The sequence below is a fragment of the Pelagibacterium sp. 26DY04 genome, assembly GCF_031202305.1.
Taxonomy (GTDB): domain Bacteria; phylum Pseudomonadota; class Alphaproteobacteria; order Rhizobiales; family Devosiaceae; genus Pelagibacterium.
This window is the reverse complement of the sequence record NZ_CP101731.1, coordinates 3,805,737-3,860,268: the sequence shown is the minus strand read 5'-3', so window position 1 is coordinate 3,860,268 and position 54,532 is coordinate 3,805,737. Positions and strand designations below refer to the sequence as shown.

Genomic DNA, 54,532 nt, shown 5'->3' with positions numbered 1-54,532 from the left:
CCTTCATCCGATAATCGGTTTCTTCGAGCGCCCGGTGACCGATGGCGGTCACGCTATCGCCGTTCGCCACCGTGGTTTCGTCAAACCCTGTGGCAAGGGTGCGATCGACCGGCGCCAGTTCCACCGTCCATTCCCGCGTGCCGTCATCGAGCGTGAGGGTGGGATGGGGCTGGCCGATATAGATATCGGTCAAGGTGCCCTCGAGTTCGAACCATTCCTCGCTGGTCCACGACCAGCCGTGATGGGCGAAAACCGGTGCTGCCGTGACGAACGGGGCGACGAGGGCGAAAGCGATGAGATCGCGACGGGAAAGCCATGCCATGGTGCGGTCCTCCGAACGCCGGCTTTGCCGGCCTTTCGGCTTTAACGCGCAACCCGTTGCGGCGTTCCTCCTAGCCGCGCTTGACCGCCCTTCGCATCACCTCGTCGCGCAGGGCGCGAAAATCCTCGGCGCTCAGCCGCCCCACTTCGCGGGCCAGGACGTTGGTCAATTCCGTCGCCTCGGGCACCATCCCGGAGGTATCGATCGTCATCTTGGGATCGGAGATTTCCGCCAGCCGCTGGATTTCCTCGGCCTCGTCCCAGATGACGTTGAAATAGGCGATGATGCGCTGGACCATGAACCATGTCGGCTTGCCGCGCTTGCCGTGTTCGAGCGCTGAGAGATAGGCGCTCGACACGTTGAGCGCCTTGGCCATGTCCTTTAACGCGATGCCGCGCTCGGCCCGCAATTTCCGCAATTTGGCGCCGAGCGGGGTCACATCTGCCTCTTGCGTTTCAATCGCACATAAAGCGCGCCGCCGCCGCCATGGCTTTGGTGGGCCGGATCGATTCCGGCCACAAGCGGAGCCAGTTCGGGCGCGTTGAGCCAGAGCGGCACCATGGACCGCAGAATGCCTTTGTGCTCCATCTGCAGGTAGCCGGTTTTCTTGATCCCCTTGCCGGTGATGATCAGCAGCGTCCTGTCGCCGCGCGCCGCCCGGGCGGGAACGAAAAGCTCGAGCGCGGCGCGCGCCTGGTCCTGGGTCATGCCATGAAGGTCGAGCGTGGCGTCGATCGGTTCATGGCCGCGCGACAGGCGGCGCTTGAGATTGGGTTCGATCGATTTTTCCGAGGCCGCCACCTTGGAGGCGGCGATCACCGGACGCGTCGAGGGCAGGGGAGCGCGGGCAAAACGAGGGGAATTGTCCTTCGGCTTGCCTGCATCGGGCTCCTGCCCTGCCTCTTCGAGCGCGTCGAGCAGCGCCTTGGGATCGGCACTCTTGCGCTTGAGAAGCGGGTCGACCGTCTGGCCGACCGCGTTCCAAAGGTGCCAGTCACGCACCGGTCCGGGCTTTTTGGATCTCGGTCCGGACGGTTTTCGGGCCATGGTAAACGGAGCCTTGCCGGCTCAGTCCAAATCGTTGGTGGCAACGAGCTTCCAGTTGGGATCGCGCGAGCGGGTGTTGCGCAGGAAGGTCCACTCGTCGGCGATGGCCACGACCTGGCCGGGCGTGCCCTCGACGATCTCCCCCTCGCGGTCGCGGGTGATCGACACCACTTCGGCATCGATCCGCAATGTCACCACCGCATTGCGCTTGTCGAGCTCGGCTTCGGCAAACTCGATATTGGAGAGGCCCACAAAGGTGAACTCCACCTTGTGCCCGGCCGCTTCGCGCTCGATGATCGCCGCTTCGAAACTGTCATAGACATCCTTGTCGAGCAGGTTCTTCAAGCTCTTGCGGTCGCCCGCCGCATAGGCGGTGACGATCATCTCATAGGCCGATTTGGCGCCTTCGATGAACTGTTTGGGCGAGAAGGTGGGATCGGCCTGGGCGATGGCGCGCAGGCCATCTTCGATTTCGGCCTTGCCGGCGGAGAACTTCTCGATCTCGGCTTCGAGCTTGCGCTGGGCGCGCTCGGCTTCGGCGGTATCCTGCGGATTGCGGCGCGGCATCTGGACGACGTTCTCGTCATTGTCGGGCCGGGTGCGCGAAATCGATTCGTAGCGCGCAGAGGGCGGCCGTTCGTTGCCCGTGCGGGTGCCCAGCACCGAACGCAGACGCAAGAGCACAACGATGGCCACCACGATGACGATGAGGGTGGGAAAGTCCAAAAATTCGCCCATGAGTGAAATTCTTCGCTCCGAAATCGGGGTCTGGTTTCGCGGGGCCCTGCTGCCGGGTCGCAAACTGAGCACTTGGTCCTATATATATGTAAACGAGCCCCCGCAAACCAGTTTGCGGTGGCATTATTGTGATAGCAATGCCGCACCGGTGCCAGAGGTTCATCGCGGCGGAGAAAGGATCGAAAGCGCCCGTGGCCCGTTTCATCGCCCTCGCACTACTCGCCCTGCCATTCATCGAGATCGCCGGCTTTATCTGGGTGGGCGGCCAGATTGGCATTCTGGCAACGCTTGCCGCCATCGTCCTCACGGCCGTCGCCGGCATCATGATCGTGCGCTGGCAGGGGCTGGGCATGGTGCTCGACAGCCGCGCCATGATGGCGCGCGGCGAGGTTCCAGCCCGCCAGTTCGCCGATATGATGATGATCGCGTTGGCCGGCCTGTTGCTGGTCGTTCCCGGCTTTGTGACCGACCTCATCGGCTTTGCCCTGCTCATCCCGCCGGTGCGCGGCGCGCTCTACCGGCTTTTGAGCCGCAACATGGTGGTGGTTTCGACCTACCGCCCCTCCCAGCCGGGGCCAGCCTATAAATCCATCGATCTCGACAGCGGCGATTATCGCTGAAGCCGGAGCCATGCCCGCCAACCTTGTTCGCGGGACGCAAAAGTGATAGCCAAACGCACCGCTTGGGCGGCCTTTGCCGGCTGCCTTGCCGAGAAAACGACATGAAGGACTTATTGGCCAATGGCTGAAGACACCGAGAACAATGGCCAACCGGCGGCCGCAGGCGAGGGCGCACCGGATGCGACGCAGGCTCCCGCATTCGGCATTGTGGGCCAGTATGTGCGCGATCTGAGCTTTGAAAATCCCAATGCGCCCGCTTCGCTGGTCCCCGGCCAGGTCAACCCCGGCTCGAACGTCAACATCAACGTCCAGGTCAAAAAGCAGGCCGACGACGTCTACGCCGTCGAGATCGGCCTGAACGTCAAGACCGAGCGCGACAACAAGGTGCTCTATGCGGTCGAGCTGGTCTATGGCGGCCTGTTCCGCACCCGCAACATCCCGGAAAACCAGCTTGGCGCGCTGCTTATGGTCGAAGCCCCGCGGCTGATCTTCCCCTTCGCCCGTCAGGTCCTGGCCTCCACCATCCAAGCGGGCGGCTTCCCGCCGCTGCTGCTTGAGCCTGTGGATTTCCTTGCCCTCTACCGCCGCAACCTCGCCGCCGCGGCCGAGAAGGCCAAACAGAACGGCGGGCCGGCAGACGAAGCCAAGCCGACCGTCAACTAGAACGAGCCCTTTTCGAACTTAAGCAAAAAGCCCCGGAAGACCGGGGCTTTTTTCATGCGCTTTCCATCTGGCGGATTTCGATCTCGACAGCCTGGTATTTGAGCCAGAGCGCGCTATCGCCCATTTCGGCGATGAAGGCGGCATGGGCGGTTCGTTCCTCGAGCGTGAGCCGACTGGGCAGGGGGGTGGGTCGCTGACGCGCCGGAGCCCTGGTGCCGCTGCCGCGTATGGCGATCTCGGTTTCGGCCGAAAGAGCCAGCGCCACCTGCCGGCCCCCGATCAGCTCGAGATAGACCTCGGCCAGGATCTCGCTGTCGAGCAGCGCCCCGTGCAGCGTGCGGCGGGAATTGTCGATGCCGTAATGTTTGCAGAGCGCATCGAGGCTTACCCTGGCGCCCGGATGGATGGATCGGGCCAGCATCACCGTGTCGATCACCTCATTGGTGAGTCGCGGCCGCCCGCACCATTCGAGTTCGGCGTTCAAGAACCCCATGTCGAAGGGCGCATTGTGGATGACGAGCGTGTCGTTGCCGATGAAATCGACGAACCCCTGGGCCACTTCGGAAAATTTGGGCTTGTCACGCAGGAACTCGTCGGAAAGCCCGTGCACGCGGAACGCCTCCTCGGGCATGTCGCGTTCGGGATTGATATAGATGTGGTGATGCCGGCCGGTCGGCACGTGGTTGATGAGCTCGACGCACCCGATTTCGACGAGCCTGTCGCCTCCGGCCGGGGAAAGTCCGGTGGTTTCGGTATCGAGGACGATCTCGCGCAAAAGATTCACCGGCCCGCCTCCGCGCGCAACCTGTCGATCACCGCGTCGGTCGCGGCGATGGTTTCGTCCATGGTTCCGGAGGTGTCGATCGCATAATCGGCGCGGGCCCGCTTTTCATCCTGGGTGAGCTGGCGCGAAAGAATGAGTTCGAGCTTTTTTTCGTTCATGGCCGGCCGAGCGAGCACGCGCTGGCGCTGGATGTGCGGATCGCAATGGGTGACGATCACCCGATCGATCGAATATTGCGAGCCGGTCTCGTAAAACAGCGGAATTTCGATCACCGCCAAGGGGGCGCCGGCCGCCTCGGAGGCATCGGAAAATTCGACGGCCTTTTCGCGCACCAATGGATGGATCACCTCTTCGAGTTCGGACATCCGGCCCGGTTCGACAGCGATCGCCGCGCTCAGCGCCTTGCGGTCGACCACCCCGTCCTTGACCGTTCCGGGAAACAGGGTTTCGACAAGCGGCGCGGCCTCCCCGGCATAGAGGTCATGCACGGCCTCGTCCGCCGAATAGACGGGGATGCCGCATTCGGCGAATCGCGCCAGAACCGTTGATTTTCCCGTGGCGATCGAGCCCGTCAGCACAACGCGAAGCATGGATGAGGTCGTAAAATCCCCTGTTATTGGCCCATTGCGGCCAGAACTTTTTGGCGCAGGCCGGCCGTTACCGCCGGATCCGTGCCGAACCAGGCGGCAAATCCCGGCACGGCTTGATAAAGCAACATACCCAGCCCATCGACAGTGGCCAACCCTTTGTCCCGCGCCTGGGCGAGAAGGGGGGTAACAAGCGGTGTATAAACGATGTCGGTCACGACCGCCGAACCCGAAAGTAGCGAGAGGTCGACCCCTTCGAAGGCGGTGCCTTCCATGCCCACCGAAGATGTGTTGACCACCAGCCCGGCCGTTCCGGCCTGACGGGCAAATTCGGCCAGCGCTCCGGGTCGGACCGCCGCGCCGAACTCGGCCGCCAGGGCCTCGGCTCGGGCGGAGGTGCGGTTGAGCAGGTCGATGCGGGCAATACCCCTGTCGATCAGCCCGGCCAGAATGGCGCGCGAAGCGCCGCCCGCGCCCAGAACGATCGCCGATTCGAGTTCGCGGTCCCAGCCCGGCGCGCCGGCATCGAGATTGGCGAGAAATCCCAGATAGTCGGTATTGCTGCCAGCGATCCGGCCATCGCTGACCACCAGCGTATTGACCGCCCCGATCTTTGCGGCGAGGGGATCGACCTCGTCGATCAGCGCCATCACCGCTTCCTTGTGCGGAATGGTGACGTTGCCGCCGGCAAATTCTCCGCTCCGCACCCTTTCGATAAAGTCCGGCAGATCGGCAGGCGCCACGGCGATCGGCTCGTAGCTGGCGTCCAGCCCATGTTCGGCAATCCATGTGCCATGGATCAGGGGGGATTTCGAATGGCCGATCGGCCAGCCGATGACGAATGCCTTTTTCATCGGCTCGCCTCCAGAAGCTGCGGCGCATGCCGCTCGAGCGCCTCCAGCAGAGGGAGAAGCGGCAGGCCGAGAATTGTGAAATAATCTCCCTCTATAGCCTCGAAAAGGCGAATGGAGGGCCCTTCGAGCCGATAAGCGGCAACCGAAGCCAAAATCGCTTCGCCCTCGAGATCGAGCACGGTTTCGAGCGTCTGACGGGAAAAGGATTTGAATCGCAGCGTTGCGGTTTCCACCGCGCTCCAGACGATCGCCCCGTCTCGAGCCAGCGCCACGCCCGAATGGAGCTGGTGGGCTTTGCCCGCCATCGCCATCAACCTTTCGGCCGCCTCGGCCCGGTCGGTAGGCTTATGGAAGCCTCTGCCTTCGAAATCGAGCGTCTGGTCGGCTCCGATCACCCAGGCTCGGGGGGTTCGCGCGCTCACCGCAACCGTCTTGGCCTCGGCCAGCTCCCTGGCGAGGGCGGCGCGATTCGGATCGACGGTCAACAGTTCGGTTTCGATTTCCCGCTCATCGATTGACGCCGATGCAACCGAAAAGCGCAAACCAGCGTTTTCCAGAAGCGTTCTTCGCGTTTGACTTTTTGAAGCAAGGATCAGCATGGCCGGGGCTTTGCGAGCTTTGTTGGTGTGAGGTTTTTCACACCCGCTTCAACAGTTAAAGCCAAATCGCCCCAATGGGCTGTCCGGTCGCATCTTTTCCCCAACGTCCGATTTTGCGTTAACAGCCCATTAACTGGGGACACGCCCATCGCCCTGTAGACAAGTCCGGGGAAAAGGTCCGGCGCCGACGGGCGGCATCGCATTAACTTTCCGTTAAGCTTTTGCACAGCCACATCTCTTAACGAACCATTAACAGCCGGGGCTTGGCCGTGCTCCATCCCCAATTTCCGGGGCGTTCATCGACTCCCCCTCGCCGCGCGCAACTGACGCAACGCCAATTTGGGTCCCCTGGTTGTGAGCAGCAAACAATTGGTGCAAAACACAGCCATAAAGAAAAAACAGAATCTATTTAGATTCTTAGACATGACGGGTTCCACCCCTTGAATTTGCGCGCCTCTCCTCAGCCGACCGGCAAGCCGCTGCTCGACGCAGCGCTCGGACACAAACAAAAAACGCCTCCCGTCTGGATCATGCGCCAAGCCGGCCGCTACCTTCCCGAATACCGCGAGGTGCGGGCAAAGGCGGGCAGCTTTCTTGATCTGTGTTATACGCCGGCCCTGGCTTGCGAAGTGACCCTACAGCCGCTTCGGCGTTTCGATCTCGACGCTGCGATCCTTTTTTCCGATATCCTGGTCATCCCCGACGCCCTGGGCCAGCCGGTCCGTTTCGCGCAGGGAGAAGGACCGGTTCTCGAACCGCTCGATGCAAAGTCGGTCGCTTCGCTCAGCCCTGGAAAGGCTCTCGATCATCTGACGCCGGTCCTTGAAACCCTTGAGCAGATCAAAGCTGCCCTGGCCCAGGAAAAAACCTTGATCGGGTTCTGCGGCGCGCCCTGGACGGTTGCCACCTACATGCTGGGTGGCAAGGGATCTTCCGACCAGGCGGCGGCGCGCCTGTTTGCCTTGAACGAACCGGTTGCCTTTGCCGCGCTCATAGACATTCTTGTTGAAGTCTCCGCCCGATACCTGGTCGCTCAGCTTAGGGCTGGAGCGGACATGGTGCAGATCTTTGAAAGCTGGGCCCTCAATCTCGACGAGACCGCCTTCCGCAACTATGTGATCGAACCCAACCGCAGATTGGTGGCGCGGGTGCGTGAACTGGTTCCCGATGCTCCGATCACCGGATTTCCCCGTGGAGCGGCCGGAATGCTGGCCGAATATGCCGAGAAAACCGGCGTTAACGTGCTCGGGCTCGATTATGCGACCCCGCTCGCCTTCGCTTCGCAGACCTTGCCAAAAACGCTGACTGTCCAGGGAAATCTCGATCCGCTGCGGCTGGTGGCCGGCGGCGCGCAGATGGAAAGCCGGGCCCGCGAGATCGTCGCGGCCTTTGCCGACCGCCCACATATCTTCAATCTCGGGCACGGCATCGTGCCCCAGACCCCGATTGCTCACGTTTCCGATCTTTTGAAGGTCATCAAGGGATGAACTGGTACGCCATAACCCTGGCCCTGCATGTGATTTCCGTCATCGCCTGGATGGCGGGCATGTTCTATCTGCCCCGGCTTTTCGTCTATCATGTGGACGCCGAAAAGGGTTCGGTGCAGTCGGAAACCTTCAAGATCATGGAACGGCGCCTCTTGCGCGCCATCACCACCCCGGCCATGATCGCCACTTGGGTGTTCGGACTGACGCTGGTGTTTCATTTCCGCGTCGTCGATTTTTCTCAAGGCTGGCCCTGGCTCAAGGCGGTCGCGGTTTTCGCGATGTCGGGGCTGCACGGGCTCCTGGCGCGGCACCAGAAGCAGTTCGCCCGTGACGAGAACACCAAATCGGCGCGCTATTTCCGCCTCCTCAACGAGGTGCCAACGGTTCTGATGATCGTTATCGTAGTCGCGGTGATCGTCAGGCCGTTCTGAGCCAATCACATTGGTTTGGCGCGACAGCGCGATCAAAAACGGTTATGCTTGCAATCAGCCGAACCAATAGCTACATAAAGCGCAACTCACGCATTCGCCGTGAGACGGGCGGCAGACGCTCCGCCCCGCTTCTCCCCTCCTTTCTTTATCCTTATCTCTCCATCTCCCCTAAGAAGGCTGATCATGGAATTCATGAAGCTCAGGGACCTCAAGGCCAAATCTCCGGCCGAATTGCAGTCCTTTGCCGAAGAGCTCGAAGTCGAAAACGCCAATACCCTGCGCAAGCAGGAGTTGATGTTCGCCATACTCAAGCAATTGGCGACCCGTGATGTCGAAATCACCGGCGAAGGCGTTGTCGAAGTTCTGCCCGACGGCTTCGGTTTTCTGCGCTCCCCTGACGCAAACTACCTTCCCGGGCCCGACGACATCTATGTAAGTCCCTCCCAGATCCGCCGCTTCGGTTTGCGCACCGGCGACACGGTCGAGGGCCAGATCCGGTCCCCCAAGGAAGGCGAGCGCTATTTCGCGCTTCTCAAGGTCAACACCATCAATTTCGAGGACCCCGAAAAGGTCCGCCACAAGATCAATTTCGACAATCTCACCCCGCTCTATCCTGATGAGCGGCTGCAGATGGAATTGGCCGATCCTACCACCAAGGATCGCTCGGCGCGGGTCATCGACCTCGTCGCCCCGCTCGGCAAGGGCCAGCGCGCCCTGATCGTTGCGCCGCCGCGTACCGGTAAGACGGTATTGTTGCAAAATATTGCACAATCGATCGCCACCAATCACCCCGAATGCTATCTGATCGTGCTTCTGATCGATGAGCGGCCGGAAGAAGTCACCGACATGCAGCGCTCGGTCAAGGGCGAAGTCATCTCCTCGACCTTTGACGAGCCGGCCTCGCGCCACGTGCAAGTTGCTGAAATGGTTATCGAAAAGGCCAAGCGCCTTGTCGAGCATAAGCGCGATGTCGTGATCTTGCTCGATTCGATCACCCGCCTGGGCCGCGCCTACAACACCGTTGTGCCCTCTTCGGGCAAGGTTCTGACCGGTGGTGTCGACGCCAACGCCCTGCAGCGCCCCAAGCGCTTCTTCGGCGCGGCGCGCAACATCGAGGATGGCGGTTCGCTCACCATCATCTCGACGGCGCTGATCGATACCGGAAGCCGCATGGACGAAGTGATCTTTGAAGAGTTCAAGGGCACCGGCAACTCGGAAATCGTCCTCGACCGCAAGGTTTCCGACAAGCGCGTTTTCCCGGCGATCGATGTCACCAAGTCCGGCACCCGCAAGGAAGAATTGCTGGTCGAGCCCGATATCCTGCGCAAGATGTACGTCCTGCGCCGCATCCTCAACCCGATGGGTACTGTCGATGCCATGGAATTCCTGCTCGACAAGCTGCGCCAGACCAAGACCAACAGCGAATTCTTCGAATCGATGAACACCTGATTGGTGGCTCATGGGTTCTGTGAACACACCGTTCCTGTCAATCACTGACGGGAGCGGTGATTTTCGCTTCAGTCGCCGTCCTCGAGCTTTTCCCGAGGGCCCGCTAGGCTGCCACACCCACCTCTGCGTCTTGCGGTTGGTTGCCTAATGTGACTATTTCGGTCCCATCAGCATGGACCTGCAATCGGTGACTCAAGCTTCGACCATCGTGGCGCTTTCCTCCGGCAGCCTGCCCTCCGGCGTTGCCGTGATCCGCTTGTCCGGCCCCCGAACCTTCGCTGCCGTCCAAGCCCTTTGCGACACCCTCCCGCGCCCGCGACACCTTTCCCTTCGCGTTCTGCGTAACCCGGCCACCGGCGAGGCGCTCGACCAGGGCCTTCTCGCCTTTTTCCCGACTCCGAACTCCTTTACGGGCGAGGATTGCGCCGAGCTGCAGGTCCATGGATCGCCGGCCGGCGTCAAAGCCATTCTCGCGGCGCTGACGGCGATGGAGGGGATCGCGCTCGCCGGGCCGGGCGATTTTACCCGCCGCGCGTTCGAGAACGGCAAGCTCGACCTCACGGCCATTGAAGGTTTGGGTGATCTTCTCGCCGCCGAAACCGAGACCCAGCGCCGTCAGGCGCTCGCTCGCCTCGAGGGTGGGCTTGCCGATCGGATCGCGCTCTGGCGCGGGCTGTTGCTCGATTCCCGCGCCGAAATCGAAGCCAGGCTCGATTTTTCCGACGAGGATGATGTTCCTTTCGAGCTGCCTCAGCATTTCGTTAGCGACCTCGAAACGCTCGGTGCAGCGCTTGAGGATGCGTTGCAGGGGTATGAGCGCGGGCGCATTACCCGTGAAGGCTTTCGCATCGTTCTGGCCGGTGCGCCCAATGCCGGGAAATCGAGCCTACTCAATGCCTTGGCCGGTTCCGATCTGGCGATCGTCACCGCCGAAGCGGGAACTACCCGCGACACCAAGGACGTTTCCATCGATCTTGGTGGCCAGCTCGTGACGCTCACCGATACCGCCGGCCTGCGCGAGACCGATAGCCTGGCCGAAGGGGAGGGCATCCGCCGGGCGCGTCGCGCCATGTACGCCGCCGATCTGGTTCTGCTGCTCGTTGCGCCGGATGCTCCGACGCCGGCCATCGAGCCCTTGGCAGTTCCGGTCTGGACTCTGGCGACCAAATCAGACCTGGCGGCACCCCCGGAAACTGCCGGTCTGGCGCTTTCTGCCCATACGGGGGAGGGCATTCCCCTCTTGATCGAACGCCTGGAACGCCATATTGAACAGCGCCTGGGCGGCGGCGAGCCGAGCCTTGTCAGCCATTTGCGCGACAAGGAAGCGCTCGGCGCGGCGATTGCGCATATTCACTCGGCGCTGGCCCGGATCGACCAGCCCGAGCTTTGCGCCGAAGATTTGCGCCGTGCCGCCGATACGCTGGCCGGATTGATCGGGCTGATGGACAATGAAGCCGTGCTCGACCGGCTGTTTGCCGGCTTTTGCATCGGCAAGTGATTCACGTGAAACGTTGACGCCATGTTGATGGTGTTGATTCACGTGAAACACGGTATTGAAGCCCTATGTTGGATTCACGTGAAACAGTTCGGACCCATCCATGACTGACTATGGTGTGATCATCGTTGGCGGCGGCCATGCCGGAGCGGAAGCTGCGGCGGCTTCCGCGCGTCTGGGTGTCCCTACGGCGCTGGTCACCCATAAATTCGCGACCATCGGTGAGATGAGCTGCAATCCGGCGATCGGCGGGTTGGGTAAGGGGCATCTGGTGCGCGAGATCGATGCGCTTGATGGGGTGATGGGCCGGATTGCCGATAAGGGCGGTATTCAGTTCCGGGTGCTCAACCGGCGTAAGGGGCCGGCGGTGCGGGGCCCACGGGCGCAGGAGGACCGCAGGCTCTATCGCGAGGCCATGCAGGCCGAGCTGTCCGGAACGCCCAATCTCGATATCATCGAAGGCGAGGTCGATGATTTGATCGTCGCCGATGGCGTCGTCACGGGCGTGGTGTTGCTCGACGGGCGGCGCATCGGCGCCAGGGCGGTGGTGCTGACCACGGGAACCTTTTTGCGCGGGCTGATCCATCGCGGGGAAGAAACCATCCCGGCCGGACGGGCCGGGGAGAAGCCGGTGCTCGGGCTGTCGCTAAGGCTCGAAGCCCTGGGGCTCAAGCTCGGGCGGCTCAAGACCGGAACGCCGCCGCGGCTCGATGCGGCCTCGATTGATTTTTCGGTGCTGTCCGAACAGCAGGGCGATCATCCGCCCGAGCCGTTCTCGGCCCTGACCGACCGAATCACCACGCCGCAGATCTCGTGCTTTGAAACCCGCACTACGGCGGACGCGCATCGGATCATTTCCGAAAATCTTTCGCGCTCGGCCATGTATTCGGGGAAAATCCAATCGCGCGGCCCGCGCTATTGCCCCTCGATCGAAGACAAGATCGTCCGCTTTGCCGACAAGGACAGCCATTTGGTGTTTCTCGAGCCCGAAGGGCTCGATGACCCCACAATCTATCCCAACGGGCTTTCGACCTCCCTGCCGGCAGACGTTCAGCTCGCCTTCCTCAAGGCCATGCCCGGCCTGGAAAACGTCGTCATCAAGCGCCCCGGCTATGCAATCGAATATGATCACGTCGATCCGCGCGAGCTCTCGCCCAGCCTGATGCTGCGCGCTCTGCCTGGCCTTTATCTTGCCGGACAGATCAATGGCACCACCGGTTATGAAGAGGCCGCCGCTCAAGGCCTGCTGGCCGGCGCCAACGCGGCGCTCGCCGCGCTCGGCCGCGAGCCGCTGGTTCTGTCGCGCACCAATTCCTATCTCGGGGTGATGATCGATGATCTCATCACCCGAGGCGTTACCGAACCCTATCGCATGTTCACCTCGCGCGCCGAATTCCGGCTGCAACTGCGCGTCGACAATGCCGATCAGCGCCTGACCCAGCTCGGCATCGATATCGGCCTTGTCGGAGAACAGCGGCGCGAACATTTCGCGGCGAGGATGAATCGGCTGGAAACCGGCCGCAGCCTGCTCAAATCCCTGTCGGCCACGCCCACTCAAGCGCGCAAGGCGGGGGTCAATGTCAATGCCGACGGCGTGCGCCGGTCGGCCTTCGAACTGATGAGTTATCCGACAACCGAACGAGCGGATATCGAAGCGATCTGGCCTGAGATTTCCGATATGGAATCAAATACTTACGAGCAACTGGCTATCGATGCGCAATATGCCGTCTATCTGGAGCGGCAGCAGGCCGATGTGGAAGCGGTCCGCCGCGACGAGTCGCGGACCATTCCCGATTGGCTCGACTATGCCCTTCTGCCCGGCCTCTCCAACGAAATGAAGCAGAAGCTTATCGCGGCACGGCCCCAGACCATTGCTCAGGCGCAGCGCATCGAGGGCGTCACTCCCGCCGCCCTGACCTTGATCCTTGCCGTCATCCGGCGCGGGCGCATGGAGCGCAAGGCGTCGTGAGGGGGGAGATTTCGCCCGAATCGCACATCGGTGCTTATGAACGGCATCTAGGCCGGTCGATAATGGCCACAAAATCCGATCTCGACTCATATGTGCACCTTGTTCAGCGCTGGCAGAAGGTGCAGAATCTCGTTTCACGTGAAACACCGGGCGATCTGTGGCAGCGCCATATCCTTGATTCGTTACAGCTCTTACCGCTGATCGGCGAACTATCCACACGGATGAACGTGCTCGATATCGGCAGTGGCGGCGGATTTCCGGCCATTCCGCTGGCGATTGCGCTCAAAGGGCACGAGTTCTCGATGCACCTCATCGAATCCAATTCGCGAAAATGTGCGTTTCTGCGCGCCGCAGTCCGTGAGTTCGATCTCCCCGTAACCGTCCATACGGCGCGCATCGAAGCCATCGATCCGCAAGCCATTGGCCATGTTGATCTTTTTACCTCCCGCGCGCTGGCCCCCATGCCGCTCCTCTTATCCTATCTTCATCGCTTGTGGTCCCAGGACAGCCGCGCCCTGCTGCACAAGGGGCGCGAATTTGGGGAAGAACTCAAATCAGCGGATTCAGATTGGGTTTACGATGTGTTAAAGCATCAAAGCGCGACGGACGAAAACGGCGTCATTCTCGAAATCAGTGATCTTCGTCCAAAGCCATAGTGCGTTCCGGCAATAGTGGGGCACCACTCTTGTGGTTCGGGAACGCGACACAACAGCGGGTTGGAACCCGGGGATTTGGTTCGATCACATCCGTAACGGTTCCAGCTTTAAGTGTTTGAAGCCGCACAGGTTTCGGAGGCCAGATGCATCCCCGTATCCTTACTCTCGCCAATCAGAAGGGTGGCGTCGGCAAGACGACGACAGCCATCAATCTCGCCACCGCCCTGGCGGCCATTGGCGAGCGTGTCCTGATTATCGACCTCGATCCGCAGGGCAATGCCTCCACCGGCCTCGGCCTCGGGCGCCAGCAACGCGAGCGCTCGTCCTTCGACCTGCTGCTCAACGAAGCGACGGTCAAGGAATCGGCGGTGCTGACCTCGGTGCCCAATGTCGCCATCGTTCCTTCGACCATGGATCTGCTGGGCGTCGAATTGACCATCGCCGCGGAGCGCGATCGCGCCTTCCGTTTGAAATCGGCCCTCGACAATGCCCATGAGGTGCTGATCGATAACAAGCCGATCACCTATGTGCTGATCGATTGCCCGCCGTCCCTCAATCTTTTGACCATCAACGCGCTCACCGCTGCCGATGCCGTGCTGGTGCCGCTGCAATGCGAGTTCTTCGCGCTCGAAGGGCTGAGCCAATTGCTGCAGACCATCGAGCAGATCCGCTCGACCCTCAATCCGCGCCTGTCGATCCAGGGCGTAGTGATGACCATGTTCGACAAGCGCAACAACCTTTCCGAACAGGTGCTCAATGATGTGCGCGAGCATATGGGCACTTTGGTTTACGATACGGTGATCCCGCGCAATGTGCGGCTTTCCGAAGCGCCCTCCTATGGCAAGCCGGCACTGCTCTATGACCTCAAATGCGCCGGAAGCCAGGCCTATCTTCGCCTGGCCACCGAAGTGATCAAGCGCGAACGCCAGTTGCGGGCGGCGTGATGGAGAAGACCATGAACGACAAACCCACTCGTCTCGGCCGCGGCCTTGCCGCTCTTATCGGCGATATGCAGCCTCTCGATGCGCCGCGTCAGGCGGAATCGGGAACGGGCACGCGTCGGCTTCCCGTCGAATTCATCATCGCCAACCGCGCCAACCCGCGTAAGGATTTCGATCCCGAACAACTCGAGGATCTGACCAATTCGATCCGCGAGAAGGGCGTGATGCAGCCTTTGCTGGTCCGGCCCAGCGAGCAGGGCCCCGATGTTTATGAAATCATCGCCGGCGAGCGCCGCTGGCGGGCGGCACAGAAAGCCGGCCTGCATGAAGTGCCGGTCATCATCCGCGAGGTGGACGACAAGGAAGCGCTCGAACTCGCCATTATCGAGAACGTGCAGCGCGCCGACCTCAACCCGTTGGAAGAAGCGCAAGGGTATGGGCAGTTGATCGAACAGTTCGACTACACCCAGAACGACCTCGCCCAGGTGATCGGCAAGTCGCGCTCGCATGTGGCCAACACGCTGCGTCTGCTGCGCTTGCCCAACGAAGTGCAGGATATGCTCGGCCGGGGCGAGTTGACCGCCGGGCATGCCCGGACCCTGATCACCTCGGAAGATCCGCTGGCCCTGGCGCGGCGGATCGTCGATGCCGGGCTTTCGGTGCGCGAGGCCGAGGCCCTGCATCAAAAGGACAGCGAGGTGCGTCGTGCGCCCGCTGGTTCAAGCGAAAAGCGCCCGTCCTCGAAGGATGCCGACACATTGGCGCTGGAAAAGCAGCTTTCCGATGCGCTGGGGCTGTCCGTGACGCTCGAACACCGCGATCGGGGCGGCAAGCTCGAGATCCGCTACAAGACGCTCGAACAGCTCGATGGCGTGTGCACGCGGCTGCTTTCGCATTGAGACCAAAAGAGCGGCGTTGCACGTGAAACATCGTGCCAAGCTGTTGAAAATATTATCGTCTTGCCGCAGCCATGCACACGGCGAGCATCGCCTGGCGGCCTGAAGCCGCGGCGAGCGAGGCGGTCTTGCGGCTATCGGCGATGGCTGTAGCCAGCCGATTGCAGGCCGAGGCCAGGGCGTCGTCCGACCAGAGGCGGAGCTGCTGTTCGATGCTTGCCTTGCGAGAAAAGTGGATGCGCGGGGTTGCCCGACTGATCACCTGATCGAGCCCGGCCCCGGCGTCCATTTCGGCGCGCATGGCGCGCAGCCGGGAAAAATGCTGCATGGCGACAATCAAAAGGCGCTGCGGATCGGTGCCGGCGCTGGTGGCGCGCGTCATGGCTTCGTCAAAGCGCCGGGCATGGCCCGTGGCGATGGCATCGACCACGGCATCGATGGCCAAGGCCGCGTTGTCGCCGCAGAGCCGCGTCACGTCCTCGCGTGAAAGCTTGCCGCCCTCGCCGGCGAAAAGAACAAGTTTTTCGAGCTCCCGGCGGGTGATCTGCCGGTCATTGCCCAGCATTTCGCGCAGCATGGGCACAAGATCGGCCTCAAGGCTGATATTGGCTGAGACAAATGTTTCACGGATCAGCGCATCGATGGTCTGGCCGGAATCGGCGTAACAGGGCAGGGCGCGGGCGTCCCTGCGGCTTTCGGCGAGCTTGCGCAGGCCATCGGAGGGCTTGAGATCGCCGCCTTCGACGATAAACACCGCCTCGGCACCCTCTTCGAGCAGTTCGGAGAGCGTTGCCGCAAGCTTGTTGCTTGCGCCACGGATGCGGATGGTCGTCCCGCCGCCGAATAGCGACGGGCTGCGCGCCAGAATTCCGAGCCGCTGCGGATCGGCATCGATCTCGCTCATATGCAGTTGCGCAAGGCTCTCGGGATCGGGGGGATCGCCGGCGAAATGGCGGACCAGCCGCCCGGCATTCTCCCCCACCAGGCCCGTATCGGGCCCATAAACAAGCACCAGGCCCGATTTGAGATCGGGCTGGGCGAGGAATCTGTCGATGTCGCGGCCCTTGAGGGCCGTCATTGCGGCGCGAGCGCCGCGATCAGCGCCAGCCGTACGGCTTCGGCGGCGGCGCGGGCCGCCTGTTCCTGCGCATTGGCGCGGGCGGTATCGTCGGCAAGATATTGGCCGGTGGTCTGGTAGCTGGCCGTTCCGGTGCGGCGGCCGCTGGCGAGCGTCGTGCCGTTCTGGGTCACCGTATAGGTAACCGTTGCGGTGACCAGATAGTCGGTCAGCGGGCTCGATAGCTCGGAAACGCCCAGCCGGCTGGCGCCGGCCGAAACAGTGGCGGAAAACCGCGGGGCCGAGGGATCGTCCGAACCAAGGCGCGCCGAAAGCGTCTGATAGACGACCTGTTCGAGCCGGGTTTCCGGTTCGGCATAGCTCAGCGCCAGGCTGGACCGGGCGGCGGCCGCATCGCCATAGACAGGGGTCAGCGTGCAGCCGCTCAGGACAAGGGAGGCCGAAAGGGCAAGGCCCAGGGCGGCGGCGCGAAAAACGCATTTCCGCTTTTCTCCGAATCGCTTCAATGCTCTAAGTCCTTGTTTTGTCGCGTGTCCGAACCGCAAAACCGTTTCCACTTTTGCTGGACACGCTCTAGCAAACGACATTGACGATCCTGTTGGGCACGACGATGACTTTCCGGGGCGGATTGCCGTCGAGTATGCGCGCAACCGCTTCGAGAGCCAAGGCCGCAGCCTCGACCTGGGCGCTGGGCGCATCCTTGGGCATTTCGATTTCGCCGCGACGCTTGCCGTTGACCTGAACGGCGATCACCACCGTATCGTCGACCAGGTATGCCGGATCGGTCTCGGGCCAGGGGGTGTCGCAGACCATGGTGTCATGGCCCAAGGTCTTCCAGCAGCTTTCGGCCAGATGCGGCATCATGGGGGCGATGAACTGGACCAGCCGCTCGATCGCGACGCGCAGCGCGCCGATATTGCTCAAGGACGGGGATTCGCTCACCTGGGGCATGAAGCGCTGGATGGCGTTGGCGAGCTCGTAGATCTGGGCGACGGCACGATTGAAGCGCAGGCCGGCAAGATCGGCCTCGATCTGGGCCGTGGCCTTGTGGGCGATCTTGAGCATGTCGATGACGCGCGGATCGTCGCCATCGACGGTCGCGGGCTCGCTCCTTAAAAGCGCCTCGGCTTCGCCGACCAGCTTGTGGACGCGCTGGACGAAGCGCCAGGCGCCCTCGATGCCGGCCTCGGTCCACTGCACGTCGCGTTCGGGCGGGGAATCGGAAAGCACGAACCAGCGCGCCGTGTCGGCGCCATAGGTGGCGATCATGTCGTCGGGATCGACAACATTGCGCTTGGATTTGCTCATCTTTTCGACCGAACCGATGACGATCTGCGCGCCATCGGCCGCCGAGCGGGCAATGCGCTCGCCCTCTACGGTATCGATGACCACCTCGGACGGCGGCACCCATTGGCCGGCGGCGTCCTTATAGGTCTCGTGGGTCACCATGCCCTGGGTGAACAGCCCCTTGAAGGGTTCGGCGACCTGCATATGGCCGGTCTTGCTCATGGCGCGGGCGAAAAAGCGCGAATAGAGCAGGTGCAGAATGGCGTGCTCGATGCCGCCGATATACTGATCGACCGGCAGCCATTTGTCGGCCATCTCGGGGATGGTCGGCTCCTCGGCGCGTGGGGCGGTGAAGCGGGCGAAATACCAGGACGAATCGACAAAGGTGTCCATGGTGTCGGTTTCGCGCCGGGCTTTCGATCCGCAGCTCGGGCAATCGACATGCTTGAAGGTAGGGTGGCGATCGAGCGGGTTGCCGGGGGTGTCGAACTCGACATCCTCGGGCAGGCGCACGGGCAATTGCTCCTTGGGCACGGGAACGATGCCGCAGGTGTCGCAATGGATCACCGGGATCGGGCACCCCCAGTAGCGCTGGCGCGAAATGCCCCAATCGCGCAGGCGGTAATTGACCTGGCGCACGCCCTGCGGCTTGCCGTCGACCTTGCGTTTTTCCAGGTGCTCGGCGATGGCGGCCTTGGCCGCCTCGACGTCCAGGCCGTCGAGGAAACCGGAATTGAAGGCGACGCCCGGACCGGTATAGGCCTCGCTGCCGATGTCGAACTCGCCAGCCTCGGTTTCCGGCGGCAGGACGACCGGGATCACCGGCAGGTCGTATTTGCGGGCGAAATCGAGGTCGCGCTGGTCGTGGGCCGGGCAGCCGAAAATGGCGCCGGTGCCGTAGTCCATGAGGACGAAATTGGCGACATAGACCGGCAGCGTCGCGCCTCCGATCACCGGATGTTTCACGGTGAGCGGAGTGAGATAGCCCTTCTTTTCGGCGGTTTCGATCACTTCGGCCGAAGTGCCCATGCGGCGGCATTCGGCGATGAAGGCCGTGAGGTCAGGATCGGACTTGGCCAGGGACGCGGCCAGCGGGTGATCGGGGGACAGCGCGATGAAAGAGGCGCCGAAGAGGGTGTCGGGGCGGGTGGTGAACACCTCGATGCTCTTTTGCGCCGCCTCGCCGGCGGCGACCTCGAAGAGCACGCGCAGGCCTTCGGAGCGCCCGATCCAGTTGCGCTGCATCAGCCGCACCTTGTCGGGCCAATCCTCCAGCTCATCGATCGCTTCGAGCAGGTCCTCGGCGAAATCGGAGATCTTGAAGAACCACTGCGTCAGTTCACGCTGCTCGACCGGTGCGCCCGAGCGCCAGCCGCGCCCGTCGATCACCTGCTCGTTGGCGAGCACGGTCTGGTCGACCGGGTCCCAGTTGACCTTGGAGGTCTTGCGGGTGACGAGCCCTGCGGCCAGCATGTCGATGAACAGCATCTGCTGGCGGTGGTAATATTCCTCGTCGCAGGTTGCGAACTCGCGGCTCCAATCGAGGGAAAAGCCCATGGATTGCAACTGCTTGCGCATGGAGGCGATGTTGTCATAGGTCCATTCGCGCGGATGGACCTTGTTGGCCATGGCGGCGTTTTCGGCCGGCATGCCGAAGGCGTCCCAGCCCATGGGGTGCAAGACGTTGCGGCCCTTGGCGCGCTGGAAACGGGCGACGACGTCGCCCATGGTGTAGTTGCGCACATGGCCCATATGGATGCGGCCAGAGGGGTAGGGGAACATCTCGAGCACGTAATAGGGCGGGCGCGGGTCGTCGTTGGAGGTTTCGAAGCTCTTGTTTTCGGCCCAGACCTTTTGCCAGAAGGGTTCTTGTTCGCGCGGATTGTAGCGCTCAAAAGCGTTTGCCATAGAAAGTACCGGTCCTGGCCCTATACTTGAGAAAAAACGAGAAATTGGGTAGGCGACCATCACCAGAAAAGCACTGGAAGGTCAACCACCGCCATGAGCCAGAACGCCCCGGAAACCGCCGCTTTACGGCTCGCCGACATCAGGAAGCGGATCGATAGCGCCGCTGCGCGCATTCCGGGCTCAAGGCCGGCAGAGCTGGTCGCGGTGTCCAAGACGTTCGATGCGGCAGCCATCGCGCCGCTGATCGATGCCGGCCAGCGCCATTTCGGGGAAAACCGGGTGCAGGAAGCCCAGGGCAAATGGCCGGCGCTCAAGGCCGCCCATCCCGATCTGGTCCTGCACCTGATCGGACCGCTGCAAACCAACAAGGCCGCCGACGCGGTCGCGCTTTTCGATGTGATCGAAAGCGTCGATCGCGATAAGCTGGCGAAAATTCTCGCAGGGGAAATGGAAAAGCAGAACCGGCGTTTGTCCTGCTTCGTGCAGGTCAATATCGGGGGCGAAGAGCAGAAGGCCGGCATCGCGGTTTCCGAGACGATCGAATTCGTCGCCCGCTGCAAGGATCAATACGGGCTCGATATCGTTGGTTTGATGTGCATCCCGCCTCTCGATGCGCCGCCGGGGCCCTATTTCGCGCAATTGGCTGGCCTTGCCAGGCAAGCCGATCTCGATCAGCTCTCAATGGGCATGAGCGCGGATTTCGAGACGGCGATCCTGATGGGTGCCACCCAGGTTCGGGTCGGCTCGGCGCTGTTCGGCGCGCGATAACGCGCATGTGATTGGCGCCGCCCCGGTCCAAACCTAGATTGAATCTTAGCTATTTGAGCCGGGCACGGTCCGGCCGATTTGAGAAGCGGAGATTTTGCCATGAACAAGCGCCGTTTGCTGGTTGTCGATGACGATGCCGATTTGCGGGCCGCGCTGATCGGGCAGCTCCAATCCTATGACGAGTTCGAGATCACCGAGGCCGACACAGCCGCCGCGGCCCGGCAGAAGACAAAGGCCGAGCATTTCGATCTCGTGCTGCTCGATGTAGGGCTTCCCGACATGGATGGGCGCGAGGCGCTCAAGATCATGCGCAATGAAGGGTTTCGCGCACCCGTCATCATGCTGACCGGGCAGGATAGCGAAGCCGATGAAATCCAGGGCCTCGAAAGCGGGGCCAATGACTATGTCACCAAGCCCTTCCGCTTTTCGGTGCTTCTGGCCCGCATGCGCGCCGCTTTGCGCCAGCACGACCAGAGCGAGGACGTGGTGTTCTCGATCGGGCCCTACAGCTTCCAGCCGGCGGCCAAGCTGCTGGAAAATGGCGATGGCAGCAAGATCAGGCTCACCGACAAGGAAACCTCGATCCTCAAATTCCTTTACCGGCAGGGCTCGAAAACCATTTCGCGCGATGTGCTGCTCGCCGAAGTCTGGGGCTACAACAATCGGGTGACCACCCATACGCTGGAAACCCATATCTACCGGCTGCGCCAGAAGATCGAGCGCGATCCGTCCAACGCCCGGCTCTTGGTGACGGAAGAAGGTGGCTATCGCCTGGTGCCCTAGGTTGTGCGGGCCATTTGGTGATGGCGGCCTGCAAAGAGCAGTTTTCTGCGCTTCCGGTGCTCACGTACCGTCAGTACGCTCCGCTCCGGTTCTCAAAAACCGCCCTTTTCGACTCGCCCTGACCCAACGGCGCGCACAACCCATGCACACCTAAACCTTTGCGCAGGCGTCAAAATATGCCATTCATAGGCTCTCAAGTGGCGCTTGGGGGCAGGTATGGACGAAGCGGCGGCGGTGGCCGCGTTCGGTGAACTCGACATCTTCGCAAGCTTTTCGGACGATCAGCTTCGCCTTTTGGCCTTCGTTGCGGAGGATGTGTCGTTGCGCGCCGGAGACACGCTCTATTCGGCGGGGGAAGCGGCTGACGGGGCTTACGTCCTGGTCTCCGGAGCGCTCGAAGCCAGCCACCCCGAAACCCAGGGCGGCGGCCGGTTCCGTATCGAACCGGTGGCGCTGGTTGGCGAGTTGGGGCTGATGCTCACCCGCCCCAGGGCTGCAACCATCAAGGCGATGCGAACGAGCACGGCGCTGTTCGTGCCGCGCGAACCGTTCCTCAAGCTGCTGCGCAACCATCCCGAGCTTGCAGAGGACGTGGCGCAGACCTTGCGGGCCGAACTGGTGCGCTATCTCGATTCCATCGCCCAATTGGGCGGCCGGTTTTCGGGGTAGGTGCCGTTCTTTGCGGCGGACGCCCCCATCGGTCACCCTCGGGCCGAGGGTCCGCTGCATTTGGCAGCCGGAAGCGGTTGGGTCCAAAACGTCTTCGATAGGGTGTGGAGAGGTTGCGGGTCCCCGGGTCAAGCCCGAGGACGACGAGGGGAGGTGGGGAGCGCGATCGCCTGTACCGTAATCGGAAGGATTTGGAGCGTGTCCAGCAAAAGCATGTTGCTGGCGTGACCGGGATGGAAGCGGTTTTGCGGTTCGGGAACGCCACCAAACAAGGGTTAGAGCCCAGGTTTGATTCAATCAAATCCTGAACGGCTCTAAGCGAATTCGACAAGCACCGGCACGTGATCGGAGGGCTTTTCCGACCATCCGCGGGCCGGCCGCAGGATGTGGGCGGCGCGGGTTTTGGCCGCGACATCGCGGGTGGCCCAGATATGGTCGAGGCGCCGGCCGCGGTCGGAGGCCTCCCAATCGCGGGCGCGATAGCTCCACCAGGAATAGACCTTTTCCTCGATGGGGATGTGCTGGCGCACCAGATCCACCCAGTTGCGTCGGGCCAGAAGGCGGTTGAGCGCTTCGGTTTCGACGGGCGTATGGGAGACGACGCGCAGGAGCTGCTTATGGCTCCAGACGTCGTTTTCGTGCGGGGCAACGTTGAAATCGCCGCAGATGAGCTGGCGCTCGTCAAAGATCAGCTCGTCGAACCAATCCTGCATTTCGGCCAGGAAATCGAGCTTGTGGCGGAATTTGGGGTTGATATCGGGGTCGGGTTCATCGCCGCCGGCCGGGACGTAGAAATTGTGCACGGTGAGCGGCCCGTGCCCCAGATCGAGCCGGGCGGAAATGTGCCGGCTGTCGGGAATGTCGCAAAAGCCCCGCGTTTCAATCTCGTCGAGGGGGTGTTTGGAGACGATCGCCACCCCATGATAGCCCTTCTGCCCATGGACCGCCTGGTGCCGATAGCCTGCGTCGGCAAGGGCCTTGCGCGGAAACTGGTCGTTTGTGCACTTGATCTCCTGCAGGCACAGGACATCGGGGGCGTATTGGGAGAGGAAATCGAGGACGATGGGCAGCCGCAGCCGGACCGAATTGATGTTCCAGGTGGCAAGCGATGGCATTGGCGACTCGAAAAGCGGAAACGAGAAGCCGCCTTTATGGCGATCCGGGCCGGCGCGGTAAAGCCCCGGCTCCGGATCGGCCTTAAGCTTCAATTGGGCGCGGAAACCGAGCGGTAGGTGGGATCGATCTGGAAATAGGTGTTGGGGATCTCGACGTCCTTCTGCGTCTCGGTGATCGAGAAGGTGGTTTCGACCCCCGAGGGCTCGATCAGGCTCCATTGCACAAGGTCATTGGTCGCCCGATCGAAGATCAGCGAAACCTGAACCGTGCCGATGGGGCTGTCATCGGTGATCATCACCGAGACATGGGTTTCCGACAGCACCACATCGGAGAGATTGGTGTTGATGAGGCTCACCTGATCGCCGAGGAACTGGCGCAGCGGCACGTGCTCCTGGGCATAGGCGTATTGAGTGCGGTCGGCGCGGTTGATGACGTAAAAGCCCGAGCCTTGCGAGATGATCTCTTCGCGGCTGGGCGGATCATAGCGGAAGCGCACCATGTTGGGGCGCTTGAGCCAGAAGGTGCCTTCGATGCGTCCGCCCTGGCTGTCGATCTGGACGAACCGGCCGGCCATGGTGCGGATGGCGCTGTTGGCCTGTGAGATTTCCTGAAGCGCGAATTCTTCGTCGGGCGTCAGCGTCCGCGTCTGGGCTGAAGCCGGCATCGCCAGTGCGAAGACGGCGAGGACGGTGGTAACGAGGGCGGCGGCAAGGCGAAGCATTGCGGAACTCCGATCGGTATTTTTGAGATGGGTTTACCCCTTGGATGCGGGGGTAAAACCCAATTGCGGCAAGAGCGGGAACCGGCGGGCCGGCTCGGCGATAAACTCCCCGTGTGCCGGCGCAGTTCCGTTTGGGCTCTAGTAACCGTCGGCATTGTCCCCGACGAGAACTTCGCGCTTGCCCGCGTGATTGGCGGGGGAAATGATTCCCTCCTGCTCCATGCGCTCGATCAGGGTCGCGGCCTTGTTGTAGCCCACCGAGAGCCGGCGCTGGATATAGGAGGTGGAGGCTTTCTTGTCGGAGAGAACAATGTTGACGGCCTTGTCGTAGAGCTCGTCTCCCGATCCGCCGAAGCCGCCATCATCATCGAATCCGCCCATCTGGCCGTCATCGTCCTCGGCGGTGATCGATTCGAGATATTCGGGCGTGCCCTGGCTCTTCAAGTGCGAAACGATGTCCTCGACCTCGCCATCGGCCACGAACGCGCCGTGCAGGCGCTTTATGCGGCCGCCGCCGGCCATATAGAGCATGTCGCCATTGCCAAGGAGCTGTTCGGCGCCCTGTTCGCCCAGGATGGTGCGGCTGTCGATCTTGGACGTCACCTGGAAGGAGACGCGGGTGGGGAAGTTGGCCTTGACCGTGCCTGTGATGACGTCGACCGAGGGGCGTTGCGTCGCCATGATCAAATGAATGCCGGCGGCGCGGGCCATCTGGGCGAGGCGCTGGATGGCCCCTTCGATGTCCTTGCCGGCCACCATCATCAGGTCGGCCATCTCGTCGACGATCACCACGATATAGGGAAGCGGCTCGAGGTCGAATTCTTCCGATTCAAAGATCGCTTCGCCGGTTTCCCGATCGAAGCCGGTCTGCACGGTGCGGGTGATGACCTCGCCCTTTTCCGCCGCCTCGGCGACGCGGGCATTGAAGCCGTCGATGTTGCGCACGCCGATCTTGCTCATCTTCTTGTAGCGGTCTTCCATCTCGCGCACCGCCCATTTGAGCGCCACGACCGCCTTGGCCGGGTCGGTGACCACGGGGGTCAGAAGGTGCGGGATGCCGTCATAGACCGAAAGCTCGAGCATTTTCGGGTCGATCATGATCAGGCGGCACTGCTCGGGAGCCATCTTATAGAGCAGGGAAAGGATCATTGTGTTGATCCCCACCGACTTGCCCGAACCGGTGGTGCCGGCGATGAGCAAGTGCGGCATGCGGGCCAGATCGACGATGATCGGCTCCCCGCCAATGGTTTTGCCGAGGCAAATGGGGAGCTTGGCCTTGGCCTTGTCGTAATCGGACGACGCCAGAAGCTCGCGCAGGAACACGGTTTCGCGCGTCTTGTTGGGCAATTCGATGCCGATGGCGTTGCGGCCGGGGACCACGGCGACGCGGGCGGAAATGGCGCTCATGGAGCGCGCGATATCGTCGGCGAGCGAGATCACCCGGCTCGACTTGATGCCGGGGGCGGGTTCGAGCTCGTAAAGGGTCACGACCGGGCCGGGGCGGACATTGATGATGTCGCCCTTGACGCCGAAGTCCTCGAGCACGCCTTCGAGCCGCTTGGCGTTTTCCTCCAGCGCATCGGGATGGTGCTCGGGAAGAAGCTGGTTGGCGCCGGGGGCGGCGAGAAGGTCGAGCGGGGGCAACTCGAACCCGTCGGTGGGCAGGAAGGTAGCCTGGGCCTCGCGCACCTGGCGGGCCGAGGGGGCGGGACGCGGGGCGGGAGCTGCCACCCGGGCGCGGCCGGCGGGAGCCTGCTCGACGATCAGCCGGGCGATGTCGTCATCGGAATCGCGCCGTTCGGCTATCGGTGCGTAGTCGTCATAATCGTCGTCATTGGCCGGCTCGTCCTCCCAATCGCGCGAGAGGGGCGGCTCGGCGCGTTCGGGATGGCGGGCGAGCGGGATGGCGCGATCGAGCTGGGGTTCGAAATCGGCGTTCTGAAAGGGACGTGCGGGAAGCGCTGCGTCCGTCTTGCCGCGGCGGAAGACGCGCTTGAGCGCGGCACGCGTGCCATAAAAGGAATGCGCGGCAAAGCCGATGGCCACATCGAAGATGCCGGGCGAATCGGAGGCTTCTTCGGGTTCGGGCTCCGGCTCGGGTGTCTTGGCGCGGCGGCGGGTGGATTTGGCAGGCACCGAGGGTTCGTTCTCGAACACCGAGCGCGAGCGGGACGCCAGCCAGACAAGCCCCAGGGCGGGGACGGCCAGCAGCACGCCATAGACAATCGCGCCCCAGCCTTGCGGCGCCTGGCCGGCAAGGGTGGCGAAAAGGGAGGAAAAGCCGGTGCCGACAAAGCCCCCCAGCCCCAGGGGGAGCGGCCAGCTTTCGGGGGTGGGGATACAGGCGAAAGCGCCGGTGGCGAGCACCGTTCCCAGCAGCCAGCCGGTCAGCCGCAGGCCGAGATAGGAGGGAACGATGCGCCGAATCATCGACCACGACCAGACGAGCGGCGGCAAAAGCAGGAGCGGCGCGCCCAACCCCAGGAGCTGGAACCCGATGTCGGCGAGCGCGGCGCCCGGAAAGCCCAGCCAGTTCTCCACCGGCTTGTCGGTGGCATAGGAGAAGGAGGGATCGTCAACCTTCCAGGATGCCAGGGATACAAGGCCCAATACGCAGAGTGCGGCAATAGCCAGGCCCACGAAACGCACGGGGATCGTGATCGAGAGCACCGGGGTTGAGCGGTGGCTGTCGTCCAAATGCGACGAAGGATGCAGGGTCATCGGAACTGCCGGCAGGTTACGCAATACTTTTGGAGCCAACCCTAGCCGCGCATGGTTAACCTCCGATTAGCAGCCGGGTGAAAAATCGAAAGCCCCGCCATGGGGGCGGGGCAAGGCGCTCGAGAGGGGATGCAGCCCATATCGATTGCGAGTGGGAAGGCCTCTTGGATGTGGGGTCAAGAGGGATATGGGCTGCATGCCGCCTCAAGCCTTGGAGACGGAGGAACGGCGCCCATGGGCGCCGTTCCGGTGCGGGAAATCCGATCAGAATTCCGGATAGGCCTCGACGCCGACTTCGGCCTTGTCGAGCCCGAGGGCTTCGTCGTCCTCGGTCGGACGCAGGCCCGTGGTCGCCTTGAGGATCATCCAGACGATGAAGCTGACCGCGAAGACGAAGATGCCGACAACCACGATCGAGAGGAGCTGGACGCCCAGATTGGCGTCGGGGTTGGTAAAGACCACGGCGATGGTGCCCCAGATGCCGGCGAGAAGGTGGACGGGGATGGCGCCCACCACGTCGTCGATCTTGAGCCGGTCGAGAAGCGGCACGGCAAAGACGACGATCACCCCGCCAACGGCGCCGATCATCGAAGCGGTGCCCAGGCCCGGGGTGAGCGGTTCGGCGGTGATCGCCACGAGACCGGCCAGCGCGCCGTTGAGCACGAAGGTGACGTCGACCTTTTTGTAGAGCAGGGCGGTAAGGACCAGAGCCGCGACCGCACCGCCGGCAGCGCCGGCATTGGTGTTGGCCATGATGCGGCCGACATCGGCGACATCGCCCACCGAGCCCATGGCGAGCTGGGACGCGCCGTTAAAGCCGAACCAGCCCATCCAGAGGATGAAGGTGCCCAAGGCCGCGAGCGGCATCGAGGAGCCGGGCATGGCGTTGACGGTACCGTCGGGGTTGTACTTGCCGTTGCGGGCGCCCAGCAGGATGGCGCCGGCCAGAGCCGCCCAGCCACCAACCGAGTGCACGACCGTCGAGCCGGCGAAATCGAGGAAACCCATGGCATCGAGGAACCCGCCGCCCCACTTCCAGGACGCCTGGATGGGGTAGATCAGCGCCGTCAGGATGACGGTGAAGATCAGGAAGGGCAGGATCTTGATGCGCTCGGCAAGCGTGCCCGAGACGATCGAGGCCGCGGTGGCGCAGAACATCACCTGGAAGAAGAAGTCCGAGCTGGTCGCCGCATAGGAGAAATCGTCGGCCGTATCGGCGGTGATGCCGACGGCTTCGAGGATCGCGATGCCGAAGGCTCCGAGATAGCCGCCGGTTTCGTCCGAACCGATGGTCCAGTTGCCGAGCGGGTACATGAGGTTGTAGCCGATCAGGTAATAGGCGATGGCAGCGATCGAAAACAGCGAGATGTTTTTCAAAAGCTGCATCGAAACGTTCTTGGTGCGCACCAGGCCCGCTTCGAGCATGGCAAAGCCCGCGGCCATCCACATCACCAACACGCCGCCGAAAATCATCAGGAACGAGTTGAGGATGAAGACGACGTCGGCCGAAACGCCCTCCGAAACCGTCGCGGCCGCCTCTTCCACCGGAGCGGCATCCTGCCCGAGAGCAGGCAGGGCGATGAGCAGGGAGGCCATCGCCGCCATGCCCAGCAATTTGCTTTTCTTCAATGTCATGATTGTCTCCTAAATGGACGCCGGGCCTCAGAGCGCTTCCGTGCCGGTTTCCCCGGTGCGGATGCGGATGGCCTGTTCGAGATCGAGGATGAAGATCTTGCCGTCGCCGATACGGCCGGTCTGGGCCGCGTCCTTGATGGCGGTGGCGACAGCGTCGACCTGGGCGGCATCGACAGCGATTTCGACCTTGAGCTTGGGCAGGAAATGAACGGCATATTCCGTGCCGCGATAGATCTCGGAGTGCCCCTTCTGACGTCCGTACCCCTTGACCTCTGTTACGGTCATGCCGTGCACATCGAGCGAATTGAGGGCCTGACGAACCTCTTCGAGCCGCGATGGCTTTATGATGGCGATTAGCAGTTTCATGGGTGGCTCCCCTTTCCGATTGCGCACCTGACACGGGCAATCGGACTCAAAAGCCGTGCCAATCCAAATTCATGACAGCTAAGTTATTGAATTTACTAATATTCCATCGGAGCGAAAGAGGAAGCCGCAATCCCGCCATAATTAGAAATGCGTAATTTTTGTGCATGAAGTCAGCCCCTGGAGCAAGCGTGGCGCTTTTATGTGCAGGTAGCTTGTTCGATATCCCGTGCGGCATCGGCACCCTTGCCACTCAAGGGCTGGGGAGCGCATTGTGGATCCACGATCGAAAGGACAAGCGCCATGACCGATGGGGAAAAAACGCGGGCATTTGACGTTCTGGTGGTGGGCGGTGGGCCGGTGGGGCTCTCCTTGGCCATTGCGCTCACCCGCTTCATGCCGGGAATCGCGCTGGGACTGCTCGACAGGCGGCACCTGTCGGTGCCTCAGGATTCGCGCGCTTCGGCTATTGCCGCCGGCGTGCGGCATCTTTTCGAGGCGATAGGGGTGTGGCCGGGCATGGCCGACGCGGCCAATCCGATTGCGGCGATGAAGATCACCGATTCGGGGACCGGCGATATGGCGCGTCCGGTGTTTCTCGACTTCGCCGGTCCCGCAACGCCTGGCGAGCCGTTTGCGCACATGGTGCCCAACACGGCGAGCGCGGCGGCGTTGCTCGCCGGAATCGACGCGGTGGAAATTGTTGAACCCGGCGCGGTGGCCGCGTTCATGGCCGGTCCGGCGCATGCTGAAATCACGCTCGAGGATGGCCGGGCTCTCAGGGCAACGCTGGTGATTGCCGCCGATGGCGGCCGTTCGACGCTGCGCCATCTGGCCGGGATCAAAACGTTCTCGCACGATTACCGCCAGGCCGGGCTGGTCACCACCATCACCCATAGCGAGCCGCACAACGACATCGCCTATGAGCATTTTCTCCCGGCCGGGCCTTTCGCCTCGCTGCCGCTCAAGGGCAATCAATCCTCGCTGGTGTGGACGGAAAAACCTCAAATGGCGCAGGCGCTGCTCGCCATGGCACCGGCCGACCTTGCCGGCCGCATCGAAGCGGCGATGGGATCGGTGCTGGGACAGGTGGAGATCGCCGAGAAGGTGCAGAGTTTCCCCCTGCATCTGGTTCTCGCCCATCGGTTCGCCGCGCCGCGGCTGGCGCTGGTGGGCGATGCCGCCCATGTCATCCACCCCCTGGCCGGCCAGGGTCTGAACCTCGGCTTGCGGGACGTGGCGGTTCTCACTGAAGTCCTGATCGATGCCCTGCGGCTGGGCGAGGATTTCGGACGGATCGAAGTGCTCGAACGCTACGAGGGGCGGCGGCGTGCGGACACCGCGGCCATGGCATTGGCGACCGATGGGCTCAACCGGCTGTTTTCCAACGACATGGCCCCGCTGCGGGCGCTGCGCGATTTCGGGCTTTCGCTTGTCGATCGTGCCGCGCCGCTCAAGGAGGCCTTTATCGGCCAGGCAGCCGGAACCTCGGGAGCCAAGCTGTTGCGCGGACTGGCACCCTAGAGCCATTCAGGATCTGATTGAATCAAATCCTCGGCTCTAACGCCTTGTTTTGTCGCATGTCCGAACCGCAAAAACCGTTTCCATCGGTCATGGACATGCTTTTGCTGGGCATGCTCTAATCGCCCTCTGCCGGCCGGTTGCGCAGAGCTTCGACCTCGGCTTCATCGATATGGCGGGCCGCATCGACCACCAGCAGGGGGACGCCTTTGCGGATGGGAAAAGCGTAACGGGCGACGATCGAGATCAGCTCGGTTCCATCCTTGGACAGCGTCAGCCGGGTCTTGGTCACCGGACAAACCAGCATTTCGATGGTCCGCGGGTCGAGCCGGTAGCGCGGATGATCGGCATCGCCGTGGGGCTGGCCGGGGGAAGGGCTCATTGCAGCACGACGCCCGAGCGCGCCCGCGCCATTTCCATTTCGGCCAGGGCCATGAGGGTTTCGGCGCGCTCGACCAGGGTCTTGGCTTCGAGCAGCGCCTGCTTTTCAAGCGGGCCGTAGGGTCCGAGCATGGCGGCAAGATTGATGAGTTCGCCGGTGCTCATCTCCTCGATTTCTTCCCAGTCCACCTCGATCTGCGCAAATTCGGCATAGCTGCGCAACACCGTGGTCAGCCGCTGGCGATCCACGGCCTCCTCGCCCAGATAGGGTGAAAAATCGGCGCTGAACGCCGATGTGTCGATGCGGGCCTGACGGTAGGGGGTGGCGGCGGTCAACTCCTCGGCCGGAGCAAAGCGGCACACGCCTTCGAGAATAATGAAATAGCGGTTTTCCGCCTGTTCCTCGAAATGGGTGATCCGCCCGATACAGCCGATCTTTTCCAGCGGCACCTGTCCGCGCGGCGCCTCCTCGGAGGTATCGCGGGGCTGGATGAGACCGATCATCCGGTTTCCGGCCAGCGCGTCATCGACCATGGCGACAAAGCGCGGCTCGAAAACATTGAGCGGGCGGTGTGTTCCGGGCAGCAGCAGGGCGCGGCTCAGGGGAAAAAGCGCGAGCATGTCCGGCAGTTCAGAAATCGAGGCCGGGCGGCGCATGGCAAATCCTTTAATCGTTGGGGTCAATCAGCGGAACAACAGGGAAGACAGCATACGGCGGCCCTTGAGCGTTGCGGGATCCTTGGCGCCCCAGGCTTCGAAGAATTCGAGCAGTTTTTTTCGCGCGCCATCCTCCTGCCAATCGCGATCGCGTTCCATGATGGCGATCAGGGCTTGAGCGGCCCCCAGGCGATCGCCCCTGGCATTGCGGATCATGGCGAGATCGAAGCGGGCCTGGTGATCGGCGGGGTTCGCCTCGATCCTGCGCTCGAGTTCGGCGGCATCGCCCAGCTTGGCCGCTTCCTCATCAAGGGCTATGGCCTTGATGAGGGCATCGGCTCCAGCATGGCTTTCCCCTTCGGGAAGCATGGAAAGCGTTTCGCGGGCGCCGTCGCTATCGCCGGTCTTGAACTGAACGGTGGCCACGCCGACCACGGCATCGACATTATCGGGGGCATGGCGCAGCACGGTGGCAAAGATCTGATAGGCGCGCTCGTAGTCCTCGGCTTCGAGTGCGGCCTGGGCGGCTTCCATCGCCGCTGCGACCTGGCTTTCGGCTTCCGAGGGGCCGCCGATGCCGGCGCGGCTGGCCATTTCGATGAGCTTGTTGGCAAAACGGGCCACTTCGCTTTCGGGCAGTGCGCCCATGAAGCCATCGACTGGACGGCCGCCGACAAAGCCGAAAACGGCGGGGATGGACTGCACGCCCATCTGGCCGGCGAGAGCCTGGTTCTCATCGACATTGATCTTGACCAGACCCACCTTGCCCTTGAGCGCGGTCACGACCTTTTCGAGGGCCGGGGTCAATTGCTTGCAGGGGCCGCACCAGGGAGCCCAGAAATCGACGAGGATCGGCCGGCTGAGCGAAGCTTCGAGCACGTCGGCCTGAAAGCGTGCTGTCGAAGACTCAACGATCAGCGAATCGTCGGTTTGCGTCTGGGCCTGGGAGGGATTGAGGCTTAAGTCCATGTTCTCGTGCCTTTGCTTGACGCTTTGGTTCGGAGCGTCGGACGTTGCTCGACCCTTACACCAAGCGGATCGCCGGTGCAAAAGCCCTGATCGGGCACAGTGATCGGCCCGGTTGAGACAACGTCTCGGGAACTGCAAAAATATGGGTTGCAATTGTCATTTCGGTTGGGCATATAGGCGCCCATCGCGGTGCCGCCAAGAGCGCACCGGGACTTGGAGTGCGGGCGTAGCTCAGGGGTAGAGCATAACCTTGCCAAGGTTAGGGTCGTGAGTTCGAATCTCATCGCCCGCTCCAATTTTCTCCCGCAAGGGAATGCGCAGGGGCCGGAAGGCTCCTTTGTCGTTTTTGCGGTCCGCTCATGGTGGTATGGCTCTGGCTCATGAAAGCGGAGCGAGATCATGGATGGAGCGTTGCGGACCGGGCCGGAGGGCTGGCACGGGGAGTGGGAGGAGCCCGACAGCGGCAGCGGGGTTTCGATCATTTTCAACCGCTCCGAGGCCATCGGATACGGGCCGCAGCTTCATACCCATCCTTATGCCGAAACTTTTATCGTGCGTTCCGGTACGGTGCGATTCACGCTCGGTGAAACGACCCATGTGGCCAAGGCCGGCAACATCGTGGTCGCGCCGGCAGGCGTGCCGCATCGGTTCGAAAATCTCGGGCCTGAGCCACTGGAGATGATCGACATCCATGCCAGCCCGAATTTTGTGACTGTCTGGCTCTAGAGCATTTCCGCTTTTCTCCGAATCGCTTCAATGCTCTAAGCGCTTGTTTTGTCGCGTGTCCGAACCGCAAAACCGTTTCCACTTTTGCTGGACACGCTCTAGAGGGGCGATGGGAAGATTTGCGCTCCAGGCTGGCTTGGGCTAGCAATCGCGGAGCGGCCGGTCGGCCGCGATCTCGATATTTCCGAGTCTGGATTCCATGGATTTTTCCACTCTGGCCCTGATCTTCGTCGCCGTCGGCGCGGGGGCGATCTCCAAGGGGGCGACCGGCATGGGCATGCCGCTCATCGCCATTCCCATCCTCGCCACCCTGTTCGGGCTGCAACATGCCATCGCCGTGCTGCTGGTGCCGGTGCTGGTCTCCAATGTCTACCAGATCTGGCGTTTCAAGCATGCGCGGCATGCCGACCGGCTGGGTTTTCTGGGGTTGATGCTCGTTTTCTGCGCGCTGGGGGTGGTCGGGGGGACATGGTTTCTGACCGCCGTGCCCGAACGCGGGCTGGCGCTGACGCTGGGGATATTGCTGTTGGCCTATCTCGGCCTGCGGCTTTCAAAGCCCCATTTCGCGATCAGCCAGGCGGCGGCGCGCCGCTGGGCGATTCCGGCCGGGCTCGGAGCGGGATTGCTGCATGGCTCCACGGGCATTTCGGCCCCGATCGGGGTGACCTTCATTCACGCCATGCGCCTGCCGCGCGAGCCGCTGGTTTTCGCGATTTCGGCCATGTTCCTGGTTCTGGCGCTGGTGCAGGCACCGGCGCTGTGGGTCGCGGGCGTGCTGCGGCCCGAATGGCTGCTGCAGGGTGTCTTTGCGCTGCTGCCGACTTTCCTTTTCATGCCCGTGGGGCAGTGGCTGGCCGCAAAACTTTCGGCGGAGGCGTTCGACAGGATGATCCTGATCTTTCTGGGCGTGATCGGGCTGAAAATGGTGCTCGGTCTCTAACGCCGTTCAGGATTTGATTTGCATCAAATCCTCGGCCCTGATCCTTGCATTGTCGCGTGTCCGAACCGCAAAACCGTTTCCATCCCCGGTCACGCCACGGACATGCTTTTGCTGGACACGCTCCAAACAAAAAGGGCGGCTCGAGCCGCCCTTTCGTTTTCTCGGGTGCTGCCGCCTTACGCGGCGACGAGATTGCGCAGCACGTAGTGCAGGATGCCGCCGTGGCGGTAATATTCGAGCTCGTCAAGGGTATCGATGCGCAGGAGCACCGGCACCATCTCCTTGCGGCCATCGGCGAAGGTGATGTCAAGTTCGAGGGTCTGGCGCGGCTCGATATCGGCAAGGCCACGGATCGAAACGGTTTCATCGCCGGTAATGCCCAGGCTCTGCCAGGAGGCGCCATCCTGGAACACCAGGGGCAGAACGCCCATGCCGACCAGATTGGAGCGGTGGATACGCTCGAAGCTCTGGGCGATCACGGCTTTCACACCAAGCAGGTTGGTGCCCTTGGCCGCCCAGTCGCGGGACGAGCCGGTGCCGTATTCCTTGCCGGCAAAGATCACCAGCGGGACCCCTTGCGCCTTGTATTCCATGGCCGCGTCATAGATCGGCACGGTTTCGCCCGCAGGCGACTTGGTGAAGCCGCCTTCGACACCGTCGAGCATCTGGTTCTTGATGCGGATATTGGCGAAGGTGCCGCGCATCATCACCTCATGATTGCCGCGGCGGGCACCATAGGAGTTGAAGTCGATGGGCTTGACCTGCCGTTCGACCAGATATTTGCCCGCCGGGGTGCCGGCCTTGAACGAGCCGGCCGGGGAGATGTGGTCGGTGGTGATCGAATCGAGGAACAGCGAGAGGACGCGGGCGCCTTCGATGTCGGTGATGGGCTTGGGGGTTAAGCTCATATCCTCGAAATAGGGCGGGTTCTGCACGTAAGTGGAGGACGAATTCCACTTATAGGTCTCCCCGCCATCGACCTTGATCTCCTGCCAGCGCTTGTCGCCCTTGAAGACATCGCCATAGCGGCGCTTGAACATGTCGACGGAAATGGCCGAGCGCAGCACTTCGGCGATTTCGGCCGAGGAGGGCCAGATATCCTTGAGATAGACCGGCTGGCCGTCGGACCCGGTACCGAGCGGTTCGGTGGTGATGTCGCGGGTCATCTTGCCGAGCAGGGAATAGGCGACGACCAGCGGAGGGGACGCCAGGTAGTTGGCGCGCACGTCGGGATTGACGCGGCCCTCGAAATTGCGGTTCCCCGAAAGCACCGAGACGGCGACCAGGTCGTTGTCGTTGATGCATTTGGAAATGTTGTCGTCGAGCGGCCCGGAATTGCCGATGCAGGTGGTGCAGCCATAGCCCACGGTGTTGAAGCCCATGGCGTCGAGGTCGGACTGCAGGCCGGATTTTTCCAGATATTCAGTCACCACCTGGGAGCCGGGGGCCAGCGAGGTCTTGACCCAGGGCTGGGGCTTTAGGCCCTTTTCGCGCGCCTTGCGGGCGACGAGCCCGGCAGCGATCAGCACCGAGGGGTTGGAGGTGTTGGTGCAGGAGGTGATGGCGGCGATCACCACATCGCCGTCGGCAATGCGAAAATCGGCGCCCTCGACGGCGTGGCCGTGCGTGTCGTTGTCCTCGGGGGTGTCGTGGACGCCGGTGGCGCCTTCATCGACATAGCGCGACTCGCCGCGCGATTCGGGCACGCTATTGGCTTTGCGGCCGCCGGCGATCTCATCGAGCGCCTTGACGAAGGCGGTCGAGGCATCGGAGAGCGCCACGCGGTCCTGCGGGCGCTTGGGGCCGGCAAGGGAGGGGACGACGGTGGAAAGATCGAGCTCGAGCGTGTCGGTGAAGACGGGGTCTTCGTCATTGTCGGCGCGGTACATGCCCTGGGCCTTGGCATAGGCTTCGACCAGCGCCACGCGATCGGGTTCGCGGCCCGAATCGTTGAGGTATTTGATGGTCTCGCGGTCGATGGGGAAGAAGCCGCAGGTGGCGCCGTATTCGGGGGCCATGTTGGCGATGGTCGCCTTGTCCTCGAGCGAGAGGTTGGAAAGGCCGGCGCCGTAGAACTCGACGAACTTGCCGACCACGCCCTTCTTGCGCAGCATTTCGGTGACGTGCAGCACAAGGTCGGTGGCGGTGGTGCCCTCGGGCAGCCTGCCGGTGAATTTAAAGCCGATAACTTCGGGGATCAGCATGGAGATGGGCTGGCCGAGCATTGCAGCTTCCGCTTCGATGCCGCCAACGCCCCAGCCGAGCACGGCAAGGCCGTTGACCATTGTGGTGTGGCTGTCGGTGCCCACCAGCGTATCGGGATAGGCGATTTCCTCGCCGTTCTCGGTTTTCGTCCAGACGGTCTGGGCGAGATATTCGAGGTTCACCTGGTGGCAGATGCCGGTGCCGGGAGGAACGACGCGGAAATTTTCGAAGGCCGACTGGCCCCAGCGCAGGAATTCGTAGCGCTCACCATTGCGCTCGTATTCGCGGGCGACGTTCTGCTCGAAGGCGGCGGGGGTGCCGAAATAATCAACCATCACCGAGTGGTCGATGACGAGGTCGACGGGGACGAGCGGATTGATCTTTTGCGGATCGGCGCCGAGCTTTGCGGTGGCGTCGCGCATGGCGGCGAGGTCGACGACGGCGGGAACGCCGGTGAAATCCTGCATCAGCACGCGGGCGGGACGGTAGGAAATCTCATGGCCGGCGCGGCCCCGGTCCTCGAGCCAGGCCTTGACCGCCTTGATGTCCTCGGCCTTGACCGTGCGGCCGTCTTCAAAGCGCAGGAGGTTTTCGAGGACCACCTTGAGCGAATGGGGGAGGCGGGATATGCCATCCAGGCCGTTCTTTTCGGCCTCGGCGAGCGAAAAGATCGTATAGGCCTTGTTTCCAACGGTGAGGTTCGTCTTGGCTTTAAAGCTATTGGATGTTTCGGTCACGCGAGCCGCCTTGTCTCAATAGGGTTGCGGGCGCCCCCGAATGAGACCGGGCCAAACGGCCAATCGCTTTGTTTTCATCGTCGGGCAAAAGCGGAAAAGAAACCGGTTTTCCGGGCCTGCTCAACGAACGCTGCAATGGCCACCGGCACGTCCGGAGGCATGAGGCAGGATAGAGTCGTCACGTCCCCCCGCCCAATTCGCCCTCTCTATAATGAATTCAATTTGCACTTGCCAGCCCGGACTTGGGTTCAATAGAGCTTTGGCATGACGAACCGAGGGCTTACTCGCATGCCGGACACGGGCCTGAGCGTCCACGCCCTCTCCATTGTGCGCGGCGGACGGCTGATCCTTTCTGACCTGAGCTTTGATATATCGTCCGGCGAGGCGTTGCTGCTGCGGGGCCCCAACGGGGCCGGGAAAAGCTCGGCATTGATGGCGCTCGCCGGTCTGCTCGCGCCCGAAACGGGCACCATTGCCTACCTTGGCCGTGATCCTGAGGCGTCGCCCCTGGCGCATCTCCATTATGTCGCGCATGCGCCGGCCATCAAATCGGGGCTGAGCGTTGCCGAGAATCTCAAGTTCTGGGCCGATACCCTTGGCGGAGGCGACGCCGATATCGGCGCGGCGCTGGAGGCAGCGGGGCTGGGTGGGCTCGGTTCGCTCGATGCGGGGCTGTTGTCGGCCGGCCAGACGCGGCGGCTGGCGCTAGCCCGGCTCGTCGCGGTTCCGCGCCCGCTCTGGCTCCTGGACGAACCCACCAGCGCACTCGATACGGCCGGAGCCGCTTGGGTCGGCGAACTTGTTTCCCGCCATATCGGCAATGGCGGGCTGGCGGTGATCGCCACCCATCTCGACATTGCACTGACCGGCAGGGTCGGAAGCCTGGTGCTGGGGAGCGGCGTACAATGAAAGCGTTCCTTGCCATCGTCTCGCGCGATCTGCGCCTGGCGCTGCGCCAGGGCGGCGACATCCTCACGCTCGTTCTCTTTTTTGTGATCGTGGGCGTTCTGATGCCGTTCGCCGTGGGGCCGGATCGTCCGCTCCTGGCCCAGCTCGCGCCGGCCATCATCTGGGTGGCTGCGCTTTTGGCACAGCTCTTGTCAAACGACAGGCTGTTCCGCACCGATTTCGAGGATGGAAGTCTTGCCGTCTTCCGCCATGCCGCTCTGCCGCTCGAAGCGGTGGTGGCGGCAAAGCTTGTGGCGCACTGGCTTTTGACCGGCCTGCCGCTGATCGTCGCCATGCCGATCCTGGCCCTGATGCTGGGGCTCGATGCGGAGCGGTTCTGGCTGGCGGCGGCCTCGCTGGGGTTGGGGACACCGGCGCTCGCCGCGTTCGGGGCGATCGGGGCGGCTGTGACAGTTGGCCTCAAGCGCGGGGGGCTTGTCGCCCCTGTTCTTGTCTTGCCGCTGAGCCTTCCTGTGCTTATTTTCGGGGCCGGCGCCTTCGATGTGGCGCGGCTGGGCGGATCGTCCCAGGCGCTGCTGCTGCTCGCGGCGCTGAGTCTTTTGAGTATCGCGCTTGCCCCGTTTGCTGCGGCGCTGGCGCTCAGGATTTCCGGGGAATAGATGGCCCAGACGCAGCCCAAACCCGCCGAACCGGGCTGGTTCACCCGTATCGCCCATCCGGGCATGTTCATGGGATGGACCCGCCATATCGTTTGGCCCCTTGCCACGATCACCGCGATCGCCTTTGTGATAGGGCTTTACTTTTCCTTTTTCGCTTCGCCCGCCGACTACCAGATGGGTGACACCGTGCGCATGATGTATGTGCATGTGCCCACGGCCTGGCTCAGCCAGTTCTGCTATGCGGTGATGTTCTGTTCGGCCATCGGCACGCTGGTCTGGCGCCATCCCATGGCCGATGTGAGCCAGAAGGCCGCCGCCCCGCTCGGCGCCGCCTTTACCGCCCTGGCGCTGTTCACCGGCTCGATGTGGGGCCGGCCCACCTGGGGCACGTTCTGGGAATGGGACGGGCGCATGACATCGACCCTGGTGCTGCTCTTTATCTATCTCGGTTTGATCGCGCTCTGGCGGGCATTCGACGATCAGCTCAAGGCGGCGCGCATCGTTGCGGTGCTGACGCTGGTGGGCGCCATCAATATCCCGATCATCAAATTCTCGGTCGATTGGTGGCAGACCCTGCACCAGCCGGCCTCGGTGTTCCGTGCGGACGGGCCGACCATGGATGGATCGATGCTGGCCCCCCTGCTGATCATGACCGTCGCCTTCTCGCTGTTGTTTCTGACGCTCCATCTGGTGCGCATGCGCACCGAGGTCACCAAACGCCGCATCCGGTCGCTCGAACTGGCGCAGGCTCGTGCCGCGGGAGGCGCCGCATGATCGCGCTTGGAGAGCATTGGGAATTCATCGCCGCCGCCTATCTGGGCACGATCGTCGTGGTCGGGGGCGTGATCGGCTGGACAGCGATTTCGGCCCGTTCCGCCAAGGCGCGGGTTGAAGCGCTCGAAGCGGCGCGGCAGGCGCGCAGGGCGAAATGAAACCTTCGGTGCGCATCGGCCTCGCGGTTCTGCCGCTGGTGGTGCTGGTCGGCCTTATCGCCGTCTTTGCCACCCAAATGGGCCGTTCGACGAGCTTTGTGCCTTCGGCCCTGATCGACAGGCCGGTGCCCAGCTTCGATCTGGCAGCCATCGAAGGCCATGACCAGCCGGGTTTTGCCACGGCGGACATGGCCGGCAATGGCGTCGTCGTCGTCAACGTCTTTGCGTCCTGGTGTGTCCCATGCCGGGCCGAGCATCCCCTGCTCATGGACCTTGCGGATCGCGATGTGGCGCTTTTCGGCATCAATTATGACGACCCGGCGGAAAACGCACGGGCGTTCCTGGCCGAACTCGGCAATCCTTACGATCGGATCGGTGCGGATCGCGACCGGCGGGTCGGCATCGAATGGGGCGTCTACGGGGTGCCTGAAACCTTTGTCGTCGACAATGAAGGCACGATCCGGTTCAAGCATACCGGACCGCTCGATGCCGATAGCTATGAGAATGTGCTGCTTCCCGCCATCGAAGCGGCTCGCGAGCCGGCCTAGCTACATCTCGGTCTGAGCGGCTTGGGCGGCCGTTTCCACCGGGCTGGGTGTGTCCTCGCGCGGAGCATATCTGGTGAGCAGCGGGAGCTGGCTCATGGCAAAGATCATGGTCAGCGGCATGATGCCCCAGACCTTGAAGGCCACCCAGAAATCGTCGGAAAAATTGCGCCAGACGATTTCGTTGAGCGCGGCGAGGACGAAGAAGAACACGCCCCAGCGCAAGGTCATCAGATACCAGCCGCGCTCCTGGAGCTTGTAAACCTCGCCAAAGACGTAGCGCAGCAGCGACTGGCCGAAGACCAGCCCACCCAGGAGCACCGAGCCGAACAACACGTTTGTGATGGTGGGCTTTAATTTGATGAACAGGGCGTCCTGGAAATAGAGCGTCATGCCGCCGAAGACGAGAACCACGACACCGGTGACCAGCGGCATGACGGGGATGCGCTTCAAGATCATCTTGGAGAGCACCAGCGAGATCGCCATGGCGACCATGAACACGGCGGTGGCAAAGATGATCGGCTGGGCGAACCAGGTCCCGAGCACCGGAAAGGCCTCCATGATCCGCTCGCCCTGCGCGTTGACGATGAAGAAGGCCACGAGCGGTCCCAATTCGAGTGCCAGCTTGGTGAGCGCGGGCTTGAGATCCTGAAGATCGGCTTGGGCGGTTTCCGGCTGGGTTTGGGCCATTTCTTGTTACTCCCTGCCCGCGATGGCGCGGGCGAAATCGGCGGCGCTGAAGGGTTCGAGATCGCCGATGGATTCGCCAACGCCGATGAAATGGATCGGCAGGCCGAATTTCCTGGCGATGGCAACAAGGATGCCGCCGCGCGCCGTTCCATCGAGCTTGGTCATCACGAGCCCCGTGACACCGGCTTTCTGCCCGAAGATTTCGACCTGATTAAGGGCATTCTGTCCTGTCGTCGCATCGAGGGTCAGAAGCGTTGCATGGGGGGCGGTGGCGTCACGCTTTTTGATGACCCTGATGATCTTTTCAAGCTCGTCCATCAATTCGGACCGGTTCTGCAAGCGTCCGGCGGTATCGATGATCACGATATCGGTGCCGGTTTCCTGCGCCTTGGCCACGGCATCGAAGGCCAGCCCCGAGGCATCGGCGCCGGTGGGGCGCGTCAAAACCTCGACGTCGTTGCGCTGCCCCCAGACCTGGAGCTGTTCGACGGCGGCGGCTCGGAAGGTGTCGCCGGCGGCGAGCAGGACGGATCTGCCCTCGGCCTTGTATTTGGCCGTGAGTTTGCCGATCGTCGTCGTCTTGCCAGAACCGTTGACCCCGACCATGAGGATCACGAAAGGCTTCTTGCCCGGATCGATGGCGAGAGGCTCGGCCACGGGCCCGAGGACGGATTCAACTTCCGCCGCCAGAACCTCGCGCACGTCGTCGGTGGAGATATCCTTGTCGAACTTTTCGGCCCGCAGCCTGTCGGTGATCGCCATGGCCGTGTCGATCCCCAAATCGGCGGCGATCAGCGTATCCTCGAGGTCCTGCAGCGTTGCCTCATCGAGCCGGCGCTTGGTGAAGATCGCACCGATCGAATTGGAGAGATTGTCCGACGAGCGCTTGAGCCCGTCGCTCAGCCGCTGGAACCAGTTCCTGGGCTTTTCCGCCTGTCCGGGCGCAGGCGGGGCGGGCTCAGGCTCGGAACCTTCCGCCGGGGCTTCGGGATCGCCCGTGATTTCATCCTCAATGGCGTCGGGATGCTCGAGGGGGTCGGTGACATCTTCAGGCGTCGGGGGTTCGCGCTCGGGCGCGCCGGGGTGGCCTTTTTCAACCCACTCCACCTGCATTTCGGGTGGAGCGGCATCGCGGCTGTCTTGATCGTCAGCAGGAGGGGTGGGCTCGGCCGGCGCTTGCGTGCGGCCGAGCATACGATCCCAGAGCGAGGGCTTTTTGTTTTCGGCCATGCCTATCCGTTGTCTTTGTTGCGCCGGTCGTTCTGTTCGGCGGCGCGCTCGAGTTTGTCCTTGCCCGTTTCGGGCTCATCGCCATCGCGTCTCTCCCGATGCGTGGCGCTGCGCTCGAGAGCCCGTTTGGTTTCGGACGTCTCGTCTTTGTCGCGCTCGGTCTTGAACATGTCCTTGGCGGTCTGGGGCGGGAGCTTGGTGCTCATGCTGCTTGCCTTTCGGGCTCTCCGACGAGCCCGGCCGCATCGGTGCCGCTGATCGAAGTGGAAATGATCTCGCCGGGCTTACCCGCGGAAAGCTGTACGGGCACGAACTGTTCCGTGCGGCCCATGCCTTCGCGCTCGATCAGCACGTTTTCGCGCCGTCCGATGCGCGAGGCGCAAAGCTTTGCGAACTGTTCTTCGCCCAGGGCGCGCAGCCGCGCGGCGCGCTCGCGCGCCACCCGCTTTGCGACCTGGGGCATGCGCGCCGCCGGGGTGCCCTCGCGCGGCGAATAGGGGAAGACATGCAGATAGGTGAGATCGGCTTCGAAAACGAAGCGATAAGTGTTTTCGAACATCTCGTCGGTTTCGGTCGGGAAACCGGCGATGATATCGGCGCCGAACACCATGTCGGGGCGCAAGCCGCGCAGCTTTTCGACGATGTCGAGCGCGTCGGCGCGCGAATGGCGGCGCTTCATGCGCTTTAAAATCAAGTCGTCGCCCGATTGCAGCGACAGATGCAAATGCGGCATCAGGCGGGGATCGCTCACGGCCTCATAGAGCGCCGGATCGGCTTCTATGGAATCGATCGAGGAGATGCGCAGGCGGGGCAGGGCGGGGACGTGCTTCAAAATCGCCTGGGTGAGCTTGCCGAGCGTCGGCGCGCCGGGCAGATCGCCGCCATAAGAGGTGATGTCCACGCCGGTCAGCACGATTTCGGCATAGCCGTTGTCGCAGAGCCGCTTGATCTGGTCGACGACCACGCCCATGGGCACCGAGCGCGACGGGCCGCGCCCATAGGGGATGATACAAAAGGTGCAGCGGTGATCGCAGCCGTTCTGGACCTGGACGAAAGCGCGGGCCCGGCCGTCCAGCCCATCGATCAGGTGGCCGGCGGTTTCGGTCACGCTCATGATGTCGTTGACCTGCACCTTGTCGTTGAGGGGCACCCCGAAGGCGATGGGCTGGTAGCTCTCGGCTTTGAGCTTGTCGTTGTTGCCGATCACCAGGTCCACTTCGGCCATGTCGCCGAAATCGCGCGCCTGGGTCTGCGCGGCGCAGCCGGTGACGATAATCCTGGCCTCCGGGTTGTCGCGGCGGGCCTTTCTGATGGTCTGCTTGGCCTGCCGCACCGCCTCGGCGGTCACCGCGCAGGTGTTGACGATGATGGCGTCGGTCAGCCCCGACTTTGCCGCCTCGGCCTTCATGACCTCCGATTCATAGGCGTTGAGCCGGCACCCGAAGATGATGGTTTCGATGCTCATGCGGCGTTCTCTCCAAGGAGAGCGGCTGGAACCACGCCCTCGCCGTCGAGGGTCCAGGGCCCGGTCATGAGGATATGATCGTCCGAAGCGCGCCATTCGATATCGAGCGGGCCGCCGGGAAGTTCGATCGTGACCTTGCGCCCGGTCAGCCCCTTGCGCGCGGCTGCGACGGCGGTGGCGCAGGCAGCGGTGCCGCAGGCCAGCGTCAGCCCGGCGCCGCGCTCCCAGACCTTGATCTTGATGCTCTCATCCGAAAGCACCTGGGCGATGGTGATGTTGGCGCGTTCGGGAAAGAGGGGATGGTTTTCCAGCATGGGGCCGAACTTGGCAAGGTCGTGGGCCTCAAGATCATCGACCCAGAAGATTGCGTGCGGGTTGCCGACATTGACCACCGAAGGGGTATGCAGCACCGGCGCATCGATCGGCCCGACCTGCAGCTCGATCCCCGTGGTGTCGGCGAAGGGCTCGGCGAGCGGGATCTGGTCCCAGGCGAAACGGGGGGCGCCCATATCGGCGGTAACGAGATCGCCATCGATGCGGGTCGCTATGATGCCGGCATTGGTGCGGATGGTGACTGCATCCTTGCCGGTTTCTCCGGCCACCAAGGCGGCGATACAGCGCGTGGCGTTGCCGCAGGCGGCGACCTCGCCGCCCTCGGCATTGTAGATGCGCATGAAGACGTCGACGCCTTGGGTGCCGTCATTTTCCATGATGATGAGCTGGTCGCAGCCAATGCCCTTTGCCCGGTCGGAAATGCCGATAACCTCTTGGCGCGACAGGGCAATTTTCTTGTCTCGCGCATCAAGGACGACGAAGTCGTTTCCAAGGCCATTCATCTTGAGATAGGGCAGCGGCGCGGTCATGGCAGGGTTTTGGGCTCGGGTTTACTGTGCGTATCGGCCTATATGGCGCAAAAGCATTGAGATTTCCACCTTTGCGCCTGCCGCCGCGGCAATTGACTCTTGCACCCCTCGCCCGTATAAGCCACCCGACCTTCTGTCAGAAACGATGGAATATAGAGTCACTAGGCTGCCCGAGAGGCATCCGGTCAACACCCGTCAGCGCGTTGCGCCCGCGGGTGCGCTTTGCATTTGACCGCATGTGACCCATATTCCGGTCACCGCTGACACGAGATAAATGAGCGAAACCTATGTTTGAAAGCCTGTCAGACCGCTTGGGCAAGATCTTTTCCGGGATCACCGGGAGAGGTGCGCTCAGCGAAGCCGATGTGCAAGCCGCGCTGCGTGAAGTTCGCCGCGCGCTGATCGAGGCCGACGTTTCGCTCGAAGTGGTGCGGGCCTTTACCGAGCAGGTGGGCCAGCGCGCCGTGGGCGCGGAAGTCACCCGTTCGGTCAAGCCCGGCCAGCAGGTGATCAAGATCGTCCATGACGAACTTGTCGCCGTCTTGGGCGAAGAGGCGGTGCCGATTTCGCTCAATGCGCCCGCTCCGGTGCCGATCCTGATGGTCGGCCTGCAGGGCTCGGGCAAGACCACGACCACCGGCAAGATCGCCAAGCGGCTGAAAGACAAGCAGAACAAGCGCGTCCTGCTCGCCTCCCTCGATACGCGCCGCCCGGCGGCTATGGAGCAATTGAAGACGCTGGGTGGCCAGATCGGGGTCGATGTTCTCGAAATTATCCCCGGCCAATCGGCGGTCGAGATCGCCAAACGCGCCATTTCGAGCGCGAAAACCGGCGGCTACGACGTGGTGATGCTCGATACCGCGGGCCGCACCCATATCGACGAAGAATTGATGGAAGAGACCGCCGAGATCAAGCGCGTCTCCAATCCGCATGAAATCCTGCTCGTCGCAGACAGCCTCACCGGTCAGGATGCCGTCAATCTGGCCCGCTCGTTCGACCAGCGCGTCGATGTCACCGGTATCGTCCTCACCCGCGTGGATGGTGACGGGCGCGGCGGCGCGGCGCTCTCGATGCGGGCTGCGACCGGCAAGCCGATCAAGCTGATCGGTGTCGGCGAAAAGATGGATGCGCTTGAAGATTTCCATCCCAAGCGCATCGCCGACCGGATCCTGGGCATGGGCGACATCGTCTCGCTGGTGGAAAAAGCCGCCGCGACGGTTTCGGCCGAAGATGCCCAGAAGATGGCCAAGAAGATGAAGAAGGGTCAGTTCGACCTGGACGATCTCAAAGGCCAGCTCGAGCAGATGAAGAAGATGGGCGGCATGGCCTCGCTCATGAAGATGATGCCGGGCATGGGCCAGATGGCCAAGAACCTGCCCGAGGGCAAGATGGGCGACAAGATGTTCGATCGTCAGATCGCCATCATCCAGTCGATGACCAAAAAGGAACGGGAAAAGCCCGATCTTTTGAACGCCTCGCGCCGCAAGCGCATCGCTGCCGGCGCCGGGGTGGAAGTGTCGGAAATCAACAAGCTCATCAAGATGCACCGCCAGATGGCGGACATGATGAAAAAGGTTTCCCGCGGCGGTGCCGGCGGGCTGGCCAACATGTTCGGCGGCATGGGCAAGAAAATGATGGGCGGCATGCCCGACATGGACCCGGCCCAGATCGAGCAGATGGCAAAGCAGATGGGAGGCGATCCCTCCAAGCTGCCCGATGATTTTTCCAAACTCGTCAAGCAGGGGGGCGGAGGCGGATTGCCCGGCCTTCCCGGCCTTGGCGGTTCGAGTTTCCCGGGGCTCCCGGGACTGCCCGGAAAAAAGAAGTAACCCTTAGATCAACTCTTAAAAACTGAAAGACCAATCATGGCTATCAAGATCCGCCTGGCTCGCGCCGGCTCCAAGAAGCGCCCCTACTACCACGTCGTCGTTGCCGATGCCCGTTCGCCGCGCGATGGCCGCGTGATCGAGCGTATCGGTTCGTACAATCCGATGCTCGAAAAGGGCGACGAAAAGCGCGTGGTGATCGATACCGATCGCGCCACCCACTGGCTCAAGAACGGCGCGCAGCCGACCGACCGCGTGGAACGCTTCCTCGATGCCGCCGGCCTTCTGAAGCGCGAAGCGCGCAACAACCCCAACAAGGGCAAGCCCGGCGCCAAGGCGCTTGAGCGCGCCGAAGAAAAGCGCGCCGCCGAAGAAGCCGCCAAGGAAGCCGCAGCTGCTCCGGCCGAAGAAGCCCCGGCTGAAGAAGCTCCCGCCGAGTAAGACAAGGTGGCCGGGCCAAACCAGCCTGACACCCGCATTCTCATGGGCCGCATCGGTGCGGCCCATGGGATCAAGGGGGAGGTGCGCATAACAGCGTTCACCGAAGACCCCTTGGCTATTGCCGACTATGATCCGCTTCAAACCGACCGCAAGGGCCTTTCGGTTTCCATCGCCAAGGCGCGGGTCGCCAAGAACGTGGTGATCGCCACGCTCAAGGGGGTAACCGACCGCAACGAGGCCGAAAAGCTCAATGGCGTCTCGCTCTATGTGAATCGCGAGCAGCTCGAGGCGCCCGACGAAGACGAATTCTACCATGCCGACCTGATCGGGCTCGAGGTGCGCCACGGCGACGGGACCGTGCTGGGCACCATTTCGACGATCGAGAATTTCGGCTCCGACGACCTTTTGGACGTGCGGCTGGCGGGCACGCGGAAATCGGTTTACCTTCCCTTTACCAAGGCCGTGGTGCCCGAACTCCATATTTCCGAGGGCTATGTCGTCGCCGTTCCGCCCGAGGGCTGGCTCGAAGATGCCCCGCGCGATCCGGAGGATCGTGATCCGGACGAAGCGCAATGAGTTTCCGCGCTTCGGTCATAACGCTGTTCCCCGATCTGTTTCCCGGACCGCTCGGCGCTTCGGTGATCGGACGGGGAATCGAGAATGGCGCCTGGTCGCTCGATACTCATTTCCTGCGCAATTACGCCGCCGACAAGCATCGCACCGTCGATGACACACCGTCCGGCGGCGGAGCGGGCATGGTCCTGCGCGCCGACATCCTCGGCGCTGCGCTTGATGATGTAGCGCCGTCCGAAGACCCGAGGCCTAAAATCCTCATGAGCCCCAGAGGGAAGCCGCTGACCCAGAAGCGGGTGCGCGAGCTTGCGGCCGGGCCGGGAGCGGTGATCGTCTGCGGGCGGTTCGAGGGCGTGGACCAGCGGGTGATCGAAGCGCGCGAGCTCGAAGAAATCTCCATCGGCGATTATGTCCTGGCAGGCGGCGAAGTGGCCGCAATGGTGCTGCTCGAAGCGGTTGTACGGCTGTTGCCGGGGGTGCTCGGAGCCGCCGAGAGTCATGCGGACGAGAGTTTTGAGAACGGGCTGCTCGAATATCCGCAATATACAAGGCCGCAGGTTTTCGAAGGCCGCGAAATTCCTGCGGTCCTCACCTCGGGCGATCACGGCCGGATCGAGAAATGGCGGCGCGAGCAGTCCGAAGCGCTGACGCGCGAGCGCCGGCCCGATCTTTGGGCCCGCATGGTCGAGAAGCCCTAGACTCTTGGTCGTTTCGCGTGTATAGCCGCGCTCGACTTTGTCGGGATATATCCCGATCCGTCCAAACAAGACCGGGCTCCACAAGGGGCTCCAGTGAAAAGATAGAACGGAAATCGATATGAACATCATTCAGCAGCTCGAAAAAGAGCAGCTCGATGCGCTCGTTGCAAAACGTGCCATCCCCGAATTTTCCCATGGCGACACCGTCAAGGTGTGGGTCAAGATCCGCGAAGGCGAAAAGGAACGTCTCCAGGCCTATGAAGGCGTGGTGATCGCCCGTTCCGGCGGTGGGCTGATGGAAAGCTTCACCGTGCGCAAGATCTCCTATGGCGAAGGCGTGGAGCGCGTGTTCCCCATCCACTCGCCGATGATCGACCGCATCGAGGTTTTGAAGCGCGGTAAGGTCCGTCGCGCCAAGCTCTACTATCTGCGCGATCGTCGCGGCAAGGCGGCCCGTATTTTCGAATCCACCAACGCCCGCACCAAGCGCATCGAGGCCGATGAGCGCCAGGCCGCTGCCGACGCCCGCGCCGCCCGCGAAGCCGAAAAGATCGCCGCTGCCGAGGCCCTAGCCGCCGAAATGGCCGCTCAGGAAGCCGCCGAAAAGAAGGCTGCCGAAGAGGCCGCCGCTGCGGAAGCCGCAGCCGCTGCCGATGCAGCGCCTGCCGAAGAGAACAAGAGCGAATAAGTTTCGCCGATTTCGAAATGGAAAAGCCCGGTCATCGACCGGGCTTTTTTCTTGTCGCCCGGAATAAACCGGAAGGCGGCGGTGTCTTTAGGGCGTGAGGGCGTGCGCGCGGCGCATGCCTAGTGCTCAAAAGGGAGACCATCATGTCGCTTCGTCTTTTCACCCGGCTCGCCACCGGCACGGCCGCGCTTGCCCTGTCTGCGGGTGCCGCTTTTGCCGCACCGGACGTCCAAACCCTTGAAACCGATATCGGCGAGGTCATCGCCGATTCCGAGGGCATGGTCCTCTACACCTTCCGCAATGACGAGGAGGGGGTTTCGAACTGCTATGATCAATGCGCCGAAAACTGGCCGCCGTTTTTCGCCGAGGAGGGCGATGAAGCCGAAGAACCCTATTCCATCGTCGAGCGCACCGATGGCACCCTGATGTGGGCCAAGGACGGCATGCCGCTCTATTACTGGATCAACGACACTGAACCGGGCATGACGTCCGGCGATGGGGTCGGGGGCAATTGGGACGTGGCGCGTCCTTGATGGTAGTGTGTCCGGCGCGGCCATTTGGCAGGTCGCGCCGGGACGGTACCGGATGCGAGAGGCGCTTTTAACCCATCTGCCGGCGCTCAGGCGCTATGCACACGGGCTGACGGGAAACCGGGAGGAGGCCGAAGACCTTTTCCAGGCCACGGTGCTGCGTGCCATAGAGAACGAAAAGCAGTGGCGCGGCGAGAACGGACGCGCCTGGCTCTATACGATCATGACCAATCTCAACCGCAACAGATTGCGGGGCCGGGCGCGCCAGCCGGCGCTCCATGCGATCGCCGATGAGAGCGAACTCGCCGACGAGACGAGCGCCCCCGATCCGCTGTTGCAGAACACGCTGATGCGCGCTCTCGATACGCTCCAGCCCGAAGCCCGTGCGGTGCTGCTGCTCGTCGCCATCGAAGGGCGCGCCTATGCCGAGGTGGCGGCGATCCTCGATATTCCGATCGGCACCGTCATGTCCCGGCTTTCGCGCGCCAGGCGGCAATTGAGCGAATTGCTGGCCCATCATTCCATCCACTCACTCGCCAATCGATGATTTTGCAGCGCCGATGACCAGACCCGAGACCGACCCTCCCACCGAAGACGATCTCAACGCCTATGCCGATGGCCGGCTGGACGCGGATCGGGAGGCGTTGGTGCGGGCCTATCTCCTCGACCATCCCGAGCTGGCGCAGGAGATCGAGAGCTGGCGCGCCAACGAAGCGGCGCTTTTCGATACTCTCGCCGATTATGGCTTCGCGACAGCGGCCGATATTCCCGAGCGTTCCTCCTCACGCCGATGGCTTGCCAATTGGCCGGCGATCGCCGCCGCATTGCTTATTGCCTTTGGGCTCGGGAGCGGCGCGGGCTATGCCGCGCGCGGCGTGTTGATGCAGCCCGGTTCTGAAGCGCAATGGCTTGACGTGGCGGCGCGGGATGTCTTTCTCACCTATGTGCGCGAGGTCCGCCATCCGGTCGAAGTCGGCGCGGCCGAGCGCGATCATCTGGTCACCTGGCTGGGCAACCGCATCGAGAAACCCTTTACCGCCCCCAGCCTTGCCGATCTGGGCTTCGAATTGGTGGGCGGGCGGCTGCTGCCGCTGGGCGGACGTCCCGGCGCCATGCTGATGTATGAGAACCCGCAAGGGGATCGGGCCACCATTCTTCTGGCGCGCAATGCGGGCGCGCGGGACACGGCCTTCCAGTTTTCAGCCGAGGATGGGGTCAACACCTTCCGCTGGGTGGACGGGCCGATCGCCTATGCCATTTCGGGTTTTCTCGACCGCGGCGATCTCGAAGACATCTCGCGCGCGGTTTACGCTCATTTCGAAACCATCTAAGCGAACCGAAACCAGTCGCGGACTGTCGCGTTGGCTGGGCATGAAGGATGGCGATGTGATCTCCCGGTTCAAAGGCGCAACGGTTCACGCCCGCCTAGGCGATGCGTTTTACGATATCGTTTCCCCGGCCGACTTCCCCAAGACAATTCTGCGCCACCGCAACCGGCGATGGGCCGAACGCATGGGACTTGGTGGGCTGACGCAGGAGCAATGGATTTCCCATTTCGCCCGGTTCCAGCCGCTCCGGGGCAGCTTCGAGGCGCCGCTGGCGCTGCGCTATCACGGGCATCAGTTTCAGGGCTACAATCCCGATCTGGGCGATGGGCGCGGCTTTCTCTTTGCCCAGGCCTACGATCCCAATGATGGCAAGCTGCTCGATTTCGGCACCAAGGGTTCGGGCACGACGCCGTGGTCGCGGGGAGGGGACGGGCGGCTGACGCTCAAGGGCGGCGTTCGGGAAGTGCTGGCGACCACAATGCTCGAGGCGCTGGGTGTCGAGACGTCCAAGAGCTTTTCCCTGATCGAGACCGGCGAGGCGCTCTATCGCGGCGATGAGCCATCGCCAACGCGCTCCTCGGTTCTGGTGCGGCTCTCCCATTCCCATATCCGCATCGGAACCTTCCAGCGTCTCGACTATCTGGGAGATCACGCGGGGATGGCGCGGCTCGTCGACCATGCGATCGCTCACTATTATCCCAACCTCGGTGATCTGCCGGTCGATGATCGCGTGCCCGGCCTGCTCGGCGCCGTGGCCGAAAGCGTGGCGCGGGTAGGAGCGCAATGGATCGGGGCGGGGTTCGTCCACGGGGTGATCAATACCGACAACACCAACATCACCGGCGAAAGCTTCGATTACGGTCCGTGGCGGTTTCTTCCGCGCTATGATCCATTGTTCACGGCAGCCTATTTCGACGAAACCGGGCTTTATGCCTTCGGGCGCCAGCCCGATGCGCTTGCGTGGAACATGACGCGGCTGGCCGAATGCCTGGTGCCGCTTTCGAGCGTCGAAAAGCTCGAACCCCAACTCAACCGCTTCTGGCCGGCCTTTCAACGATCCCTGGCGCAGGTCGTGGTCAAAAGGCTTGGCGTGGTTTCACGCGGTGCAACGGCTGATAGCCAGCTTCTTTCCGCCTTTTTCTCCTTCATGGAGGCCGAGCGGCCGGCCTATGAGCAGGTGTTTTTCGATTGGCGCGGCGGGATGGCCTCGGAAAAGCGCGCCGGAGACAGCCCGGAGGCGTCGAGTTATGGCAGCGAGAGTTTTGCGGCGCTCAGAGCATTGCTCGATGACTATGAAACCGCACCCGACGCCAATCTCGATCACCCCTATTTCAGCCGATCGCGGCCAAGGACCATGCTGATCGAAGAGGTCGAGGCGATCTGGGTACCGATCGCCCAGAATGATGATTGGTCGCTATTGGAGGCAGCTCTGGCCGAAATCGAGGACATGGGCCGCGCCTACGGGATCGAAAGTTTCACCATCAATTGACTGGCGGGCCGCTGCGCGAACGCGTACAAAACTGGCCCATGATCGTCCGACCTTTCCGCCTTCTCGCCGCCATGCCGCTCCTTGTCGCCGCTCCAGCCGGTGCCGTGGAGATTCGCGACAATGCGGAAACCGTGGTCGAGCTGTTCACCAGCCAGGGCTGCTCGCGTTGTCCTGACGCCGATGAGCTGCTTTCTGACCTCGGCATGCGCGACGACGTGGTCGCCCTGGGCTATCATATCGATTATTGGGATTATATCGGCTGGCAGGACACCTTCGCGCTGCCCGCCAACACCGAATTGCAGAAGGCCTATGCTGAAAGCTGGGGCAAGATGCGCATCTATACCCCGCAAATGGTGATCAACGGACAGACGGCGGTGGTGGGTTCGGACGCCGCCGAAGCCGAGCGGGCCATCGAAGAAGCCGTCTCGCCGCTTTCGGTGTCGTTGCGCGCCAATGGGGAACAATCCATCACCTTTGAAGCGCCCGCCGATGCATCATTGCCTCCTGCCGTGGTCTGGGTCGTCACTTATCGCGACAGCGCGGAAGTGGCGATCGAGCGGGGCGAGAATTCGGGCCGGGCGCTGGCCTATACCCATATCGTGACGGGACGGCAGGCGATCGGCATGTGGGATCCCGAAGAGGGCGCCGAGATCGTCATTCCGCTCGAAGAAATCCTGGGCACCCATTCGGATGGCGCCGCGGTGATCGTACAGGAGAAGAACGGTCAATTGCCCGGCCGCATACTGGGCGCCTCGGCGTTTTACCGTTAGGGGAAAAACAAAACTCCCTGCATCGCATGATGACAGGGAGCTAAGCGATTTTGGAGGAGTCTCCTATCCCCGGAAGGCAAGACCGGGAAGGGCGCCGGCCTGCCGGATCCATGGTTTGGGGGCTCGGTGGATCCGGAGGCCGGCTAACTGGAGGCAATGAGCGTAAGCTAATTTCGCAATGGGGCATGAGAAGGGAGGGATTGTGGCTTAAATCGGTTCAATTGTGGGTGAGTTTGCGCCACCCCCGGACGCGCTCAAACCTCTTGCGTCCGGGAACGAACGGGAGGATCATCGGATTGGACAGTGAAGCTGAAACGGAGGCGGGCCGGTTTGAACGAGCGCTATGACAGCCAGAAGGGCAGCATCTTGACGCTTTCCTCCCCCTCGTCCCAGGCCCGGCCACATACCGTCGTCAGCTTCGACCGCAAGGAACTCGCCCTTATCCTCAATGTCTACGGCCGCAAGGTCGCTGCTGGAGAATGGCGCGACTATGCCCTTGATTTCGGGCGCGAGCGGGCCATGTTCTCCATCTATCAGCGCACGTCGGAACGGCCGCTTTTCGTTGTGGAGAAAAATCCCAAGCTGGCGCGCCGGCAGGGGCAATATATGGTCATCGGCAGCGATGGCCGCGTGCTCAAGCGCGGGCATGATCTGGCCGCCGTGCTGCGTGTTCTCGATCCCCAGCTCTACGTCGTGCGGTAGACCAGGCTTAAAATTTCAAGGGGCTTAACCCCCATCATAGAAAAAGGCCGCGGAGGTGATCCGCGGCCTTTTCCGAAAGTCGGTTGTTTCTGACTCTACTCGCGATTGCCGAACAGGCGCAGCAGCATCAGGAACAGGTTGATGAAGTCCAGATACAGGGTCAGCGCGCCCATGATGGCCATCTTGCCCAGGCCTTCATGACCGATGTTTTCGGCATAGCCTTCCTTGATCTTCTGGGTGTCATAGGCGGTCAGACCCACAAAGATCAGCACGCCGATCGCCGAGATGGCGAAATCGAGAGCCGAAGACTGAAGGAAGATATTGACCACCATGGCGATGATCAGGCCGATCAGGCCCATCATCAGGAACGAGCCCATGCCGGTAAGATCGCGCTTGGTGGTGTAGCCGTAAAGGCTCATCGCGCCGAAGGTGGCGGCGGTGATGAAGAACACCTTGGCGATCGAGGCGTCGGTATAGACCAAAAAGATCGACGACAGCGACAGGCCCATCATCGCGGCAAAGCCCCAGAACACGGCCTGGGCGGCACCGAAGGAGAGCTTGTTGATGCCGAAGGAGAGCACCAGGACGAAGGCGAGCGGGGAGAGCGCCACGACCCACATCAGGGGGCTCGTGTAGAGCAGAACGCCCCACTGGGTCAGAAGCGTGCCGTCGGCCAACTGAGCGGCAGCGGCCGAAGGATCGGCGGTCACGGCCATCTGGTTGGCGAAAAAGGCGATGAGGCCCGTGACGACCAGGCCGATGCCCATGTAATTGTAAACACGCAGCATATGGCTGCGCAGACCCTCGTCGATGGCGGCGGCCGTGCCTACACGCCCTGCGACGGTCTGACGGTCGTATTGTGCCATTTCGTGTTCCATCCTCTTGCAAAGTGGCTTTCCGGCAGCCGAGCCAGCCTCATGCCGACCCGGGGGTTGCCAGTTGAGGGATAATATGGAGACGAGCCTCTGAAATTACAAGCAAAACCGGCCACCAGAGGATTCGCCGCCCATGGCGCTGACGGGTTTTTGATTCCGCTGGCGAACCGATGTGCTAGGCTCTGATTCGGTCGGCCCGGAAAGGGCCGGGCGGCCGGGACATGGAAGGTTACGCTCATGCCCAGACTGTTTACCGGTTTGCAGCTTCCCTACGATCTGGGGTTCGCGCTGTCCCTCAAGCGTGGCGGGCTTTCCGGGGCCCGCTGGATCGATCCCGAAAACTACCATATCACCCTGCGCTATATCGGCGACATCGATCACCGCACGGCGGGCGAGGTCTATGACGCCCTCGAAATGCATGCGGATGTGGAGCCCTTTACCCTCACTCTCTCCCATCTTGGGGTTTTCGGCGGCAATAAGCCGCGGGCGCTTTATGCGGGGGTCGAGCCGTCCGAACCGCTCGCCCGGCTGCAGGCCAGCCAGGAGCGGCTGCTGCAGCGCATCGGGCTGCCGCCCGAGGGCCGAAAATTCATTCC

59 protein-coding genes and 1 tRNA gene (2 of these 60 only partly in view) are annotated in these 54,532 nt (G+C 62.6%); 34 read left to right on the top strand and 26 right to left on the bottom strand.

What is annotated here, in order from left to right; genetic code table 11:
* The 4 genes from NO932_RS19185 to NO932_RS19170 form a co-directional block, all read right to left on the bottom strand.
* Positions 1-322, bottom strand: the 5' portion of a protein-coding gene (locus NO932_RS19185; RefSeq protein ID WP_309208967.1) for a hypothetical protein. The gene continues 74 nt to the left of window position 1, outside the view; the window shows 322 of its 396 coding nt (coding positions 1-322); its start codon is at positions 320-322; its stop codon lies beyond the left edge, outside the window.
* 70 nt (positions 323-392) lie between these two features.
* Positions 393-761: a helix-turn-helix transcriptional regulator gene (locus tag NO932_RS19180; protein WP_309208966.1), complete on the bottom strand. Its 369-nt coding sequence runs from the start codon at positions 759-761 to the stop codon at positions 393-395.
* Positions 758-1,369 carry a Smr/MutS family protein gene (locus NO932_RS19175; protein ID WP_309208965.1) on the bottom strand — a complete coding sequence of 204 codons (612 nt, stop codon included), beginning with the start codon at positions 1,367-1,369 and terminating at the stop codon, positions 758-760. Before NO932_RS19175 ends, NO932_RS19180 begins: the two co-directional genes overlap by 4 nt.
* 21 nt (positions 1,370-1,390) lie before the next feature.
* Positions 1,391-2,107, bottom strand: coding sequence for a Tim44/TimA family putative adaptor protein (locus NO932_RS19170; protein WP_309208964.1), 717 nt, complete (start codon positions 2,105-2,107; stop codon positions 1,391-1,393).
* A 191-nt stretch (positions 2,108-2,298) separates the two neighbouring features.
* On the opposite strand from NO932_RS19170, the gene NO932_RS19165 reads away from it, so the two are divergent.
* Positions 2,299-2,727 (top strand): FxsA family protein, encoded by a 429-nt coding sequence (locus NO932_RS19165; RefSeq protein ID WP_309163491.1) that lies wholly within the window; start codon positions 2,299-2,301, stop codon positions 2,725-2,727.
* A gap of 120 nt (positions 2,728-2,847) precedes the next feature.
* Positions 2,848-3,390, top strand: a complete 543-nt coding sequence (secB, locus tag NO932_RS19160) for a protein-export chaperone SecB (RefSeq protein WP_309208963.1) — start codon at positions 2,848-2,850, stop codon at positions 3,388-3,390.
* Between the two features lie 52 nt (positions 3,391-3,442).
* On the opposite strand, the gene dnaQ is transcribed toward secB, so the two are convergent.
* Genes dnaQ through NO932_RS19140 form a run of 4 tightly spaced genes read right to left on the bottom strand, consistent with a single transcriptional unit; the run spans position 3,443 to position 6,157 of the window.
* Positions 3,443-4,165 (bottom strand): DNA polymerase III subunit epsilon, encoded by a 723-nt coding sequence (dnaQ, locus tag NO932_RS19155; protein WP_309211092.1) that lies wholly within the window; start codon positions 4,163-4,165, stop codon positions 3,443-3,445.
* 5 nt (positions 4,166-4,170) lie between these two features.
* Positions 4,171-4,764, bottom strand: a complete 594-nt coding sequence (gene coaE, locus NO932_RS19150; RefSeq protein WP_309208962.1) for a dephospho-CoA kinase — start codon at positions 4,762-4,764, stop codon at positions 4,171-4,173.
* Positions 4,765-4,787: 23 nt separating this feature from the next.
* Positions 4,788-5,615, bottom strand: a complete 828-nt coding sequence (locus NO932_RS19145) for a shikimate dehydrogenase (protein ID WP_309208961.1) — start codon at positions 5,613-5,615, stop codon at positions 4,788-4,790.
* On the bottom strand, positions 5,612-6,157 hold the full coding sequence (locus tag NO932_RS19140; RefSeq protein WP_309208960.1) for a Maf family protein: 546 nt from the start codon (positions 6,155-6,157) through the stop codon (positions 5,612-5,614). The genes NO932_RS19145 and NO932_RS19140 overlap by 4 nt, the downstream gene beginning before the upstream one ends.
* A 503-nt stretch (positions 6,158-6,660) precedes the next feature.
* Here NO932_RS19140 and hemE point away from each other — a divergent pair.
* The 8 genes from hemE to NO932_RS19100 all read left to right on the top strand — a co-directional run bounded on the left by hemE (position 6,661) and on the right by NO932_RS19100 (position 15,541).
* Complete coding sequence (hemE, locus tag NO932_RS19135; RefSeq protein WP_309211090.1) at positions 6,661-7,701, top strand: uroporphyrinogen decarboxylase; 1,041 nt, start codon at positions 6,661-6,663, stop codon at positions 7,699-7,701.
* Positions 7,698-8,132 (top strand): protoporphyrinogen oxidase HemJ, encoded by a 435-nt coding sequence (gene hemJ, locus NO932_RS19130; protein WP_309208959.1) that lies wholly within the window; start codon positions 7,698-7,700, stop codon positions 8,130-8,132. Before hemE ends, hemJ begins: the two co-directional genes overlap by 4 nt.
* Positions 8,133-8,315: 183 nt before the next feature.
* Complete coding sequence (rho, locus tag NO932_RS19125) at positions 8,316-9,581, top strand: transcription termination factor Rho (RefSeq protein ID WP_309163499.1); 1,266 nt, start codon at positions 8,316-8,318, stop codon at positions 9,579-9,581.
* A 187-nt stretch (positions 9,582-9,768) separates the two neighbouring features.
* Positions 9,769-11,079 (top strand): tRNA uridine-5-carboxymethylaminomethyl(34) synthesis GTPase MnmE, encoded by a 1,311-nt coding sequence (gene mnmE, locus NO932_RS19120; RefSeq protein WP_309208958.1) that lies wholly within the window; start codon positions 9,769-9,771, stop codon positions 11,077-11,079.
* 100 nt (positions 11,080-11,179) lie between these two features.
* Positions 11,180-13,045 (top strand): tRNA uridine-5-carboxymethylaminomethyl(34) synthesis enzyme MnmG, encoded by a 1,866-nt coding sequence (gene mnmG, locus NO932_RS19115; protein ID WP_309208957.1) that lies wholly within the window; start codon positions 11,180-11,182, stop codon positions 13,043-13,045.
* A gap of 62 nt (positions 13,046-13,107) precedes the next feature.
* Positions 13,108-13,701: a 16S rRNA (guanine(527)-N(7))-methyltransferase RsmG gene (rsmG, locus tag NO932_RS19110; protein ID WP_309208956.1), complete on the top strand. Its 594-nt coding sequence runs from the start codon at positions 13,108-13,110 to the stop codon at positions 13,699-13,701.
* Positions 13,702-13,844: 143 nt separating this feature from the next.
* Positions 13,845-14,645 (top strand): ParA family protein, encoded by an 801-nt coding sequence (locus NO932_RS19105; RefSeq protein ID WP_309163502.1) that lies wholly within the window; start codon positions 13,845-13,847, stop codon positions 14,643-14,645.
* An 11-nt stretch (positions 14,646-14,656) separates the two neighbouring features.
* Positions 14,657-15,541: a ParB/RepB/Spo0J family partition protein gene (locus NO932_RS19100; protein ID WP_309208954.1), complete on the top strand. Its 885-nt coding sequence runs from the start codon at positions 14,657-14,659 to the stop codon at positions 15,539-15,541.
* A 52-nt stretch (positions 15,542-15,593) separates the two neighbouring features.
* Here NO932_RS19100 and holA read toward each other — a convergent pair whose 3' ends face one another.
* The 3 genes from holA to leuS all read right to left on the bottom strand — a co-directional run bounded on the left by holA (position 15,594) and on the right by leuS (position 19,811).
* Positions 15,594-16,616, bottom strand: coding sequence for a DNA polymerase III subunit delta (holA, locus tag NO932_RS19095; protein ID WP_309208953.1), 1,023 nt, complete (start codon positions 16,614-16,616; stop codon positions 15,594-15,596).
* Positions 16,613-17,122, bottom strand: coding sequence for a hypothetical protein (locus tag NO932_RS19090; protein WP_309208952.1), 510 nt, complete (start codon positions 17,120-17,122; stop codon positions 16,613-16,615). Before NO932_RS19090 ends, holA begins: the two co-directional genes overlap by 4 nt.
* Positions 17,123-17,189: 67 nt before the next feature.
* The gene (leuS, locus tag NO932_RS19085; RefSeq protein ID WP_309208951.1) at positions 17,190-19,811 is read right to left on the bottom strand and encodes a leucine--tRNA ligase; all 2,622 of its coding nucleotides are present in this window, start codon (positions 19,809-19,811) and stop codon (positions 17,190-17,192) included.
* Between the two features lie 93 nt (positions 19,812-19,904).
* Between leuS and NO932_RS19080 the strand changes: the two genes are divergently transcribed.
* The 3 genes from NO932_RS19080 (at position 19,905) to NO932_RS19070 (ending at position 22,031) form a co-directional block, all read left to right on the top strand.
* On the top strand, positions 19,905-20,579 hold the full coding sequence (locus NO932_RS19080; RefSeq protein WP_309208950.1) for a YggS family pyridoxal phosphate-dependent enzyme: 675 nt from the start codon (positions 19,905-19,907) through the stop codon (positions 20,577-20,579).
* 99 nt (positions 20,580-20,678) lie between these two features.
* A complete protein-coding gene (locus NO932_RS19075; RefSeq protein ID WP_309163508.1) occupies positions 20,679-21,362 on the top strand; it encodes a response regulator transcription factor in 684 nt (227 codons plus the stop codon).
* Between the two features lie 216 nt (positions 21,363-21,578).
* Positions 21,579-22,031 carry a cyclic nucleotide-binding domain-containing protein gene (locus NO932_RS19070; protein WP_309208949.1) on the top strand — a complete coding sequence of 151 codons (453 nt, stop codon included), beginning with the start codon at positions 21,579-21,581 and terminating at the stop codon, positions 22,029-22,031.
* A gap of 314 nt (positions 22,032-22,345) precedes the next feature.
* On the opposite strand, the gene NO932_RS19065 is transcribed toward NO932_RS19070, so the two are convergent.
* The 5 genes from NO932_RS19065 to NO932_RS19045 all read right to left on the bottom strand — a co-directional run bounded on the left by NO932_RS19065 (position 22,346) and on the right by NO932_RS19045 (position 28,590).
* Complete coding sequence (locus tag NO932_RS19065; protein ID WP_309208948.1) at positions 22,346-23,146, bottom strand: exodeoxyribonuclease III; 801 nt, start codon at positions 23,144-23,146, stop codon at positions 22,346-22,348.
* Positions 23,147-23,235: 89 nt separating this feature from the next.
* Complete coding sequence (locus NO932_RS19060) at positions 23,236-23,868, bottom strand: outer membrane lipoprotein carrier protein LolA (RefSeq protein ID WP_309208947.1); 633 nt, start codon at positions 23,866-23,868, stop codon at positions 23,236-23,238.
* Positions 23,869-24,006: 138 nt separating this feature from the next.
* Complete coding sequence (locus NO932_RS19055; protein ID WP_309208946.1) at positions 24,007-26,589, bottom strand: DNA translocase FtsK; 2,583 nt, start codon at positions 26,587-26,589, stop codon at positions 24,007-24,009.
* Positions 26,590-26,853: 264 nt separating this feature from the next.
* The gene (locus NO932_RS19050; RefSeq protein WP_309208945.1) at positions 26,854-28,224 is read right to left on the bottom strand and encodes an ammonium transporter; all 1,371 of its coding nucleotides are present in this window, start codon (positions 28,222-28,224) and stop codon (positions 26,854-26,856) included.
* Between the two features lie 27 nt (positions 28,225-28,251).
* On the bottom strand, positions 28,252-28,590 hold the full coding sequence (locus tag NO932_RS19045; protein WP_309163515.1) for a P-II family nitrogen regulator: 339 nt from the start codon (positions 28,588-28,590) through the stop codon (positions 28,252-28,254).
* Positions 28,591-28,890: 300 nt separating this feature from the next.
* Between NO932_RS19045 and NO932_RS19040 the strand changes: the two genes are divergently transcribed.
* Positions 28,891-30,111, top strand: a complete 1,221-nt coding sequence (locus NO932_RS19040) for an FAD-dependent monooxygenase (RefSeq protein WP_309208943.1) — start codon at positions 28,891-28,893, stop codon at positions 30,109-30,111.
* A 115-nt stretch (positions 30,112-30,226) separates the two neighbouring features.
* Here the strand turns inward: NO932_RS19040 and NO932_RS19035 are convergent, their stop codons facing one another.
* The 3 genes from NO932_RS19035 to NO932_RS19025 are packed head-to-tail and all read right to left on the bottom strand — an operon-like array spanning position 30,227 to position 32,115.
* Entirely contained in the window at positions 30,227-30,490 is a 264-nt protein-coding gene (locus NO932_RS19035) for a Trm112 family protein (protein ID WP_309163517.1), read from the bottom strand.
* Complete coding sequence (locus NO932_RS19030) at positions 30,487-31,146, bottom strand: LON peptidase substrate-binding domain-containing protein (protein ID WP_309208942.1); 660 nt, start codon at positions 31,144-31,146, stop codon at positions 30,487-30,489. Before NO932_RS19030 ends, NO932_RS19035 begins: the two co-directional genes overlap by 4 nt.
* Positions 31,147-31,173: 27 nt before the next feature.
* On the bottom strand, positions 31,174-32,115 hold the full coding sequence (locus NO932_RS19025) for a co-chaperone YbbN (protein WP_309208940.1): 942 nt from the start codon (positions 32,113-32,115) through the stop codon (positions 31,174-31,176).
* Positions 32,116-32,335: 220 nt separating this feature from the next.
* On the opposite strand from NO932_RS19025, the gene NO932_RS19020 reads away from it, so the two are divergent.
* From NO932_RS19020 to NO932_RS19010, 3 genes are all read left to right on the top strand, one after another.
* Positions 32,336-32,410 (top strand) — tRNA-Gly (locus tag NO932_RS19020).
* Between the two features lie 104 nt (positions 32,411-32,514).
* Positions 32,515-32,841: a cupin domain-containing protein gene (locus NO932_RS19015; RefSeq protein WP_309208939.1), complete on the top strand. Its 327-nt coding sequence runs from the start codon at positions 32,515-32,517 to the stop codon at positions 32,839-32,841.
* A gap of 199 nt (positions 32,842-33,040) precedes the next feature.
* The gene (locus NO932_RS19010) at positions 33,041-33,781 is read left to right on the top strand and encodes a sulfite exporter TauE/SafE family protein (RefSeq protein WP_309208938.1); all 741 of its coding nucleotides are present in this window, start codon (positions 33,041-33,043) and stop codon (positions 33,779-33,781) included.
* 176 nt (positions 33,782-33,957) lie between these two features.
* Here the strand turns inward: NO932_RS19010 and acnA are convergent, their stop codons facing one another.
* Positions 33,958-36,723 carry an aconitate hydratase AcnA gene (gene acnA, locus NO932_RS19005; RefSeq protein WP_309208937.1) on the bottom strand — a complete coding sequence of 922 codons (2,766 nt, stop codon included), beginning with the start codon at positions 36,721-36,723 and terminating at the stop codon, positions 33,958-33,960.
* Between the two features lie 288 nt (positions 36,724-37,011).
* Between acnA and ccmA the strand changes: the two genes are divergently transcribed.
* From ccmA to NO932_RS18980, 5 genes are read left to right on the top strand one after another with little or no spacing between them, the layout of a single operon-like run.
* On the top strand, positions 37,012-37,632 hold the full coding sequence (gene ccmA / locus NO932_RS19000; protein ID WP_309208936.1) for a heme ABC exporter ATP-binding protein CcmA: 621 nt from the start codon (positions 37,012-37,014) through the stop codon (positions 37,630-37,632).
* Positions 37,629-38,291 carry a heme exporter protein CcmB gene (gene ccmB, locus NO932_RS18995; protein WP_309208935.1) on the top strand — a complete coding sequence of 221 codons (663 nt, stop codon included), beginning with the start codon at positions 37,629-37,631 and terminating at the stop codon, positions 38,289-38,291. The genes ccmA and ccmB overlap by 4 nt, the downstream gene beginning before the upstream one ends.
* Entirely contained in the window at positions 38,292-39,065 is a 774-nt protein-coding gene (locus tag NO932_RS18990) for a heme ABC transporter permease (protein WP_309208934.1), read from the top strand.
* A complete protein-coding gene (ccmD, locus tag NO932_RS18985; protein ID WP_309208933.1) occupies positions 39,062-39,223 on the top strand; it encodes a heme exporter protein CcmD in 162 nt (53 codons plus the stop codon). The genes NO932_RS18990 and ccmD overlap by 4 nt, the downstream gene beginning before the upstream one ends.
* Positions 39,220-39,771, top strand: coding sequence for a DsbE family thiol:disulfide interchange protein (locus tag NO932_RS18980; protein ID WP_309208932.1), 552 nt, complete (start codon positions 39,220-39,222; stop codon positions 39,769-39,771). Before ccmD ends, NO932_RS18980 begins: the two co-directional genes overlap by 4 nt.
* Here NO932_RS18980 and NO932_RS18975 read toward each other — a convergent pair whose 3' ends face one another.
* Genes NO932_RS18975 through dapF form a run of 5 tightly spaced genes read right to left on the bottom strand, consistent with a single transcriptional unit; the run spans position 39,772 to position 44,016 of the window.
* Positions 39,772-40,458, bottom strand: a complete 687-nt coding sequence (locus NO932_RS18975) for a septation protein A (RefSeq protein ID WP_309208931.1) — start codon at positions 40,456-40,458, stop codon at positions 39,772-39,774.
* 6 nt (positions 40,459-40,464) lie between these two features.
* Positions 40,465-41,688 carry a signal recognition particle-docking protein FtsY gene (ftsY, locus tag NO932_RS18970; protein ID WP_309208930.1) on the bottom strand — a complete coding sequence of 408 codons (1,224 nt, stop codon included), beginning with the start codon at positions 41,686-41,688 and terminating at the stop codon, positions 40,465-40,467.
* A 2-nt stretch (positions 41,689-41,690) separates the two neighbouring features.
* Positions 41,691-41,894 carry a hypothetical protein gene (locus tag NO932_RS18965; RefSeq protein WP_309208929.1) on the bottom strand — a complete coding sequence of 68 codons (204 nt, stop codon included), beginning with the start codon at positions 41,892-41,894 and terminating at the stop codon, positions 41,691-41,693.
* The gene (mtaB, locus tag NO932_RS18960) at positions 41,891-43,153 is read right to left on the bottom strand and encodes a tRNA (N(6)-L-threonylcarbamoyladenosine(37)-C(2))-methylthiotransferase MtaB (RefSeq protein WP_309208928.1); all 1,263 of its coding nucleotides are present in this window, start codon (positions 43,151-43,153) and stop codon (positions 41,891-41,893) included. Before mtaB ends, NO932_RS18965 begins: the two co-directional genes overlap by 4 nt.
* Positions 43,150-44,016 carry a diaminopimelate epimerase gene (gene dapF / locus NO932_RS18955; RefSeq protein ID WP_309208927.1) on the bottom strand — a complete coding sequence of 289 codons (867 nt, stop codon included), beginning with the start codon at positions 44,014-44,016 and terminating at the stop codon, positions 43,150-43,152. The genes mtaB and dapF overlap by 4 nt, the downstream gene beginning before the upstream one ends.
* A 287-nt stretch (positions 44,017-44,303) precedes the next feature.
* On the opposite strand from dapF, the gene ffh reads away from it, so the two are divergent.
* From ffh to NO932_RS18900, 11 genes are all read left to right on the top strand, one after another.
* On the top strand, positions 44,304-45,845 hold the full coding sequence (gene ffh / locus NO932_RS18950) for a signal recognition particle protein (RefSeq protein WP_309163536.1): 1,542 nt from the start codon (positions 44,304-44,306) through the stop codon (positions 45,843-45,845).
* A 36-nt stretch (positions 45,846-45,881) separates the two neighbouring features.
* A complete protein-coding gene (gene rpsP / locus NO932_RS18945; protein ID WP_309163537.1) occupies positions 45,882-46,283 on the top strand; it encodes a 30S ribosomal protein S16 in 402 nt (133 codons plus the stop codon).
* A 6-nt stretch (positions 46,284-46,289) separates the two neighbouring features.
* Positions 46,290-46,859, top strand: a complete 570-nt coding sequence (rimM, locus tag NO932_RS18940; RefSeq protein ID WP_309208926.1) for a ribosome maturation factor RimM — start codon at positions 46,290-46,292, stop codon at positions 46,857-46,859.
* Positions 46,856-47,554 (top strand): tRNA (guanosine(37)-N1)-methyltransferase TrmD, encoded by a 699-nt coding sequence (gene trmD / locus NO932_RS18935; RefSeq protein WP_309208925.1) that lies wholly within the window; start codon positions 46,856-46,858, stop codon positions 47,552-47,554. The genes rimM and trmD overlap by 4 nt, the downstream gene beginning before the upstream one ends.
* Before the next feature lie 118 nt (positions 47,555-47,672).
* Complete coding sequence (gene rplS, locus NO932_RS18930; protein WP_309163541.1) at positions 47,673-48,242, top strand: 50S ribosomal protein L19; 570 nt, start codon at positions 47,673-47,675, stop codon at positions 48,240-48,242.
* A 143-nt stretch (positions 48,243-48,385) separates the two neighbouring features.
* On the top strand, positions 48,386-48,775 hold the full coding sequence (locus tag NO932_RS18925; RefSeq protein WP_309208924.1) for a hypothetical protein: 390 nt from the start codon (positions 48,386-48,388) through the stop codon (positions 48,773-48,775).
* A gap of 52 nt (positions 48,776-48,827) precedes the next feature.
* Entirely contained in the window at positions 48,828-49,319 is a 492-nt protein-coding gene (locus NO932_RS18920; protein ID WP_309208923.1) for an RNA polymerase sigma factor, read from the top strand.
* 13 nt (positions 49,320-49,332) lie between these two features.
* The gene (locus tag NO932_RS18915) at positions 49,333-50,103 is read left to right on the top strand and encodes an anti-sigma factor (RefSeq protein ID WP_309208922.1); all 771 of its coding nucleotides are present in this window, start codon (positions 49,333-49,335) and stop codon (positions 50,101-50,103) included.
* A 40-nt stretch (positions 50,104-50,143) separates the two neighbouring features.
* Positions 50,144-51,589, top strand: coding sequence for a protein adenylyltransferase SelO family protein (locus NO932_RS18910; RefSeq protein WP_309208921.1), 1,446 nt, complete (start codon positions 50,144-50,146; stop codon positions 51,587-51,589).
* A 38-nt stretch (positions 51,590-51,627) separates the two neighbouring features.
* The gene (locus NO932_RS18905) at positions 51,628-52,359 is read left to right on the top strand and encodes a DUF1223 domain-containing protein (RefSeq protein WP_309208920.1); all 732 of its coding nucleotides are present in this window, start codon (positions 51,628-51,630) and stop codon (positions 52,357-52,359) included.
* Between the two features lie 363 nt (positions 52,360-52,722).
* Positions 52,723-53,061 (top strand): DUF2794 domain-containing protein, encoded by a 339-nt coding sequence (locus NO932_RS18900; RefSeq protein WP_309163690.1) that lies wholly within the window; start codon positions 52,723-52,725, stop codon positions 53,059-53,061.
* Positions 53,062-53,156: 95 nt separating this feature from the next.
* Here NO932_RS18900 and NO932_RS18895 read toward each other — a convergent pair whose 3' ends face one another.
* On the bottom strand, positions 53,157-53,927 hold the full coding sequence (locus tag NO932_RS18895; protein ID WP_309208919.1) for a Bax inhibitor-1/YccA family protein: 771 nt from the start codon (positions 53,925-53,927) through the stop codon (positions 53,157-53,159).
* A 246-nt stretch (positions 53,928-54,173) separates the two neighbouring features.
* Here NO932_RS18895 and thpR point away from each other — a divergent pair, with 246 nt between their 5' ends.
* On the top strand, positions 54,174-54,532 hold the 5' portion of the coding sequence (gene thpR, locus NO932_RS18890; RefSeq protein WP_309208918.1) for an RNA 2',3'-cyclic phosphodiesterase. Its footprint extends 181 nt past the window's final position; the window shows 359 of its 540 coding nt (coding positions 1-359); its start codon is at positions 54,174-54,176; its stop codon lies off the right edge, out of view.

What these genes read in the sequence shown, in the direction of transcription:
- NO932_RS19035 (WP_309163517.1), bottom strand. Translation starts at nt 30,490, where the DNA reads ATGAGCCCTTCCCCCGGCCAGCCCCACGGCGATGCCGATCATCCGCGC.
- NO932_RS18975 (WP_309208931.1), bottom strand. Translation starts at nt 40,458, where the DNA reads ATGGCCCAAACCCAGCCGGAAACCGCCCAAGCCGATCTTCAGGATCTC.
- NO932_RS19010 (WP_309208938.1), top strand. Translation starts at nt 33,041, where the DNA reads ATGGATTTTTCCACTCTGGCCCTGATCTTCGTCGCCGTCGGCGCGGGG.
- ccmB (WP_309208935.1), top strand. Translation starts at nt 37,629, where the DNA reads ATGAAAGCGTTCCTTGCCATCGTCTCGCGCGATCTGCGCCTGGCGCTG.
- rho (WP_309163499.1), top strand. Translation starts at nt 8,316, where the DNA reads ATGGAATTCATGAAGCTCAGGGACCTCAAGGCCAAATCTCCGGCCGAA.
- NO932_RS18895 (WP_309208919.1), bottom strand. Translation starts at nt 53,927, where the DNA reads ATGGCACAATACGACCGTCAGACCGTCGCAGGGCGTGTAGGCACGGCC.
- NO932_RS19145 (WP_309208961.1), bottom strand. Translation starts at nt 5,615, where the DNA reads ATGAAAAAGGCATTCGTCATCGGCTGGCCGATCGGCCATTCGAAATCC.
- NO932_RS19080 (WP_309208950.1), top strand. Translation starts at nt 19,905, where the DNA reads ATGAGCCAGAACGCCCCGGAAACCGCCGCTTTACGGCTCGCCGACATC.
- NO932_RS19060 (WP_309208947.1), bottom strand. Translation starts at nt 23,868, where the DNA reads ATGCTTCGCCTTGCCGCCGCCCTCGTTACCACCGTCCTCGCCGTCTTC.
- NO932_RS19025 (WP_309208940.1), bottom strand. Translation starts at nt 32,115, where the DNA reads ATGGACTTAAGCCTCAATCCCTCCCAGGCCCAGACGCAAACCGACGAT.
- trmD (WP_309208925.1), top strand. Translation starts at nt 46,856, where the DNA reads ATGAGTTTCCGCGCTTCGGTCATAACGCTGTTCCCCGATCTGTTTCCC.
- NO932_RS18905 (WP_309208920.1), top strand. Translation starts at nt 51,628, where the DNA reads ATGATCGTCCGACCTTTCCGCCTTCTCGCCGCCATGCCGCTCCTTGTC.
- NO932_RS18925 (WP_309208924.1), top strand. Translation starts at nt 48,386, where the DNA reads ATGTCGCTTCGTCTTTTCACCCGGCTCGCCACCGGCACGGCCGCGCTT.
- NO932_RS19075 (WP_309163508.1), top strand. Translation starts at nt 20,679, where the DNA reads ATGAACAAGCGCCGTTTGCTGGTTGTCGATGACGATGCCGATTTGCGG.
- NO932_RS19040 (WP_309208943.1), top strand. Translation starts at nt 28,891, where the DNA reads ATGACCGATGGGGAAAAAACGCGGGCATTTGACGTTCTGGTGGTGGGC.
- coaE (WP_309208962.1), bottom strand. Translation starts at nt 4,764, where the DNA reads ATGCTTCGCGTTGTGCTGACGGGCTCGATCGCCACGGGAAAATCAACG.
- NO932_RS19105 (WP_309163502.1), top strand. Translation starts at nt 13,845, where the DNA reads ATGCATCCCCGTATCCTTACTCTCGCCAATCAGAAGGGTGGCGTCGGC.
- mtaB (WP_309208928.1), bottom strand. Translation starts at nt 43,153, where the DNA reads ATGAGCATCGAAACCATCATCTTCGGGTGCCGGCTCAACGCCTATGAA.
- ftsY (WP_309208930.1), bottom strand. Translation starts at nt 41,688, where the DNA reads ATGGCCGAAAACAAAAAGCCCTCGCTCTGGGATCGTATGCTCGGCCGC.
- NO932_RS19100 (WP_309208954.1), top strand. Translation starts at nt 14,657, where the DNA reads ATGAACGACAAACCCACTCGTCTCGGCCGCGGCCTTGCCGCTCTTATC.
- hemJ (WP_309208959.1), top strand. Translation starts at nt 7,698, where the DNA reads ATGAACTGGTACGCCATAACCCTGGCCCTGCATGTGATTTCCGTCATC.
- NO932_RS19065 (WP_309208948.1), bottom strand. Translation starts at nt 23,146, where the DNA reads ATGCCATCGCTTGCCACCTGGAACATCAATTCGGTCCGGCTGCGGCTG.
- mnmG (WP_309208957.1), top strand. Translation starts at nt 11,180, where the DNA reads ATGACTGACTATGGTGTGATCATCGTTGGCGGCGGCCATGCCGGAGCG.
- NO932_RS19170 (WP_309208964.1), bottom strand. Translation starts at nt 2,107, where the DNA reads ATGGGCGAATTTTTGGACTTTCCCACCCTCATCGTCATCGTGGTGGCC.
- ffh (WP_309163536.1), top strand. Translation starts at nt 44,304, where the DNA reads ATGTTTGAAAGCCTGTCAGACCGCTTGGGCAAGATCTTTTCCGGGATC.
- leuS (WP_309208951.1), bottom strand. Translation starts at nt 19,811, where the DNA reads ATGGCAAACGCTTTTGAGCGCTACAATCCGCGCGAACAAGAACCCTTC.
- NO932_RS18990 (WP_309208934.1), top strand. Translation starts at nt 38,292, where the DNA reads ATGGCCCAGACGCAGCCCAAACCCGCCGAACCGGGCTGGTTCACCCGT.
- rsmG (WP_309208956.1), top strand. Translation starts at nt 13,108, where the DNA reads ATGGCCACAAAATCCGATCTCGACTCATATGTGCACCTTGTTCAGCGC.
- ccmA (WP_309208936.1), top strand. Translation starts at nt 37,012, where the DNA reads ATGCCGGACACGGGCCTGAGCGTCCACGCCCTCTCCATTGTGCGCGGC.
- holA (WP_309208953.1), bottom strand. Translation starts at nt 16,616, where the DNA reads ATGACGGCCCTCAAGGGCCGCGACATCGACAGATTCCTCGCCCAGCCC.
- NO932_RS18915 (WP_309208922.1), top strand. Translation starts at nt 49,333, where the DNA reads ATGACCAGACCCGAGACCGACCCTCCCACCGAAGACGATCTCAACGCC.
- dapF (WP_309208927.1), bottom strand. Translation starts at nt 44,016, where the DNA reads ATGACCGCGCCGCTGCCCTATCTCAAGATGAATGGCCTTGGAAACGAC.
- NO932_RS18910 (WP_309208921.1), top strand. Translation starts at nt 50,144, where the DNA reads ATGAAGGATGGCGATGTGATCTCCCGGTTCAAAGGCGCAACGGTTCAC.
- rplS (WP_309163541.1), top strand. Translation starts at nt 47,673, where the DNA reads ATGAACATCATTCAGCAGCTCGAAAAAGAGCAGCTCGATGCGCTCGTT.
- secB (WP_309208963.1), top strand. Translation starts at nt 2,848, where the DNA reads ATGGCTGAAGACACCGAGAACAATGGCCAACCGGCGGCCGCAGGCGAG.
- NO932_RS19015 (WP_309208939.1), top strand. Translation starts at nt 32,515, where the DNA reads ATGGATGGAGCGTTGCGGACCGGGCCGGAGGGCTGGCACGGGGAGTGG.
- ccmD (WP_309208933.1), top strand. Translation starts at nt 39,062, where the DNA reads ATGATCGCGCTTGGAGAGCATTGGGAATTCATCGCCGCCGCCTATCTG.
- rpsP (WP_309163537.1), top strand. Translation starts at nt 45,882, where the DNA reads ATGGCTATCAAGATCCGCCTGGCTCGCGCCGGCTCCAAGAAGCGCCCC.
- NO932_RS19045 (WP_309163515.1), bottom strand. Translation starts at nt 28,590, where the DNA reads ATGAAACTGCTAATCGCCATCATAAAGCCATCGCGGCTCGAAGAGGTT.
- NO932_RS19070 (WP_309208949.1), top strand. Translation starts at nt 21,579, where the DNA reads ATGGACGAAGCGGCGGCGGTGGCCGCGTTCGGTGAACTCGACATCTTC.
- NO932_RS19055 (WP_309208946.1), bottom strand. Translation starts at nt 26,589, where the DNA reads ATGACCCTGCATCCTTCGTCGCATTTGGACGACAGCCACCGCTCAACC.
- NO932_RS18920 (WP_309208923.1), top strand. Translation starts at nt 48,828, where the DNA reads ATGCGAGAGGCGCTTTTAACCCATCTGCCGGCGCTCAGGCGCTATGCA.
- NO932_RS18980 (WP_309208932.1), top strand. Translation starts at nt 39,220, where the DNA reads ATGAAACCTTCGGTGCGCATCGGCCTCGCGGTTCTGCCGCTGGTGGTG.
- NO932_RS19050 (WP_309208945.1), bottom strand. Translation starts at nt 28,224, where the DNA reads ATGACATTGAAGAAAAGCAAATTGCTGGGCATGGCGGCGATGGCCTCC.
- NO932_RS19030 (WP_309208942.1), bottom strand. Translation starts at nt 31,146, where the DNA reads ATGCGCCGCCCGGCCTCGATTTCTGAACTGCCGGACATGCTCGCGCTT.
- NO932_RS18965 (WP_309208929.1), bottom strand. Translation starts at nt 41,894, where the DNA reads ATGAGCACCAAGCTCCCGCCCCAGACCGCCAAGGACATGTTCAAGACC.
- NO932_RS19175 (WP_309208965.1), bottom strand. Translation starts at nt 1,369, where the DNA reads ATGGCCCGAAAACCGTCCGGACCGAGATCCAAAAAGCCCGGACCGGTG.